Source organism: Pseudomonas sp. ENNP23 (assembly GCF_001728945.1).
In the GTDB taxonomy this organism is placed as follows: domain Bacteria; phylum Pseudomonadota; class Gammaproteobacteria; order Pseudomonadales; family Pseudomonadaceae; genus Metapseudomonas; species Metapseudomonas otitidis.
In genome coordinates, this window is sequence record NZ_LYSP01000046.1 from 1 (window position 1) to 44,998 (window position 44,998).

A 44,998-nucleotide genomic window follows, 5' to 3' on the forward strand; every position below is an offset into this window, starting at 1 on the left:
GCGCCTGGCAACAGGCCCTGCGGGAAGCCGACCGCCTCATGGGGCGGGGTCTGCCGGGCGACGGCGAACTCAGGCCCATCGCCTGGCGGACCGGCCAACCCAGACATGAACGGGGTATGGTGCCCAGCGAGCGCTGGATGGTCGCCGTGGCCATGGATCGCAAGGTCTACGGTGACCTGTCCAAGGTGGCCCTGCAGGCCATGCATGAGGCGGCCGTGAAGTTCGAAGTACCGCTGAAAGCGTTACCCGCCGAAGCAGCATTCCAACTGCCCGATGACCTCGCCCCCATCGCTGAAAAGCTGCTCGCCTATGCGCGGGGTATCAGCAATCGCCTGACCCACGAGGAAGAGCGTTACCTGCTGGGGCGCTACATCCATACCTCCGCCCACTGGGTGCCAACCGCCGGCCTGCTGCTCAACAAGCCGGCCAACCAACGGCTGGCCTATAACCAACGACCTCAAGAGGGTTACCCGGAATGAAGCTTCGCTTATTGATCACCCTCCTGTTGCTTCCACTGAGCGGCTGTGCCGGAAACGCCCCACGCCTGCCCTATCCCACCTGGTACATCGGCGCAGGCGCGCCACGGCATATGGAGGTCTGGGTAGAAAGCATTGATGTCGTCGATCGCCGCAACCTGGCATTCGAGTGGGTATACGGCGGGATTGTTGGCTATGCAGCGAAGACAGAAGGCTGGTGGGGGGGGGGCGGGGCCATGAAGCCGGTCAACAACGTCGACCTGCCCAATATCATCTTCGTGCGCTGGCAATCCCTGGTGGAGCCCCAGGTCTACAAGGTGCGCATCACCATTCCGCAGTGGGTACGGGACGAGATGGTCAAGCCCCAGCGCACGGTTTGCGTCCATTCCACCGAGGAGGAAATCCAATACCGCAAAGCCATCTCCATTGGTCTGGCGCCTGGGGGCATCACCAAGGTTTGGCTTCGGGGCCCCTGCCTCAAAGCCAAAGAAGTCGGCCGTTTCGTCGGAGTGGTCGAACCCAGGGGGCCGAGCCGGGGACAGACAGGCGGGAAATACGCCTGGCCCGAACTGGAGCCTGCGAGCAAGGCCTACATCGAGCAGCACGGCATTCCCTATGACTCCTGGTGAGCCGCTCTGCCGCTAACGCCCAACGCACCTGGCCAGACCTCAGCCGAGTCCGTCCAGGTAGGTGTTCCTACGGTGATGACACGGGTGTCGAGCTCTCTACGGCGCATGGAACGGTGACAGCCTCCCTCGCCGCCCCTATCCTTGCCCTCCACCTGCCTGTAGGCACCGTTCCCGCTTTACCAAGGATTCCGCCATGCCCCATGAAGGCAGCTCGTTGCAGGTCGCCGTCATCTTCCTGCTCGCCGCCGTCCTCGCCGTTCCGCTTGCCCGTCGCCTGCAACTGGGCGCGGTGCTCGGTTATCTGTTTGCCGGTCTGTTCATCGGCCCGTCCGTGCTCGGGCTGGTGAATGACCCGCAGAGCGTCGCCACACTGTCCGAACTGGGGGTGGTGCTGTTGCTGTTCATCATCGGCCTGGAGCTGTCGCCCAAGCGCTTGTGGGTGATGCGGCGCTCGGTGTTCGGCGTCGGCCTGGCCCAGGTGCTGCTGACCGGCGCACTGATCGGCAGTGTGGCCGCGTTCGGTTTCGCCCAGAGCTGGCAGGCCTCGATGGTGCTCGGCCTGGGCCTGGCGCTGTCGTCCACGGCGTTCGGCCTGCAGATCCTCGCCGAGCGCAAGGAGCTGACCAGCCCCCATGGACGCCTGGCATTCGCCATCCTGCTGTTCCAGGACATCGCCGCGATCCCGCTGATCGCCCTGGTGCCGCTGCTCAGCGGCTCGGCCACGCCGGAGCAGGACGGCGGCGGTCTGCTCCACCTCGCCGAGGTGGTGGGCAGCATCGGTCTGGTGATCATCGGCGGCCGCTACCTGCTGCGCCCGGTGTTCCGCGTGGTGGCCCGCACCGGCCTGCAGGAGGTGTCCACCGCTACCGCCCTGCTGGTGGTGATCGGCACGGCCTGGCTGATGGAGAAAACCGGCGTGTCCATGGCCCTGGGCGCCTTCCTCGCCGGCCTGCTGCTGGCCGATTCGGAGTACCGCCACGAGTTGGAAGCGCAGATCGAACCCTTCAAGGGTCTGCTGCTCGGCCTGTTCTTCATCAGCGTGGGCATGAGCACCGACCTCGGCCTGCTGCTACGCCAGCCGCTGCTGGTGGTGGCCCTCACCCTGCTGCTGCTGGCCTGCAAGTTCCCGGTGCTGTACCTGTTGGCACGCATGGCGGGCCAACTGGTGCGGCAGAGCGCACTGCGTCTGGCGGTGGTGCTGGCAGCCGGCGGTGAGTTCGCCTTCGTGGTGTTCAAGATCGCCCGCGAGCACGCCCTGGTGGATGCCGACCTGCATGGCTACCTGGTGCTGGCCATCACCCTGTCCATGGCCATGACACCGCTGCTGATCCTGCTGGTGAGCCGTTTCTCCCAGGCCGCCCCGGCGCCGGTGGAAGTGCCCGAGGAATACCAGCGCATCGAGAGCGATGCTCCCCGCGTGGTGATTGCCGGCACCGGGCGCATGGGCCAGATCATCGCCCGTGTGCTGCACGCCCAGCGCGTGCCCTTCCTGGCGCTGGACACCTCGGTGGAAACCATCGAGCTGTCCCGCAGCCTGGGCCGCATCCCGATCTTCTACGGCGACCCGCTGCGCCCCGAGATCCTCCGTGCGGCCAAGGTGGACAAGGCCGAGTTCTTCGTCATCGCCACCGATGATCCGGCGACGACCCTGCGCACCACCGAGCTGGTGCACCGGCTCTACCCGCATCTGAAAATCATCTCCCGCGCCCGGGACCGCCAGCACGTGCACCAGTTGCTCGACCTGGGCGCCATGCCGGTGCGCGAGACTTTCTATTCCAGCCTGGAGATGGCCCGGCAGATCCTCCTCGGCATGGGCCTGCCGCCGGAGCAGGCCGAGGCGCGCATCTGCCGTTTCCGGCGCCATGACGAGGAGGTCCTGGCTGCCCAGTACAAGGTCCACGGTGACGCGGCCGCCATGCTGCAGACCGCCCGCGAGGCCCGGGCCGAGCTGGAAACCCTGTTCGACGCCGACCGTATCGAGGACCAGGCGATCAAATAGCCCCTGCGTCCCGCTCTCTGCGCGCCGCCGCGCCACTGGCGGCGCTGCCTTCCCTCCCCCATACCCGCAATCCTGAGCGGCCGAGCGGCTTTCGGACTCGTCCCATGGGAGCAGCCCGACCGCGGCGCCATTCTGACCCCAGTCCCGAGATGCAGGGGCAGGAGAAGACCCCATCGACCCCACGCCTGCATCGAGGGCTCCTTTAAGACCTATCCATAAGGACCTTCAACGCATGCGCAAGCAGAGCCTTCGCAAACTCCCCCTGGCCCTGGCCATCGGCCTCGCCACCCTGGCCTCCCAGCAGGCCATCGCCCACGGCTACATCGAAAGCCCGCAATCCCGCTCCTTCATGTGCGCCTCCAATGGCGGCAGCCTGAACGCCAAATGCGGTGGTGTCCAGTACGAACCCCAGAGCGTTGAGTACACCCCTGCAGTCAACCATCACCTGAACGGCAAGTGGTGCGGCGGCACCTTCCAGGAGTGTGGCCCGGCAGAAGGCACCATCGCAGCAGGCGGCCTCCAGCGCTTCAGCGAGCTGAACGAGCAGACCGCCACCCGCTGGCACAAGACCACCATCAAGCCCGGCATGCAGGACTTCACCTGGTTCTACACCCAGGGTCACGCGACTGCCTACTGGCAGTTCTACATCACCAAGAAGGATTGGAACCCCAACCAGCCGCTGACCCGCGATTCCTTCGAAGCCACGCCGATCGCTCACGAGCAGTTCACACCTGGCGTCCACGAGACTCCGCAGCGCAATGGCCGATCCGTTCACCGGGTGAATGTGCCGGCTGACCGCAGCGGCTACCACGTGATTCTCGCCACCTGGCGCGTAGGCGACACCGACGCCACCTTCTACCAGGCCATCGACGTGAACATCGACAACGACCAGGCCGGTGGTGGCGAAACCCCGCCGCCCGCCCCGGAGTGGAACCTGATCGGTGCCGTTCAGCCGGAGCAACTGAACATCGGTGACACCGTCACCCTGCGCGCCTTCGACAAGAGCAGCCAGCTGAGCACCGTCGAGCTGAAGATCGCCAACGCCGAACAGGCCCAGGCCAACACCTGGCCCTTCCTGCTGGCCAAGAAGGTCAACGCCGGCGACTACGGCTACAAGCTCGGCGAGCTGAACACCGCCGGCGAGATCGTCCCGAACTACGGCCGTAACGGCATCCATGTGAAGGCCGACAGCAAGGTCACCCGCGTCGAAATCCAGAAGGATCAGCCCACCATTCCGGGTTCCCTGAGCCTGACCGGTCTGTCCTCCAGCTACCAGATCAAGGACGGCAAGACCGACCTGCACTTCAACGCCATCGCACAGGGCGGCGAGTACCAGATCAAGGCCACCGTGCTGAACACCAAGGGCGAGACCGTCGCTCACAAGGAAGCTGCTCCGGGCAACACCCCGCACTTCCACATGGCTCTGAACAATGTGGAAGCCGGCGCACATGACCTGGTGGTCGTGGCCACCCCGAAGAAGGGCGAGTTGCTGCAGCAGACTCACCGCTTCACCCTGATTGCCGAGCCGGGTAACGGCGGCGGCGAGAACCCGGGCGAAGGCGGTGGCGAAAACCCCGGCAACGGTGATTACGACTTCGTCTTCCCGGATGGCGTGCAGAGCTACAAGGCCGGCACCACCGTACTGGCGAAGGATGGCAACACCTACGAGTGCCTGCCGTTCCCGGCCAGCGGCTACTGCAAGCAGTGGACCAGCGGTTCCACCCAGTTCGAGCCCGGCAAGGGCACCCACTGGGACATGGCCTGGAAGCGCAAGTAACCCAAGCCTGCAATAAAGGGAGTGTGGCGCCTGGCGCCACGCTCTTTTTTCATTTCCCTGCGAACACTGCGCATGGCCACAGCGCGTGACTCGCGCCCCACGGCCCTGCTGCGCCAACGTCTCGCTCGCCGCGCTGCCGATTCCGCTCTTCGTGCTGCGCATCGGCCACACCCAGGCCCATCCCGATCTTCTGGCGGCCCACCGCGCCCCGAAACCCTCCTGGCGCAACGCGCCCACCATGCTGCGGAGCGCCCGCAAGGCCCGCGCCGAGCTGGAAACCCTGTTCGACGCTGACCTCATCAAGGGCCAGGCGGTCAAGTCGCTGCCCCGTGTCCCGTACTTCACGCACCGTCCGACGACACCGCTTCCCTCCTCGCCGCCCGCAGTCCTGAGCGCCCGAACGGCTTTCGGACTCGTCCAATGTGAGCGGTCCGAGCCCGACGGCATTCTGATCCCAGTCCCGAGATGCAGGGATTGGAGAAGACCCCATCGACCCCACGCCTGCATCGAGGGCTCCTTTGCAACCTACTCATAAGGACCTTCGAAGAATGCGCAAGCAGAGCCTTCGCAAACTCCCCCTGGCCCTGGCTATCGGCCTCGCCACCCTGGCCTCCCAGCAAGCTATCGCCCACGGCTACATCGACAGCCCGAAATCGCGCTCGCTGATGTGCCACCGAGACGGCGGCAACCTCAACTCCGGTTGCGGCCCCATCCAGTACGAACCGCAAAGCGTGGAATACCGCCCGGATGCCCAGAACCACTTCGGTGGTGCGTACTGCGGCGGCACCTTCCTGGAGTGCGGCCCGGCTGACGGCACCATCGCCGCCGGCGGCCACAACAGCTACAGCCAACTGAACGAGCAGAGCGCCACCCGCTGGCACAAGACCACCATCAAGCCGGGCATGCAGGACTTCCGCTGGCACTACACTGCCGGTCACGCCACCGCCTACTGGCAGTTCTACATCACCAAGAAGGACTGGAACCCCAACCAGCCGCTGACCCGCGACAGCTTCGAAGCCACCCCGCTGAAGCACGAGCAGTACGTTGAAGGCGTAAGCGTGCGTCCCCAGTCCGGCGGCAAGTCCACCCACCGTCTGGACATCCCGGCTGACCGCAGCGGCTACCACGTCGTGCTCGCTACCTGGCGTGTCGGTGACACCGCCGCCACCTTCTACCAGGTGGTCGATGTCAACATCGAAAACGACCAGGCCGGTGGCGGCGAAACTCCGCCTCCTGCACCGGAGTGGAACCTGATCGGTGCCGTTCAGCCGGAAGCCCTGAACATCGGTGACACCGTGACCCTGCGTGCCTTCAGCAAGACCGGCCCGCTGAACACCGTCGACCTGAAGATCGCCACTGCCGAACAGGCCCAGGCCAACACCTGGCCCTTCCTGCTGGCCCAGAAGGTCAATGCCGGTAACTTCGGCTACAAGCTCGGCGAGCTGAACGCTGATGGCGACGTAGTCCCGAACTACGGCCGCAACGGCATCCACGTCAAGGCCGACAGCGAAGTCGTTCGTGTCGAAGTCAAGAAGGACCAGCCCACCGTTCCGGGTTCCCTGAACCTGACCGGCCTGTCCTCCAGCTACCAGATCAAGGATGGCAAGGCTGACCTGCACTTCAACGCCATCGCCCAGGGTGGCGAGTACCAGGTCAAGGCCACCGTGCTGAACGCCAAGGGCGAAACCGTCGCTCACAAGGAAGCTGCTCCGGGCAACACCCCGCACTTCCACATGACCCTGACCAACGCGGAAGCCGGTGCACACGACCTGGTCGTGGTGGCCACGCCGAAGAAAGGCGAACTGCTGCAGCAGACCCACAGCTTCACCCTGATCGCCGAGCCGGGTAACGGTGGCGGTGAGAACCCGGGCGAAGGTGGTGGCGAGAACCCCGGTGAAGGCGGCGGCGAGAACCCCGGCAACGGTGACTACGACTTCGTCTTCCCGGATGGCCTGAGCAGCTACAAGGCCGGTACCACCGTACTGGGCAAGGACGGCAACACCTACGAGTGCCTGCCCTTCCCGGCCGAAGGCTACTGCAAGCAGTGGAACGCCGGTTCCAACCAGTTCGAACCCGGCACGGGCTCCCACTGGAACATGGCCTGGAAGCGCAAGTAACCCAAGCCTGCAACAAACGGAGCGTGGCGCCTGGCGCCACGCTCCTCCTCGTTCCACAGGGAAGACTCCACATGTCCACTGCTCGTTACTCGCGCCCTCGCGCCCTCCTGCACTGGGGTTCCGCGCTGGTCATCCTCTGGGCCACCGTCACCGGCTTCGCCAATGCCCTGCTGGATGTGCCGGCGGCCCTGTCCGAGACCATCGGTTTCATCAACGTCTCGCTCACCGCCCTGCTCATCCCGTTCTTCGTGCTGCGCATCGGCTACGCCCTTGCCCAGCCTGGGCCCGACGACATCGCCCACGGCAACGGCCTCGGACAGTTTCTCGCCAAGGCGGGCCACCTGGCCCTGTACATCGCCACCGCCCTGGTGCTCGTCACCGGCGTGCTGATGATGGACCGCCCCATCGACCTGTTCGGCATGGCCACCCTGCCGCAGCCCTTTGCCGAGCCGGTGCTGATCGAATTCTTCAACAGCAGCCACCGCCTGTTCTGCGTGGTGCTTGCCCTACTGGTAGCGGGCCACATCGGCGCCGTGGTGTTCCACCAACTGCGCGGCCATGCCGTGCTTGACCGGATGAAGCCCTGAGCCATGCTGCCGTCGCTGCGTCCCGACCTCCGCCTGCCGTTGCGCCGGGCCCTGCTGGCCCTGGCCGTGCTCGCCCTCGCTGGCTGGCTGGCCTGGCTCGCCCAGGGTGCCTGGCACGCCCGCCAGGCCCTGGCCGCCACGCTGGCCCAGCCGGTCCCCAGTGCTGCCGCCCCGGTGGCCACCGAGGCCGCGCCGCTGGACAGCACCCTGGTGGCCCTGCTGTTCGGCGTGTTGCCTGCCAGCGGTAGCCCCGAGGAGGCCGCCGAAGACGCCAGCACCAGCCTCTCGCTGGTGCTGATGGCGAGCCTGGCCGAACGCGGAGAGACCGACTCCCGCGCACTGATCGCCGGCCCCTCGGGCAGCGCGTTCTACCGCATCGGCGACCGCCTGCCAGGCGGTGCCGTGCTGCGCGCCGTCGCCCCCGACCACGTCCTGCTGAACCACGGCGGCCGCGACTATCGCCTGGGTTTCCCGCGCCCTGAAACCCGCCTCTTCGTACCCCGTCCGCCTGCGGCCGAAACCGCACACGGGGCCCCCATCCACACGCCGGAGACCCGACCATGAAACTGCCCCGCGTGACCGGCGCGCTGCTGGTGCTTGGCACCCTGCTCGCCCCCCTTCCCGCGTTCGCCGAACGCAACGAACCCCGCCAATGGACGCTGAACATGAAGGACGCCGAACTGCGCGACCTGGTCAGCGAAGTCGGCGAAATCACCGGCAAGACCATGGTCCTCGACCCGCGCATGAGCGGTAAGGTCACCGTGCAGTCCAGCAGTGCGCTGGACCAGGCCGGCATCTACTCGCTGTTCCTCACCGTGCTGCGCAGTCAGGGCTACGCCGCCCTCGACCAGGGCGACCGGGTGCTGATCGTCCCCGTGGCCGACGCCAAGACCAAGGCCAGCGGCAGCGAACAGGCGGCCGACGACGAGTTCGTCACCGAAGTCATCCCGCTGCGCAACGCCACCTCCGCCGAAGTGGCCGCCGTGCTGCGCCCGCTGGTGGCGATGGACGCCTACGTCGCCCCGTCCAGCAGCTCCAACGCCCTGGTGGTGACCGACAGCGCCAGCAACGTCGGCCGCATCCGCTCCCTGGTGCGTGAGCTGGACAGCGCCGGCGAGCGCGCCTTCTCCACCCTCGGCCTCAAGCACGCCTGGGCCACCGACCTGGCTGCCACTCTCACCGAGAGCGTCAACCAGGGCAGCGGCGCCCCGGCCGGCGCCCGCGCCATTGCCGACGCCCGCAGCAACCGGCTGATCCTGGTCGGCCCAAGCCAGGCCCGCGAGCAGATGGCCACCCTCGCCCGCCAGTTGGACGTGCCCGGCAACGCCAACGACGGCACCCGCGTGGTGCGCCTGCACCACACCGACGCCAAGCAGTTGGCCGACCTGCTCTCCGGCATCGGCAAGCGCATGGAAGTGGGCAACGGCGGCAAGGACGGCCGAGCCGGCTCCATCCTCATCAGCGCCGACGAAAGCCAGAACGCCCTCGTGCTGATGGCCGAGCCGGCCCAGTTGGCCACCCTCGATGCGGTGATCGAGCAGCTCGACCGCCCCCGCGCCCAGGTGCTGGTGGAAGCGGCCATCGTCGAAGTCAGCGGTGATATCAACGACGCCCTCGGCGTGCAGTGGGCCGGCCGTGGCAGCGACGCCGGCGGCGCCATCCAGTTCGGCAGCACCGGCCTGACCATCGGCTCGCTGCTGGGCACCCTGCAGGACGGCAAGCGCCCCACGCTCCCTGACGGTGGCGTGATCGGCGTCGGCAGCGGCCACTTCGCCGCCCTGGTCACCGCCCTGTCCAGCGACTCCAACAACAACCTGCTCTCCACCCCCAGCCTGCTGACCCTGGACAACGAGCCGGCGGAAATCCTGGTGGGCCAGAACGTGCCCTTCCAGACCGGCTCCTACACCACCGACGCGGCCGGGGCCAACAACCCCTTCACCACCGTCGAGCGCCGCGACATCGGCGTGACCCTCAAGGTCACCCCGCACATCAACGAGGGCAACAGCCTGCGCCTGAAGGTCGAGCAGGAGAGCTCCGAGCTGGCCGCCGCACCGCCGGGCATCAACACCAGCGACGCCATCACCAACAAGCGTGCAATCAAGAGCACCATCCTCGCCGACGACGGACAGATCATCGTCATCGGCGGCCTGATCAAGGACAACGTCAAGACCCAGGTCAGCAAGGTCCCGCTGCTGGGCGACATCCCCCTGATCGGCGGGCTGTTCCGCTCCACCAAGGAGATCACCGAAAAGACCAACCTCATGGTTTTCCTGCGCCCGACCCTGCTGCGCACCAGCGAGGAAAGCGGCGAGCTGGGCCAGCGCAAGTACAACGACCTGCGCAACCTGCACAGCAACGACCGCGGCCCCAACGGGATGCTGCTGCCCAGCGACCCGCGGCGCCTGTTCGACAACGACGGCAGCCCGGTGCTGGACGTGCGCGGAGCCACCGGGCGATGAGCAGCGCGCGCCTGCCCTTCAGCTACGCCCGGCGCCATGGTGTGCTGCTGCACGGCGGCGAGCTGCTGTGCCGGGTCGGTACCGACATGGCCATCCTCGCCGAGGTGCGGCGTCAGCACGGCAGCGCCCTGCGCCCCCGGGTGCTGGACGCCGAGGCCTTCGCCGATGTCCTGGCCAGCCACTATCAGGACGGCCAGAACGACGCCCGCGAAGTGGCCGACGGCCTGGGCGACGCCATGGCCGGGCAGGACGACCTGGCCAGCCTCGCCGAACAGTTGCCGCAGACCACCGACCTGATGGAGCAGGAGGACGACGCGCCGATCATCCGCCTGATCAACGCCATCCTCGCCGAGGCGGTGAAGGCCAAGGCCTCGGACATCCACCTGGAGACCTTCGAGCGCCACCTCTCCGTGCGCCTGCGGGTGGACGGCCTGCTGCGCGAAATCCTCCAGCCCCGCCGCGAGCTGGCCGGGCTGCTGGTGTCGCGGATCAAGGTCATGGCGCGGCTGGACATTGCCGAAAAGCGCATCCCCCAGGACGGCCGCATCGCCCTGCGCATTGCCGGCCACGAAGTGGACGTGCGCGTCTCCACCCTGCCCTCCACCCACGGCGAGCGCGTGGTGATGCGCCTGCTGGACAAGCAGGCCGGTCGCCTCGACCTCAGCCGCCTGGGCATGGACCCGGCCACCCGCAGCCGCCTGGAAGGCGCCCTGGCGCGCCCCCACGGCATCCTGCTGGTCACCGGCCCCACCGGCTCGGGCAAGACCACCACCCTCTACGCCGGCCTGGCCAGCCTCAACAGCCAGACCCGCAACATCCTCACCATCGAGGACCCGGTGGAGTACCACCTGCCCGGCATCGGCCAGACCCAGGTCAACACCAAGGTGGACATGACCTTCGCACGGGGCCTGCGGGCCATCCTCCGCCAAGACCCGGACGTGGTCATGGTCGGCGAGATCCGCGACCACGAGACCGCCGAGATCGCCGTGCAGGCCTCGCTCACCGGCCACCTGGTGCTCTCCACCCTGCACACCAACAGCGCCGTGGGCGCCGTCACCCGCCTGGTGGACATGGGTGTCGAGCCCTTCCTGCTGTGCAGCTCCCTGGTGGGCGTGCTGGCCCAGCGCCTGGTGCGGGTGCTCTGCCCCCACTGCAAGCAGCCCGGGCCTGCCGACGACGCCGCCTGCGAGCACCTCGGCCTCGACCTGCAGGCGCGCCCCACGCTCTGGCACCCGGTGGGCTGCGACGCCTGCCAGCACAGCGGCTACCGCGGCCGCCAGGGCCTCTACGAACTGGTGGTGCTGGACGAAGCCCTGCGCCAACTGATCCACCAGGGCGCCGGCGAGGCCGAACTGACCCGCCACGCCCGCCGTCATGGCCCCAGCCTGTTCATGGACGGCCGCGACAAGGTGCTGGCCGGCGTGACCAGCCTCGAAGAACTGCTGCGCGTCACCCGGGAGGACTGAGATGGCCGCCTACGAATACCTCGCCATGGACCCCGGCGGCCGCAAGCTGCGCGGCGTGCAGGAAGCCGACAGCGAGCGCCAGGCGCGCCAGTTGCTGCGCGAGCGCAACCTGGTGCCGCTCAAGCTCAAGAGCCACCGGGGCAGTACCCCGCGCGAAGGCACGCCGGGGCGCAACCGCCAGGGGCTCTCCACCGCCGACCTGGCCCTGCTGACCCGCCAGTTGGCCACCCTGGTGCAGGCTGCCCTGCCCCTGGAAGAGGTGCTCGCGGCGGTCGCCGCCCAGTGCGAGAAGCGCGCCCACCAAGCCATGGTCCTGGCCATTCGCGCGCGGGTGCTGGAAGGCCACGGCCTGGCCCGCGCCATGGCCGAGTTCCCCCGCGCCTTCCCGGCGCTGTACCGCGCCACCGTGGCCGCCGGCGAACGCGCCGGCCACCTGGCCCAGGTGCTGATGCAACTGGCCGACTACACCGAAGCCCGCCAGGCAGCGCGCCAGCAACTGCAGTTGGCCATGCTCTACCCCAGCATCCTGCTGGTGGCGGCCTTCGGCATCGTCGGCTTCCTGCTCGGCTTCGTGGTGCCGGACGTGGTCAAGGTGTTCATCGACAGCGGCCAGGAGCTGCCCGCCCTGACCCGTGGTCTGATCGCCGCCAGTGCCGGCCTGCAGGCCCACGGCCTGCTCATGCTGCTGTTCGTCGCCGCCGCAGCGGTGGGCGTGCACCTGGCCTTGCGCCGCCCCGCCACGCGCCTGGCCTGGCACGGCCTGCAACTGCGCCTGCCGGTGGTGGGCAAGGTGCTGCGGGCGAGCAACTGCACCCGTTTCACCAGCACCCTGGCCATCCTCGGGCGCAGCGGTGTACCGCTGGTGGACGCCCTGGAAATCGCCGCCGAAGTGGTGGCCAACCAACGGATTCGGACGAGTCTCAAAGACGTGGCGCGCTCGGTGCGAGAAGGTGGCGGCCTGACCCGGGCACTGGAGCGCAGCGGCCACTTCCCGCCGATGATGCTCTACCTGATCGCCAGCGGTGAGCGCTCCGGCGAGCTGGACGCCATGCTCGACCGCGCCGCCACCCAGCAGGAAACCCAGTTGGCCAACCGCATCGCCATGCTCGTCGGACTGTTCGAGCCGGCGATGCTGGTGTTCATGGGCGCCAGCGTGCTGCTCATCGTCCTGGCGATCCTGATGCCCATCCTCAGCCTCAACCAACTCATCACCTGAAGGCAGGCACACCCATGCACACCCGCAACCGGCAACGGGGTTTCACCCTGATCGAAATCATGGTCGTCGTGGTCATCCTCGGCGTCCTCGCCGCACTCGTGGTCCCGCAGATCATGAACCGCCCGGACCAGGCCAAGGTCACCGCTGCCCGCAGCGACATCAAGGCCATCGCCATGGCGCTGGACATCTACAAGCTCGACAACCACGGCTACCCCAGCACCCAGCAGGGCCTCGAAGCCCTGGTCAGCAAGCCCAGCGGCACCCCGGCCGCGCGCAACTGGAACCCCGACGGCTACCTCAAGCGCCTGCCCGTGGACCCCTGGGGCAACCCCTACCAGTACGTGGTGCCCGGCAGCCGCGGCACCGCCTATGACCTGTTCTCCTTCGGGGCCGACGGCCGTGCCGGCGGCGAAGGCCTGAATGCCGAGATCGGCAACTGGGACCTCTGATGCTCCGTACGTCCCACCTCATCCCATCGGCTCGCCGGGCGCGAGGCTTCACCCTGCTGGAAGTGCTGGTGGTGATCCTCATGGTCGGCCTGTTGGCCAGCACCCTGACCCTCGCCCAGAGCGACCACGGCCCGCAGCACGCCAAGCGCGAAGCCGAGCGCCTGCGCAGCCTGCTCGGCCTGTTGCGCGAGGACGCCATGCTGGAGCGCCAGGAGCTGGGCGTGCGCATCGAACCCGACGGCTACACCGTGCATCGCCTGGACGCCGACGGCCGCTGGCTACCGGCCAGCGACTACCGCCCGCAACAGTTGCCCGACAGCCTGCGCCTGCACCTGGAACTGGGCGAGCAGGCTCCCGGCCTGGGCGCCCCCGTGCCTGGCCCCGGCCCGCAACTGCTGGTGCTCTCCAGCGACGAACTGACGCCCTTCAGCCTGCAGATCGAGGTGCGCGGCCGGCCGGTGCTGGAGCTGTCCAGCGACGGCCTGGAGGAGGTGCGTGTTGAACCGCTCTGAGGGTTTCACCCTGCTGGAAGTCATGGTTGCCCTGGCGATCTTCGCCACCCTCTCCGTGGCCCTCTACAGCGCCGCCACCCACGTCGCCCGCAACAGCGCCGGGCTGGTGGAGCGCAGCCTCGCCAACTGGCTGGCGGACAACCGCCTCAACGAGCTGCGCATCGGCCTGCTGGCACCCCAGATGGGCCACAGGGAAGAGCGCATCGCCTTCGCCGGCCGCGAATGGCTGCTGGCCGTGGAAGTGGGCAACGCCCCCGACCCGCGCCTGCTGGAGGTGGACGTGGCCGTCGCCGTGCCCGGCCGGCCGCCGGTGACCCGTGCACGCCTGAACGGCTTCATCGAGGCCCGCCCATGACCCAGCGCGGCTTCACCCTGCTGGAAGTGCTGATCGCCATCGCCCTGTTCAGCCTGCTCGGCCTGGCCAGCTACCAACTGCTGCAGCGGGTGCTGCACAGCGAGCAGCGCATCGAATTGCACGAACAGCAACTGCGCAGCCTGCAGCGAGCCCTGGACATCCTCCAGCGCGACCTCTGGCAGGCCGTGCCCCGCTCCCTGCCCGACGACCCCAGCCGGCGCCAGGCGCTGATCGGTCGTGACGACCGCTTCCGCCTGCTGCGCGGTGGCGCGGCCAACCCCCTCGGCCAGCCGCGCAGCGACCTGCTGCTGGTGAGCCACCAATGGGAGGACGGCGAATGGTGGCGCGAGTTCCGCAACCCCGACGACGGCGCCACGCGCCGCCAGCGCCTGCTGCAGGGGATCACCCTGCTGCGCCTGGGCTACATCGACGCCCAGGGCGTGCGCCACGACAGTTGGCCCGCCGGCGGTGGCGCCCTGGTCTTGCCGGCTGCCGTGGACCTGGTGATCGATGCGCCGGGCTACCCCGAGCTGCGCCGAGTGATCCTGCTGCCGGGTGGCGAGGGCCAGCGTGATGAATGAACACCGCCAACGCGGCGTCGCCCTGCTCAGCGTGCTGCTGGTCACCGCCCTGGTGACCCTGGTGGTGGCCGACATGCTCGCCCGCCAACGTCTGAGTCTGGCCGCCACCGCCCGCCAACTGGACCAGCAGCACCTCTGGCAGATGGCCCTGAGCGGCGAGACCTGGGCCCGCCAGCAACTGCGGGACGACCTGGCCAACCGCGAAGACCCACCCCAGGTCCACCTGGGCCAGGGCTGGGCGCGCACGCCCCAGCGCTGGCCCCTGGGCAGCGGCCAGGTGCAGGTGCGCATCGAGGACCTGGCCGGCCGCTTCGACCTCGACCACCTGCGGGTCGGCCGCAGCGACCTGCAGCGCGCACGCTACCAGCGCCTGCTGGCCCAGCTCGACGTGCCCGCCCACGACCCCGCGCGCCTGCCGACCCGGCCCGGCCCCGGCGGCAAGGCCCAGGGCCTGCTGGACACCAGCGAGCTGATGCGCCTGGGTGATCTGGCACCCAGCGACTTCGCCCGCCTGGCGCCCCACGTGGCCACCCTCGGCGGCGCATCCCTCAACCTCAACACCGCCTCGGCGGTGCAACTGGCGAGCCTGGAAGGCCTCGACCCGTCCCTCGCCCGCACCCTGGTGCAGGCGCGCCCCGCCGGTGGCTGGGCCACGGTGCAGGACTTCCTCGAATTGCCCCTGCTGCAAGGCCGCGAAGTGCGCGCCCCGGGCCTGGCCGTGGACAGCCGCTTCTTCCGCGTCCACCTGCTGGCCGAGCTGGGCGAACGCCGTCTGCACCTGGCCAGCGACCTGCGCCTGGAACAGGACGGGCACCTGCGGGTGCTGCGTCGCCAGGTGCTCCCATCCCCTTCAACAACGGAGTGACCCCCGTGCACGCCTGGCTCCACCTGTCCACACCCGCCGCCGACAGCCCCGCCACCTGGTGGACGACCACCGGTGCCCCCGCCCAGGGCAGCCTGGAGCAGGCCGCCGAGGCACTGGCCGGCCGCGCCCTGACCCTGCTGCTGCCCGCCGAGGCCGCCAGCCAGCACCGCGTCGAGGTCCCGGCGCGCAGCGGCCGCTGGTTGCGCCAAGCGGTGCGCTCCGCCCTGGAAGAACGCCTGCTGGACGACCTCGACCAGTTGCACCTGGCCCAGGGGCCGCTGCAACAGGGCCGTCAGTGCCGAGTGATCGCCCTCGACCGCACCTGGCTCAGCGCCTGCCTGGAGCGCCTGTCCGCTCTGGGGCTGACGCCTCGGCGCATCCACCTCGACGCCGACTGCCTGCCCCCCGGCCAACCCCTGGCCCTGCGTTGCGCCGGGCGCTGGCTGGTGGGCGGCGCCCCCGGCCTGTGCGATGCCCTGGATGACGAGTCCCTGGCCGCCTCTGCCGCGCTGCTGCCCAGCGACCTGCAACAGCGGGAAGAGGAGCCCTGGGCGCTGTTGGCCGAAGGCAGTCGCCAAGCCATCGACCTGCGCCAGGGCGAGTTCGCCGGTGGCGACCGCCGCGCCATGCCCTGGGGCACCCTGGCCCTGCTGGTGGTGCTGGCCGGAGCCGGACAGTGGCTGCACGACCGCGTGCAACGCCAGGCCTTGGAACAGGCCACCGCCGCCCTGGAAGCCGAGAACCTCGCCCAGTGGCAGGCCCGTGTGCCCGACGAACCCCGCGTGGTGGACCTGGAGCGCCAGGTACGCGCCCGCCTGGCCAAGGCCGATCAACCCGACGCCGATCTGGCCCGCAACCTGGAACGCCTGGCACGCACCTGGAGCGCCGGCGGCGGCGCCCTCGCCCGGGTTCAGCGGCTCGACTACCAGGCCGGCGAAGGCTGGACCCTGCGGGTCGGCAGCGCGTCCTTCGCCGACCTCGAACGCCTGCGCGAAGGGCTCACCAGCCAGGGCCTGGCCGTGCAGTCCGATGCCGGCGCCCGCGACGCCCAGGGCGTCAGCGCGCGCCTGCAGATCGCCACCCCCTGACCCGAGGAGCCCCCATGTCGCCCGCCCCCCTCATCGCCCCCCTGCGCCAGCGCTGGGACCAGCTACCCGCCCGAGAGCGCCGCGCCCTGCTGCTGCTCGTGCTGTTCCTCACCCCCATACTGGCCTGGAGCCTGCTGCTGCAACCAGAGCGCGCCGCCCTGCAGCACGCCGAGCAGCAGTACCAGCGCGCGCAGATGCTGCGCTTCGACCTCGCCCGCCTGCCCGCCAGCGCGCCACGCGCCAGCCTCGCCGCCAAAGCCCTGCCCGGCCTGCTGGCCCGCTCCAGCGCCGAGGCGCAACTGACCATCGAACGCATGGACAACGAATCCGGCGGCGCCATCCAACTCACCCTGGAAGGCAGCCTGGACGCCCTGCTGGGCTGGCTGCAGACGGTGGAGCGCGCCGGCGCCCGGGTCACCCGCCTGGGCCTGGAAGTGAACCCCGACGCCCTCGCCCGCGCCCGCCTGCTGGTGGAACCGGGGCACTGATGCCAGAGCCTCCGGCACAACCCGGAGGCCATGCCAGAACCATTCATCACTGAGAGTGATAGTCACCTTCGCAGCGTTCGATTCGTTCCACCCTGCCCCGCCACGCAGACTCCGCCCACTCACACGTCCAACTGGCGGAGCTACACATGGAACAGACCCCCCGAAAACCCTGGCGCACCGGCCTTACCCTCGCCGCAATGCTGGTGCTCGCGGCCTGCAGCAAGACGCCCGAGGCACCGATGAACCAGGCCGCCGCCAAGGTCAGCGTTGCCGAAGTGCTGCAGCAGCCGATCAACGAATGGGATGAATTCACCGGGCGCCTGGAAGCTCCCGAATCCGTCGAGATCCGCCCGCGCGTCTCCGGCTACATCGACAAGGTGGCCTTCCACGAAGGCGGCCTGGTGAAGAAGGGCGACCTGCTCTTCCAGATCGACCCGCGCCCCTTCCAGGCCGAAGTGAAACGCCTGGAAGCCCAGTTGCAACAGGCCCGCGCCGGCCTCAACCGCGCCCAGAACGAAGCCCGCCGCGGTGACCGCCTGCGCCAGAGCAATGCCATCTCCGCCGAGCTGGCCGACGCCCGTACCAGCGCCGCCGCCGAGGCCCAGGCCAATGTCGCGGCGATCCAGGCACAACTGGACAACGCCCGCCTCAACCTTGGCTTCACCCGCGTCACCGCGCCCATCGACGGCCGCGTCAGCCGTGCCGAGATCACCGAAGGCAACCTGGTCAACGCCGGCGAATCGCTGCTGACCTCGGTGGTCTCCACCGACAAGGTCTACGCCTACTTCGACGCCGACGAGCGCGTGTTCCTCAAGTACGTGGAACTGGCGCGCAAGGCCGGCGCCGACGCCCGTGGCGCCAGCCCGGTGTACCTGGGCCTGTCCAGCGAGAGCGGCAACCCGCACCAGGGCCAACTGGACTTCCTCGACAACCAGGTCAACCCGCGCACCGGCACCATCCGTGGCCGTGCCGTGTTCGACAACGCCGACGGCCAGTTCACCCCCGGCCTCTACGCCCGGGTCAAGCTGGTGGGTAGCGACACCTACCCCGCCGCCCTGGTGAAGGACGAAGCCATCGGCACCGACCTCGGCAAGAAGTACGTGCTGGTGCTGGGCGACAACAACACCGTGAGCTACCGCCCGGTGGAGCTGGGCCCGAAGGTGGAAGGCCTGCGCATCATCCGCACTGGCCTGGCCAAGGGCGAGAAGATCGTCGTCAACGGCCTGCAGCGCGCCATGCCTGGCGCCACCGTGGACCCGCAAGCGGTGCCCATGGCCGACGACAAGACCCTTGCCCGCCTGGACGACCTGCGCCGCTCGGTGGAAGGCCGCGATGCCCCGCGCGTGGCTGAACAGAACGCAAAACCCTCCGTCAGCCCGCGCGGCTGAGGTAGTACGCCATGAATTTTTCCCAGTTCTTCATCAAGCGGCCGATCTTCGCCGCCGTGCTGTCGCTGCTGATCCTGATCGGCGGCGCCATCTCGCTGTTCCAGTTGCCCATCAGCGAATACCCCGAAGTGGTGCCGCCCACGGTGGTGGTGCGCGCCAACTTCCCCGGCGCCAACCCCAAGGTGATCGGTGAAACCGTGGCCTCGCCGCTGGAGCAGGCCATCGTCGGCGTGGAAGGCATGCTCTACATGTCCTCCCAGTCCACCAACGACGGCAAGCTCACCCTCACCGTGACCTTCGCCCTCGGCACCGACCTGGACAACGCCCAGGTGCAGGTGCAGAACCGCGTCACCCGCACCATGCCCACCCTGCCCACCGAAGTGCAGCGGCTCGGCGTGACCGTGGACAAGGCCTCCCCGGACCTGACCATGGTGGTGCACCTGACCTCGCCGGATCAGCGCTACGACATGCTCTACCTGTCCAACTACGCCGCGCTCAACGTCAAGGACGAGCTGGCGCGGCTGGACGGCGTGGGCGACGTGCAGTTGTTCGGCATGGGCAACTACTCCCTGCGCGTGTGGCTGGACCCGAACAAGGTGGCCTCGCGCAACCTCACCGCCACCGACGTGGTCAACGCCATCCGCGAACAGAACCGCCAGGTCGCCGCCGGTGCCCTCGGCGCGCCGCCGTCGGATGCCGGCAACAGCTTCCAGCTCTCCATCAACACCCAGGGCCGCCTGGTCACCGAGGAAGAGTTCGAGAACATCATCATCCGCGCCGGCGACGACGGCGAAATCACCCGCCTGCGGGACATCGCCCGGGTCGAACTGGGTTCCAACCAGTACGCCCTGCGCTCGCTGCTGAACAACCAGCCGGCGGTGGCCATCCCGGTGTTCCAGCGCCCCGGCTCCAACGCCATCGCCATCTCCGACGCGGTGCGGGCGCGCATGGCCGAGCTGAAGCAGGGTTTCCCCCAGGGCATGGACTACGAAATCGTCTATGACCCGACCATCTTCGTGCGTGGCTCCATCGAGGCGGTGGTGCACACCCTGCTCGAAGCCATCGTGCTGGTGGTGCTGGTGGTGATCCTGTTCCTGCAGACCTGGCGCGCCTCGATCATCCCGCTGGCTGCCGTGCCGGTGTCGCTGATCGGCACCTTCGCGGTGATGCACCTGTTCGGCTTCTCCCTCAACGCCCTGTCGCTGTTCGGCCTGGTGCTGGCCATCGGCATCGTGGTGGACGACGCCATCGTCGTGGTGGAGAACGTCGAGCGGAACATCGGCCTCGGCAAGTCGCCGGTGGAGGCCACCCGTCAGGCCATGAAGGAAGTGACCGGCCCCATCGTCGCCACCGCCCTGGTGCTGTGCGCCGTGTTCGTGCCCACCGCCTTCATCTCCGGCCTCACCGGGCAGTTCTACCAGCAGTTCGCGCTGACCATCGCCATCTCCACGGTGATCTCGGCGTTCAACTCCCTGACCCTGTCGCCGGCGCTGGCCGCCGTGCTGCTGAAGGACCATCACGCGCCCAAGGACCGTTTCTCGCGCCTGCTGGACCGGCTCTTCGGAGGCTGGCTGTTCGGCCCCTTCAACCGCTTCTTCGACCGCGCCGGCAAGGGCTACGTCGGCACCGTGCGCCGTGTGCTGCGCGGCAGCAGCATCGCCATGCTGGTCTACGGCGGCCTGCTGCTGGGCGGCTACCTGGGCTTCGCCAGCACCCCCACCGGCTTCGTGCCGCAGCAGGACAAGCAGTACCTGGTCGCCTTCGCCCAACTGCCCGACGCCGCCACCCTCGACCGCACCGAGGCAGTGATCAAGCGCATGTCCGAGATCGCCGCCAAGCACCCGGGCGTGGAGAACACCGTGGCCTTCCCGGGCCTCTCCATCAACGGCTTCACCAACAGCCCCAACAGCGGCATCGTGTTCACCCCGCTCAAGCCCTTCGATGAGCGCAAGGACCCGTCCCTGTCCGCCGGGGCCATCGCCGCCGCCCTGAACCAGGAGTTCGCCGGCATCCAGGACGCCTACATCGCCATCTTCCCGCCGCCGCCCGTGCAGGGCCTCGGCACCATCGGCGGCTTCCGCCTGCAGGTGGAGGACCGTGGCGGGCTGGGCTACGAGGAGCTGTACAAACAGACCCAGAACATCATCGCCAAGGCGCGCCAACTGCCGGAGCTGAACCCCATGTCGGTGTTCACCAGCTACCAGGTCAACGTGCCCCAGGTGGATGCCGCCATCGACCGCGAGAAGGCCAAGACCCACGGCGTGGCCATCAGCGACATCTTCGACACCATGCAGATCTACCTGGGGTCGCTGTACGCCAACGATTTCAACCGCTTCGGCCGCACCTACCAGGTCAACGTCCAGGCCGACCAGCCATTCCGCCTGGAGCCCGAGCAGATCGGCCAACTGAAGGTGCGCAACAACCGGGGCGAGATGATCCCGCTGTCCACCTTCGTCAAGGTGGACAACAGCTCCGGCCCGGATCGCGTCATGCACTACAACGGCTTCATCACCGCCGAGATCAACGGCGCCGCCGCCCCGGGCTACAGCTCCGGCCAGGCCGAGGACGCCATCGCCAAGCTGCTCAAGGAAGAGCTGCCCAACGGCATGACCTACGAGTGGACGGACCTGACCTACCAGCAGATCCTCGCCGGCAACACCGCGGTCTTCATCTTCCCGCTTTGCGTGCTGCTGGCCTTCCTGGTGCTGGCCGCCCAGTACGAAAGCTGGAGCCTGCCGCTGGCGGTGATCCTCATCGTGCCGACCGTGCTGTTCTCCGCCATCGTCGGGGTGATCCTCGCCGGCAGCGACAACAACATCTTCACCCAGATCGGCCTGATCGTACTGGTGGGCCTGGCGTGCAAGAACGCCATCCTCATCGTCGAGTTCGCCAAGGAGAAACAGGAAGAAGGCCTCGACCGGCTCGCCGCCGTGCTGGAAGCCTGTCGCCTGCGTCTGCGCCCGATCCTGATGACCTCCATCGCCTTCATCATGGGCGTGGTGCCCCTGGTGCTGTCCTCCGGCGCCGGCGCGGAGATGCGCCACGCCATGGGTGTTGCGGTGTTCAGCGGGATGATCGGCGTGACCTTCTTCGGCCTGCTGCTGACCCCGGTGTTCTATGTGCTGATCCGCGGCTTCGTCGAGAAAGGCGAAGCGCGCAAGGCGGCCAAGGCCCAGCAACTCAAGGAACTGCACGCATGATCAACAAGGCATTCGCCCCTGCCCTGCTGGCCCTCGCCTTGAGCGCCTGCGCCGTGGGCCCGGACTACAAGGCCCCCGAGAGCGAGCCCGCGCGGCTCGCCTCGGCCGAGGCCACCCCGGTCGACCGATCGCACTTCGAGAGCCTCTGGTGGCAGCAGTTCGACGACCCGACCCTGAACCAACTGGTGCAGCAGTCCCTCGAACAGAACCGCGAGCTGCGCGTGGCCTTCGCCCGCCTGCGCGCTGCCCGTGCCATCCGTGACGACGTCGGCAACGACCAGTTGCCGGTGATCACCAGCCGCGCCGCCGCCCAGGGCGGCAAGGCCCAGCAGCCCGGCCAGACCGAGGACCGGGTGACCACCGAGCGCTACGACCTGGGACTGGACATGGCCTGGGAACTGGACCTGTTCGGCCGCATCCAGCGCCAGATCGAAGCCAGCGACGCCGAAGCCGGCGCCGCCCAGGCCGACCTGCAGCAGTTGCAGGTCAGCCTCATCGCCGAACTGGTGGACGCCTACGGCACCCTGCGCGGCGCCCAACTGCGCGAGGGTATCGCCCGCGAGAACCTGACGAACCAGCAGGAATCCCGTGGCCTCACCGAGCAACTGCGCGACGCCGGCGTCGGCAGCGAGCTGGACGTGCTGCGCGCCGACGGCCGCCTGGCCGCCACCGAAGCCACCCTGCCGCAACTGCAGGCCATCGCCAGCCGCGCGCGCAACCGCATCGCCACCCTCCTCGGCCAGCGCCCGGACCCGCTCAGCGTGGACCTGTCGCCCAAACCGCTGCCGGTGATCGCCAAGGAGCTGCCCATCGGCGACCCCGCCGAACTGCTGCGCCGCCGCCCGGATGTCGCCGCCGCAGAGCGGCGCCTGGCAGCCGCCACCGCCAACGTCGGCGTGGCCACGGCGGACCTGTTCCCCCGGGTCAGCCTCTCCGGCTTCCTCGGCTTCACCGCCGGGCGTGGCTCGCAGATCGGCTCCTCCGCCGCTCGCGCCTGGGGCGTGGCGCCCACCATCAGTTGGGCCGCCTTCGACCTCGGCAGCGTGCGGGCCCGCCTGCGCGGCGCCGAAGCCGAGGCCGACGGCGCCCTGGCCAGCTATGAACAGCAGGTGCTGATGGCCCTGGAAGAGTCCGAAAACGCCTTCAGCGACTACGCCAAGCGCCAGCAACGCCTGGTCGCCCTGGTGCGCCAGTCGGAAGCCACCCGCGCCGCCGCCGAACAAGCCGCCGTGCGCTACCGCGAAGGCACCGTGGACTTCCTCGTGCTGCTGGACGCCGAACGCGAACGCCTGGCCGCCGAAGACGCCCAGGCCCAGGCCGAAGTGGAGCTCTACAGCGGCATCGTCGCCATCTACAAGGCCCTCGGCGGCGGCTGGCAGCCCCAGGCCTGAGTGTTGCCCTTGCCCGACCGCCCCCCGGTCGGCATTTCATCCCGCCCCGAGCCCCTCGGGTGCGGGATTTTTTTACTGAATCGACAACCCGGTCAGGGCGCCGCCTGCGCCGGTAACCGCTCGGCAAGGTCCTGCCCGTGGCGGACGAAGCGCCGGCTCCAGGCCCAGACCGCGGCCATGCAGAGGATCAGCCCCGCCAGCATGCCCAGGTAGCCCAAACGGTCGAGCAGGATGCCGGCGAGCATCGGCACCAGGGTGCGGGTCAGTACGAACAGGCTCGATTGCAGGCCATAGTCGACAGCGGTCAGGCCGGCGCGGGTGTGGTTCATCATCATCCCGAACAGCAGGCCGGCCGAGGCGCCCATCACCAGTGCCAGCAGCAGGGTGCAGGCCACCAGCCAGGGCACGCCGGCACCGCTGGCCACCGTGCCGGCCAGGGCACCAAGGGCCACCACACCGGCCAGCGCGCAGGTCGGCAGGGCCCGCTGCAATCCACTGCGCCGGGCCAGGTGGCCGCCGAGTGCACTGCCCACGGCCCCCACCACACCGCCGAGTACGCCGGCCACCAGCGCCACCTGCTCGGGCGGCAGGCCCTGGTCCAGCAGCAAGGGCTTGAGGTAGACCCAGGCGGCGCCGATGAAGGGGAAGTAGAGCATCAGCATCACCACCCAGCGGCGCCGTTCGGCACTGCTGAAATAGGCCAGCCATTGGCCGACGCCCACCTGCCGGGCCTGCACGCCATCCGCCTGCGCCAGGGTGGCACGCGGCATCAGCCACAGGCCCAGGGCAGCCAGCAGCAGGCCGCCGCTCAGCGCCCAGAACGGCCAGGCCCAGCCGGCACGCGCCTGCAGCATCAGCATCACCCCGCCTCCCACCACCGCACCCAAGGAGCTGGCGGCGGAGCGGATGATACCGGCGCGCTGGCGCTCCTCTGCCGGCAAACAGCGGATCGCCAGGGCGTTGACCGGCGCATCGGCCCAGGTGCCGAGCAGGCTGGCCAGCATGGCCAGGGCGAACAGCGGCACGAAGCCGGCCTGCTCGATGCCCAGGCAGGCCAGGCCGACGAGGCTGGCGGCATAGCCGGCCATCAGCACCAGGCTCCAGCGGCGGTAGCCGGGCGCGCCCCGGGCCCAGCGGTCCACCGGAGCGCCAAGCACGAACTTGAGCACCGCCGGCAGCCCGGCCAACTGGAACAGGCCGATCTCGGTGCCGCTCCAGCCGTGCTGGCGCATCACCAGCGGCAAGCCGAGGTAGAGGTAGATCAGGGGCGCGGTCATGGCGAAGTTGACCCAGCCCAGCAGCAATTGCAGGGGCCAGTGGGAAGGGTTCGGACGGTCCATGTCAGAGCTTCCAGGTCACGCGCACGCCGAGTTCGCGGGGCGGGCTGTAGACGGTGATGAAACCGTTCTGGTAACCCACCGCGTCGTACTCGCGGTCAGCCAGGTTGTTCACGTAGCCGCTCAGCTCCCACTGCTCGTAACGCACGCCGGCGCTGAGGTTGACCAGGGCGTAGCCGTTGCGGGTGTACTGGTTGGCCGCGTCCAGGTAGACCTTGTCGCTGCCCACCAGGTTGCCCTGCACGTACCAGCCTTCCGGGTCGTCGTAGCGCAGGCCCAGGTAGCCGCTGAGGTCGGGGGCGAAGGGGTTGTGGTGCCCGTCGTAGCGGGCGCTGCCGTCCTGGAAGCTGTCGAAGCGCGTGCGGTTCCAGGCCAGCCCGGTCTGCACGCTCCAGCGGGCGCTGAGCAGGTATTCGGCATCCAGGTCCAGCCCCTTGGACGTGGCGCTGGCAGCGCTGGTGATGTACTGCACGCCCGGGCTGGGCATCTGCATCACCTGCATGTCGGTGACGTCCATGTAATACGCCGCCAGCGAGTAGCGTAGGCGCTCCTCCAGAGTCCGGCCCTTGATGCCGAGCTCGTAGGACCAGACCTTCTCCGGCTCGAACGCGGCGTAGTGGGTGGCGGCCGAGAGCACGTTGAAACCGCCGTTGCGCACGCCCTTGCTGGCACTGAGGTAGACCTGGTTCTGCTCGGCGAAGGCGTACTGCAGCGCCACCTTCGGCGAGAACGACGACCAGCTCCGGGACTGGCTGGCATCGCCACGGGGGTCGATGCTCGCCCGGTAGCGCTCCACCCGCCCGCCGAGGGAGAGGGTCCAGTCCGGAGTCAGGTGCAGGTTCCAGTGGCTGAAGGCGGCCAGCGTGCGGCTGCTCTGGTCCAGGCGCAGCTCCTGAACGAAGGGGCCGCGCTGGCTGACGTTGCGCAGGTCGTTCTCGCTGCTGTCGGCGTAGACCCCGGCCAGCCAGTCGGCAAGGCCCCACTGCCCTTCCAGGCGCAGCTCCTGGGACAGGGTGCGCAGGCGCAGGTCACGGGCAATCATCGAGAAGTTGGCCGGCAGGAAGTCGGTGTCCTGCTGGATACGGTCGTGGAAGTCGTTGTAGGCGGTGATCGAGCGCAGGTTCAGGTCATCCCCCAGGCTGTGGCCGATGTTCAGCGACAGGGTCTGGCCCCAGGAGCGGTTCCAACTGTCGGTGCCCGAGGCCACGTGATTGCGCCGCGCCGTGGGCGCGCCCCACAGCGAGGCGTCGTCGTCATAGGCCTGGCGCGCATAGCGCAGCACCATGTCGGTGCCCTCCTGGGGCACCAGGCGCAGGCCGGCGTTGAGGTTGTAGCGCTCGCGGTCGTCGGCCTGCTTGCCGAGGGCGTCGTTGCGGATGAAACCGTCCTGACGTTGCCATTCGCCCGAGACGCTGCCGAACAACCGCTCGTCCACCAGCGGGCTGCTCAGGGCGAAGCGCGTGGCGCGCTTGTCGCGGCTGCCCGCTTCGGCGGACACGCTGGCCCGCGCCAGCTCGTCCATCGGCTTGCTGTACACCGCGATCACCCCGGCCTCGGCATTGCGCCCGTAAAGGGTCGACTGCGGCCCGCGCAGCACCTCGATGCGGTCGATGTCGATGAAGCGGTTCTCGAAGCCCTGGGCGGTGAGGGTCGGCACGTCGTCCACCAGCATCAGCGTCGAAGTGGACAGCGCGTTGAAGTTGGCAGTGAGGCCCCGCATCACCGGGGAGTTGATGCCCGACTGGCCGAAGGGCTGGAACGACAGCCCCGGCACCCGCCCTTCCAGTTGCTCGAAGCCGGTGATGTGCTCGTCTTCCAGGGTCTGCCCATCGATCACCTTGACGCTGGCCGGCACCGCGTCGAGGCTGCGCGGAACCTTTTCCGCATTGACGCTGACCTCGGGCAGGCTCAATGCCTCTGCGGCCTGGAGGGCCGGGCAGGACAACGCCAGCGCGGTGCTGACCCAGACGTGGGTGCGGGTACGACGACTTCTGACCATCGCGAATCTTCCTTGTCGGCGCCTGGCGCCGTTACTGAGTGGGTTGGGCCAGCAGCTGCGCGTAGGCGTCGCAGCGGGCCAGCAGGGTCGAATGGGTGCCCTGGTCGCGCACCTGCCCGTCTTCGAGCAGCACCACCCGGTCGGCCTGGGCGATGGTGCTGGGGCGGTGGGCGATGAGCAGCAGCGTGCGCTGCCCGCGCAGGCCCAGCAGGGCCTGCTGCAGGGCGTGCTCGCTGTGGGCGTCGAGGCTGGAGGAGGCTTCGTCCATCACCAGCACCGGCGCCTGCGACAGCAGCGCACGGGCGATGGCGACGCGCTGGCGCTGGCCGCCGGACAGGCGCGCGCCGCCCTCGCCGCAGCGGGTCTGGTAGCCCTCCGGCAAGGCTTGGATGAAGTCGTGCGCCTGGGCCTGGCGGGCGGCGGCCTCGATCTCCTCGGCAGTGGCATCAGGGCGGGCCAGGCGCAGGTTGCCCTCGATGCTGTCATCGAACAGGTAGGCGTCCTGGCCGACCCAGGCGATGCCCTGGCGCAGCCCGGCCAGGGGGATCTCACGCACATCCACGCCGCCGACGCGGATGGCCCCGCCTTCGACGTCGTAGAAACGCATCAGCAGGTTGGCGCAGGTGGTCTTGCCGGCTCCAGAGGCCCCCACCAGCGCCACCATTTCGCCAGGACGGACCTGGAAGTCGACGCCTTGCAGGACCGGGCGACCGCCATGGCTGAAGCGCACCTGGTCGAACTCCAGGCGCGCGCCCTGGGGCTGCTGGCGGCCTTGGTCACGCACCCGTGGCGGCTGGCGCAACAGCCCCAGTACCCGGCCGGCGCTGGCGCGCACGGCGCCGAGCTGGCCGGCCTCGCGGGCCACGTCGGCCATGGGCAGCAGGGCCGCACCGACCAGCATCACCGCCAGGGGCAGTTGCGCCAGGTCCAGCAGGCCGATCTGCAGCAGCCAGGCGCCGCAGGCCAGCGCACTCACCAGGGCCAGGGCCTGGATCAGCTCGATCACCCCCTGCTCGGCGCCGCTGCGCAGGGCATAGCGGCGCTGCTCCAGCCGCAACCGGGCCAGCAGACGACCCAGGCGCGCGTGCCAGGCCGCCTCCTGGTTGAACAGGAGGATCTCCCGGCGCGCCTCGATGCCTTCCAGCACTTCGGCGTTGAGCCCGGCCAGCGCCTCGTTCATCGCCCGCCCCTGGCGCAGGGCGCGCCCGCCGAGCCAGAACGGCACGCTGGCCAGGGCCGCCAGGAACGGCAGCAGCGCCAGGGTCAGCCAGGGCTGGATGGCGGCCAGGGCCAGCAGCGCCACCAGCGGCACCAACACGGCGCCGATGGCATCGGTGAGGGTGTGGGCGAAGAAGTGCTCCAGGGCCTGGGCGTCATTGAGCGCCACGTTGGCCTGCTCCCCTCGCCGCACCCCGGCCTGCACGTCCGGGGCGGCCCGCTCCAACCCCTCGTAGCTGCCGACCTGCAGGGTCTCGATCAGGTGGAAGGCGAACACATGGGAGACATGGGCCTGCCACCAGCGCCCACCGGCACCGGCCAGGGCACAGGCGAGCATTGCCGCCGCCACCGGCTGCCACAGGCTGGCCGGGGCATCGGTCAGCACCAGGCCGATCAACCAGCCGCCGAGGGCCAGGCTGCCCACCATGCCGGCCTGGGCCACCAGGGTGGCGACCAGGGTTTGCGCCAACAGCGCCGGCTGCCCGGCCGACAGCCGCAGCAGGTCACTCCAGCGGCTGCCTTCGCCGGCGCGGATCGCATGGGGATTGCCTTTCATGCCAGGGCTCCTTCGCTCAGAGGTTGGGTTTCGTGGGCGTGCTGCAGGGCCCAGAGGCGCGCATACAGGCCCTGGTGGGCCAGCAGGCTGCGGTGGTCGCCGCTCTCCACCAGGCGCCCCTTGTCCAGCACCAGGATGCGGTCGGCATGGCGCACGGTGGCCAGGCGGTGGGCGATCACCAGCATCGAGCGCTGCCCGCGCAGGCGCTCGATGGCCGCACCGATATGCGCCTCGCTGGCCACGTCAACGTTGGCAGTGGCCTCGTCGAGCAGCAGGATCGGCGCGCCCTTGAGCCAGGCGCGGGCAATGGCCACACGCTGGCGCTGGCCGCCGGAGAGCCGGTTGCCGCCCTCGCCCACCGGCGTCGTCAGGCCCTGCGGGAGGCTGGCGACCCAGGGCTCCAGCGAGGCCAGCCGGCAGGCTTCGGCCAGGGCCTCGGGGCTGGCGTCCGCCGCCCCCATGCGCAGGTTGTCTTCCAGGCTGCCGTGCAGCAGCACGCTCTGCTGGAACACCCCGCTGACGCGCTGGTAGAGGTCGGCGGAGCGCAACTGGCGGACATCCACGCCACCGAGGGTGACGCGCCCTTCCTGGGGGGCGATGAAGCGCATCAGCAGCGCCGCCAGGGTGGACTTGCCCGCCCCGGAGGGCCCCACCACTGCCACGCACTGGCCGGGTTCCAGGGTGAAGCTGAGGTTCTGCAAGGCCGGGGCCTCACTGCCGGGCCAGCGGAAGGTGACGCCCTCGAAGGCCACCTCGTGGCCGGCCGGCAACGGCTCGGGCCGGGCCGGTTCGGGCACCGGCGGCTGCGCTGCCAGCAGCTCGGCCACCGGGGCGGCGGCGCCGTTGCCCGACCAGGCGACGTGGAAGGTCTTGTCCAGCTTCTCCAGGGTGCGGAACGCCTCGCGGGCCAGCAGCACGGCAGCGAACAGGGCGAAGGCCGACAACTCGCCGGCACCGGCACGCTGGACGCTGAGCAGCGTGACCAGCGCCAGGCCGCCGAGGCTGAGCAACCCGGTGACGCCATTGCGCATCAGGATGCCGTGCAGCACCTCCATCGCCTGCCGGCGCAGGTCGCGAGCCTGGTCGCGCAGGGCATCGCGGCGCCGGTCCTGGGCGTTGAAGGCCTTGAGCGTGGTGACCCCGCGCAGGCTGTCCAGCAGGTGCGCCGAGAAGCGCCCGATGCTGGCGAACAGCCCGCCGGCCGAGGGGCGCCGCCAGCGCAGCCATAGGCGATCGACGAAGGGCAGCGACAAGGCGCCCACGGCGGCCACCAGGGCCGAGCGCGGGTCGAACAGCGCCATCAGCACAAGCAGCCCGCTGCCCCCCAGGGCCGCGCCGATCACCGCCGGGATGTAGCGGCTGTAGTAGGCCTGCAGGGCCTCGACGTTGTGGATCAGGGTGGTGCTCAGCCCGGCGCTGTCATGCTCGCCGGGCGCCTGCCCGGCCACCCGCAGCACCTGGGGCAACAGGCGCTGGCGCAGGTGCTGCCGGGTCAGCCCGGCGACGCGCATGGCCAGCACCTCGGCCCCGCCGTTGAGGGCGATGCGCAGCAGTGTCAGGCCGAGGAAGGCCCCCAGGGGCGTCCACAACGCCGCAAGCGGCTGGCCCTCGAACAGGCCGGCCAGTGCCCAGGCCAGGCACAGGGCCAGGCCGGCGTTGCAGGCGCTGACCGCGAGCTGGCCGCAAGCGGCCAGGGCGATGGCCGGGCGCAACGGCCGCGAGAGGTTCCACAACACACGGCTCATGCGACCTCCCCGGCATCGCCGCGCACCGCCCAGATGCGCTGGATGGGCAGGCCGCGCAGCGGCGCGGACTCGATCTGCTGCCAGCCCTGCTCCTCCAGCAGGCGCTGCACCGTACCCAGGGCATGGCAGTCGCCGGCCTCGGTCAGGCTGAGCATCTGCGCGGCGAACAGGCGCGGGATGGGCTCCTGCTCCGCCGGCGCGTCCGAGCGCATGAAACCGGCGATGAGCAGCCGCCCACCCGGTTTCAGCCAGGCCTGCAGGCGGCCCAGCAGGCGCCGGCATTCGGCCTCGTCGAAGTGGTGCAGGACCTGGCTGAGGATGATCAGGTCCACCGGTTCACCCGGCTCCACGGTGAAGATATCGGCACCGATGAAGCGTGTGCGCTCGCGCACCCCGAAGGTCTCGGCGGTGCTCCAGAACAGCTCGGCACTGGCTGGCCAGTCCACCCCGCAGAGGCTCACCGCCGGGCACTCGGCCGCCAGGGTGAAGCCGTAGGTGCCGTTGCCGCAGGCCAGGTCCAGCACGCTCGGCTGCTGCCGCTGGGCCAGCCACGGCAGCACCTGCTGCGCCAGGCGCTGGGCGGTCACCCGCGCGGTGTTGGCGATGCCCCGGGAGAATTCGCCCCAGTACGGATGGTTGGCGGCCTCCAGGCCCTGGGGCAGGACGCTGCCACCAGCCACCACGGCGTCCTTGAAATGGCGAAAGGCGTCCCACATCAGGTCGGCGGTGTAGACCTGCGCCAGCCCGCCCACGTAGTGCGGCGAACTGCGCTGCAGAAAACGCTCGGCCAGCTCACCCAGGCGGTAGTAGGCCTGCCCCGGCTCCTGGTGGAGCAGGCCCAGGCCGGCCAGGGCGTCCAGCAGGATGCGGGTGCCGCGCTCGCTGGCCCCGGTGCGCTCGGCCACGGTGCGGGCGCTGGCGCCCTCGCCCAGGTGGTCGAACACCTGCAGTTCGATGGCGGCCCGCAGCACGCCGGCCCGTTCGACGCCCATCAGCAGGTCGATCACCGGTTGCGCGGAGACGGCCGGGCGTGGCGTCTGCAGGCTCTGCAGCAGGGCCGCCTGGTCGACCTTGCCGGACGGCGCCAGGGGCAGCTCCGGCACGCAGGCCAGGGCGTCGGGCACCTGGCTGGGCTGGGCGCCCACTTCGTCATTGAGGAAGCCGCGCACCTGGGCGAGGGTCAGCGGCGGCTGCCCCGCCTTCATCACCACGAAGGCGTGCATGCGCGTGGCGCCGTCCTCCAGCGGGGCATTGAGGACCACGCACTGGGCGATGGCCGGGTGCTCGCGCAGCAGGTGCGCCACCTCCACCAGGTTCACCTTGTGCCCGCCGCGCATCACGGTGTCGGCGCGGCGCCCGACGATGCGCAGCCGGCCATCGGCGTCCAGTTGGCCACGGTCGCCCAGGCGCACCCAGCCGTCCGGGTGGCGGTACTGGCGGTCCAGCTCGGGGGCGCGGTAGTAGCACAGCGGCGTCATCGGCCCCCGTGCCCAGATCTCCCCCACCTCGCCTGGCGCGCACTCGCGCCCCTGCTCGTCGCGGATGCTCAGGCTGACCACTGCCGGGTCGGGCCGGCCGACGGTCTGCACGGTCACCTCGGGGGCGTCGTCCAGGGCGGTGTGGCAGGCCACGCCGTCCGCCGAGCCGTAGGACTGCACCAGGGCACAGCCGAAGTGCCGACGCACGCCGGCCAGGGTCTGCGCGCTGAGGGCCGAGCCGCCGCTGACGATGGCCTCAAGGGCGCTGAAATCCAGCGCCTGCCCTTGCGCCGATTGCAGCAGAGGGCTGGCCAGCAGCATGTCCACCATGTTGGGCCCGGCGAACAGGTGGGTGACGCGCTGCTGGGCGACCAGCCGCAGCACCGCGTCGGCCTCGAAGCGGTCCAGGCAGATCAGCGCGCCACCCAGGGAGGCCAGGGTGCAAGGCGTGCCCAGGGAGCCGAAGGGTGACGCCAGGGGTACGGCGAACAGCGCCCGCATGGCCTCGGGCTGGCGCGCCAGGCCGTTGAGGTAGGCACTCTGCCCACCGACCAGGGCGTTGTGGGAATACAGCACCAGCTTGGGCTCGGACTCGGAGCCCGAGGAGGCGATCAGCCGGGCGCCGGCATCCGGGTCCACCCGCTGGCCTTCGGTGCTCCAGGCCGGCCCCTCCCAGCACTGGTCCAGATCCGGCCAGTCCTGGTAGCACTCGCCGTGTACCAGCACATGGGCCAGCGCCGGCAACGCGGGGCGCAGGCCGTCCACCAGCGCGGCGTAGTCGGCCTCGCCCACCTGGCGCTTGCAGATCAGCACCCGCGCGGCGGACTTGCCGAGCATGGCGAGGGTGTCGCGCTTGCGCCGCCCCAGGGGGTACGGCAGCACGATGCCGCCCAGGGCCGCCACGGCCAGGTCCACAGCGCAGGCGCGCCAGCCATTGGGCAGGTTCACCGCCACCACCACGCCAGGCCCGACGCCAAGCTGGTGCAGCACCTGGGCCAGGCTGAGGCTGCGCGCTCGCAACTGGGCGAAGCTCAGGCTCGCAGCCCCTTCGGTGACGGCGACCGCCAGGGGCCGTGAGCGGGCAATGTCGAGGAAGGACTCGAACAGGCTCTTGTGGGGATAGATGCCCTCGGCCCGCCAGTGTGCGCGAAGGTGCGCGGGGACGCAGTCCGGGGCTGTGTAGCGGCCACCGGAAACAGGGGGCTGCACGGCGGACAGGTGTTCGTTAGCCATGGGGTATCGACCTCAAGCGTTGATGATCCAGGGGCTGGCGGTACGCAGGCCGTATTCGTCACGGCCCAGGGCACAGCCCAACCAGGGGTGGGCGCCGACATCGGCGGCGCAGCGGGAGATGCGGCTGGCGGGAATGCCCCGCGCAGCCAGGTGGGCCAGGGCTTCGCCACTGGCCAGGTGTCCAAGGCTCGCCACCTCGGAGGGGGCGGCACCGTCGAGCATCAGGTGGCCGTCGGCACAGGCCAGTACCTGCCCCGCGTCGGCAATGGCGGCCTCCAGCAGCAGGCCGGCGGCGCCGCTCATGCTGGAATCGAGGCCGCCGGCCAAGCCGTGGACGTGGCGCTGGTAGAGCGCGGCAACCAGACCCTCGGCCAGGGCAGCGCCGCCCAGCACGTCCACCAGGGTGAGCAGCGCCCCGGCCGGCCGGTCGTGCTGCTGGATGCAGGCGGCCAGGCCGCTGTGGGCCTGGATCATGAAGTCGGTGCCCAGAGGGTCGTCCGGCCCAGGGTGGCGCCCGCAGCCGGAGGCCGAGCCGTACACCAGTCCCGGGGCATGGCGGCGCAGCGCCTCGGCGGTCAGCCCCAGGCGCTCGGCGCGTCCGGGCGCCCAGTTGTGCAGGAAGGCATCGCAGCCCTCCAGCAACTGCCCCAGGCGGGCCTGCCCGGCTTCGCTGCGCACGTCCAGCTCGACCCAGGGCTTGCCCCGGTTGATGGCCTGGAAGTGCACGGACAGGCCGCCCACCAGCGGCGCCATGCCGCGCATCGGATCACCGCCCGGTGGCTCGATGCGCGTGACCTGCATGCCCAGCTCCCGCAGCAGGTGCCCCGCCAGCGGCCCCTGGATCAGCCGGCAGGCCTCCAGCCCCGCCAGGCCGGCCAGGGGCTGGGCCGCACTGGAGGGCGCGCGCGCCAGGGCAGCGGCCGATACGGGCGGGTCAAAGGCCCAGGGGCCTTGGGCGCACGCGGCCTGGGGCGTGAGGCGCAGGGCGCAGAGGTTGACCCCGGCATCCCGGGCCAGGCAGTTCAGGTCGGCCAGGCGGTGGCGCGCACAGGCGCGGAACAGCGAGGGCGGCAACCACGCCGTGGCGGTGGTGTAGCGCTGCATGAACGGCGGCCAGCCGGCGGCGATGTCCGCCAGGGACACCCCCAGGCCTTCCCAGAAGCGGCGCCAGGCCTCCGGGTCGAGGGCTTCCAGCTCGAAGCGCAGGCCCTCGCCACTGGTGAAGGGCGGGTGCTGCCAATCGGCGCCACCCGGCACCGGCAGCACCTGTCCGGCATCGTCCATTGCCAGGTACTGGGCCATCGCCAGCAGGCCGGCGCCGCCCAGGCTGAGGTGCACCTCATGGCTGCTGCTGCCCCGGCGCTGCCCGAGCAGGGCGGCCACGGCTGCGGTGGACGCCAGGGAGGCCGTCAGCACCCCGAGGTAGTCCACCCCCAGGGTGAACAGCCCACCGGCGCTGCGCCCATGCCAGCCCACCAACCCGCAGGCCGCCTGGGCCAGCGCCTCGCTCACCGGCTGCACCCCACAGGGCCAGCCACGCACATATAAGGTGACCCGCGCGCCGGCGGCATCCTCCAGCCAGGCCGTCAGTTGACCTTCCAGGCCTTGCACACCCGCTGCCGCGCACACCCGCGCGCCCAGCAAGCCCATGCGCAGGGCCAGCGCCTCGCGGGTGGCCTGCAGCCCGGTCGGAGCTTCGGCCAGCCGCAGGGTCACGCCTTCCAGGGGCCGTATCGACATGAACAACTCCTTCGTTCCTGTTCGCGCTTCCTGCACCCGGAGCGCCGAACCCCTCTATCTCCAGGGCCTGCGGCAATCCGTTGCAGGTCGATGGGAGGATCATACTTCCTTGATTAATGCTAATCATTCGCATTACATATGCACTCCGGCGATTTTCATATGCAGTTCCGGCGAGGCAGTTTTTTGCGCACTTCGCCTGTGCTCTGATGCGTCGGCGAACCCAGTCAAGGACGGTGATCACTGCGCCCGGATGGAGCCCCGCACAGGCACACAGGGCGAGTGATGAGGAGTGATTTGCTATGAACGGTTTGGCACAACCCAAGCTGGCCAGCGCCCAGCAACTCAAGGAATGGACGCGCCACCAGACGGCATCGGCCCAGGGCCAGGCGCTGATCGAGCGGCTGGACTGCGAGGCCGGGTTCTCCCTGGTGCGCTCGCGGGTCTCCTCGGGGCGCATCCTGCGGGAGGTCTGCGAGCACGATGGCAACGACCGCACCCTGGTCATCACCTTCGGGCTTTCCGGCCAGTCCGAGTTTCTCGACCGGGTCGGCAATGCCCTGCCCTTCGCGGCGAACCACACCACGGTCTCGGTGTTCCAGGCCGGCACCGGCGAGCGGCGCTACGCCGCCAACGAGCCCATCCAGCAACTGCGCCTGGTGGTGTCGGAGTCGACCCTGACCCGCTACATCGGCCCCGAGCGCTGCGGCCGCCTGCTGGGCAAGGCCCTGCGCCACAACGAGAGCTTCCGGCAGATCGCCTACAACGGCAGTTGCAGCAGCGAACACCTGCGCTTCTTCAAGAACCCCCGGGTCGGCGAGCACGACGGCCTGCGCCAGCGCATCCATGCCCTGAGCCTGCTGGCCGAACAGCTCAACCTGCTGGCCCCCGCCACGCCCCAGGCCGAGCGCATCAGCGGCCGTGACCTGGATGTGATGGAGCGGATCGAGGCCTACATGCGCGCCAACCTCGGCCAGCCGCTGAACAACGCCTGCCTCTGCGCCGCGCTGGGCATCAGCGAATACAAGCTCAAGGAATGCTTCCGCCACGCCTACGGCACCAGCCCCGCCCACCACCTGCTTGAGATGCGCATGCAGCGCGCGCAGGAGCTGCTCGCCGCCGGCTACCGGGTCTCGGAGACGGCCTACCAGGTGGGCTACCAGCACCCGAACAACTTCAGCGCCGCCTTCCTCAAGTTCTTCGGCTACACCCCGAAGTCGGTACGCAGCGGCCGCTAGCCACCCACGAACGCCCAACCCGGGAACCTGACATGAACCACCTATCCAGCGCCCGCCACGCGGCGGGCGAAGGGGACGCTTGCGCCTTGCAAACGCCCCTCTGCCTCAACCTCAACGAGTCCCCCTACGGCGTACCGCCGGCTGCCCGGCAGGCGGCCAGCGAGGCCATCGGCCTGTCCTCGCGCTACCAGTTCGAGCGGGTGGAGGCGCTGCGCCAGGCCCTTGCCCAGCGCCATGGCGTGCCGCTGGAGTGGGTCTCGCTGTACCCCGGCTCCAACCGTGCCCTGCACTACGCCACCCTGGCCTTCACCCGGGCCGATGCGCCGCTGGTGGTGGCCGCGCCGGGCTACCCGGTGCCCGAGCAGGCCGCACGCCTGCATGGCCGGGCGGCGTGCCGGGTGCCCCTGCTGGCGGACGGCGGGCACGACGTGCAGGCCATGCTCGCCGCCAGCGAGGGCGGGCTGATCTACATCGCCAACCCCAACAACCCCACCGGCACCGTCACCCACCACGCAGCGCTGCAGGCTCTGGTGGAACAGGCCGGCGCCCTGCCCCGCCCGCCCGTGGTGCTGATCGACGAGGCCTACCTGGAGTTCAGCGACGAGCCTTCGATGATCCCGGCGGTCAGCGCCCACCCCGGCCTGGTGGTCACCCGCACCTTCTCCAAGATCCACGGCCTCGCCGGGCTGCGCCTGGGCTATGCCATCGCCCAGCCTGCCGTGCTGGACCGCATGCACACCCAGCCGGCCCACGACGTGCCAGTGCCGGCCGTTGCCGCCGCGCTGGCCTGTCTGCACGACGAGGCCGAATGCGCCCGGCGCAAGGCCGCCAACACGGCCCAGCGCGAGGCCTTCTGCGCCTGGCTGGACCGCCAGGGCCTGCGCTACAGCCCGTCCCGGAGCAACTGCGTGCTGATCGACTGCCAGCGCCCGGCCGCAGAGGTGATCGCCACCCTGGCCGCAGGCGGCATCCGCGTCGGCCGCCCCTGGCCCGGCCTGGAACAGCGACTGCGCGTGACCCTCGGCACCCCCGATGAAATGACCCGGCTCCGGCACGCCCTGAGCCAGGCCCTCGACCTGCCCCGGAGCTGAACATGACTGCCTTTACCCCGACTCCCCTGCCCCGCACCCTCGGCCCCCTGGTCAGCGACCAGGCCACTCTCAGCGCCGAGGAGCGCGCCCGCTACAGCCGCCACATCCTGCTGCCGGAGTTCGGCCTGGCCGGCCAGCAGCGCCTGAAGAACGCCCGCGTGCTGGTGATCGGTGCCGGCGGCCTGGGCTCGCCGACCCTGCTGTACCTGGCAGCGGCCGGTGTCGGCACCCTGGGCATCGTCGACTTCGACCGGGTGGATGCCTCCAACCTGCAGCGCCAGGTGATCCACCGCATGGACACCCTCGGCGAGCTGAAGACCGAGAGCGCCAAGCGCACCATCGCCGCGCTCAACCCGCACGTGCAGGTGAACCTGCACGACCTGCGCCTGGACAACGACAACGCCGTGGCGCTGTTCCAGGGCTACGACCTGATCATCGACGGCGCCGACAACTTCGCCACCCGCTACCTGGTCAACGACGCCTGCGTCCTGGCCGGCAAGCCCTACGTCTGGGGCTCCATCTACCGCTTCGAAGGCCAGGCCAGCGTGTTCTGGGAAAACGCCCCCGGTGGCGGCCTGAACTACCGCGACCTCTACCCCGAGCCGCCCCCGCCGGAGCTGGCGCCGTCCTGCTCGGAGGGCGGCGTGCTCGGCGTGCTCTGCGCCGCCGTGGCCTCGATGATGGGCACCGAGGCGATCAAGCTGCTGACCGGGATCGGCGAATCCCTGCTGGGCACGCTGATGGTCTACGACGCCCTGCGCATGCGTTACCGCTACCTGCCCCTGCAGCGCGACCCGCAGCGCCAGCCCATCACCGCGCTGCAGGACTACCCGCAACTGTGCGGCCTGGGCCAACCCACGGCACCGGCCGCCCCGGTGCCGGTGATCACCCCACAGGAGCTGCAGGCCCTGCTCGGCAGCGGGCAGCCGCCCCGGCTGATCGACGTGCGTGAGCCCAACGAGTGGGACATCGTCCGTATCGAAGGCGCCGAACTGTTGCCCAAGGCCCGCGCCCTGGCCAGCCTCGGCCAGGGGCCGCTGGCCGACCGCGAGCAGCCCTACGTGATCTGCTGCAAGGGCGGCAGCCGTTCCCGCGAGGTGGTCGAGGCCATGCTCGCCGCCGGCTACCGCAACGTGCGCAACCTTCAGGGCGGCGTGCTCGCCTGGGTGCGCGACGTGGCCCCCGACCAGCCCCGCTACTGAGGACGGCCCCGATGCTCACCCTGCCCGCCGCCCTGCGCGATGCCATCGCCCACCAGGCCCGCGCCGAGCACCCGCTGGAATGCTGCGGGCTGATCGCCGCTGTGCCCGGCGAGCCCGGCAGCCTGCGCCTGGTGCCGATGCACAACGCTGCCCAGGCCGAGGACTTCTTCAGCTTCGAACCCCTGCAGCAACTGCGCGTGTGGCGCGAGATGAACGGCCGGGGCGAAGTGCCCCTGGTGCTCTACCACTCCCACACCGCATCCCGGCCCTACCCCAGCGACACCGACGTGGAGTACGCCGCCGCCTTTCCCGAGGTGTTCCACCTCATCGTCAGCACCGATCCCCGCTTCGACCTGTCGATGCGCTGCTTCCGCATCGAGGACGGCCGAATCCTGGAGCAGCCGCTGGCCTTCGACTGAACCCCATGCCCCCGACCACGAGGAACCGCCATGTCCATCACCATCCACATCCCCACCACCCTGCGCGACCTGACGGCCGGCGCAGCCCAGGTCAGCGCCCAGGGCGACAGCCTGGGTGAAGTCATCGACGACCTGGAGCGCCGCTGGCCGGGCCTGGAGCAGCGCCTGCTGAAGGGCGGCACCCTGGTGCGCTTCATGAACCTGTACGTCAACGACCAGGACGTGCGCTTCCACGGCGGCCTGGAGGCCCGTGTCGCCCCCGGCGACGAGATCACCATCCTGCCCGCCGTCGCCGGTGGCCAGGCCAGCCGGAACCCGGCATAGGAGCGGCGACCATGGGATGCCCCTTTTCCGGCGCCAGGAACGCCCTGGCGCCCCGTACCGGCGACGGCCGCTACGGCGACTACCTGAGCCTGCAGCACATCCTGCACAGCCAGGTGCCACGCTCGGAGGTGCCGGACGAACTGCTGTTCATCATCCAGCACCAGACCGCCGAACTGTGGATGAAGCTGATGCTCCACGAGCTGACCCTCGCCACCCACCACGTCGGCCGCCAGGACCTGCCCCGCACCGTCAAGGCGCTGACCCGCGTGCAGCGGATCATGGAGCACCTGATCCACGCCTGGAGCGTGCTCGCCACCCTCACCCCCAATGACTTCCTGGCCATGCGCCCGGCCCTGGGCAGCGCCTCCGGCCACCAGTCGGTGCAGTTCCGCGAGATCGAATTCCTCCTCGGCAACAAGTGCGCCCGCCACCTGGAAGACCACGCCGAGGACCCGGCAGCACTGCGCGCCCTGCAGGCCCGGTTGCTGGCGCCCTCCCTCTACGACGAGGTGGTGCGCCTGCTGGCCGCGCGCGGCCTGCCCATCGATCCCGCGCGCCTGCACGCCGCCGTCGACGAGCCCACCGGTTACGACGCCTCGGTGGAGGCCGCCTGGCTCACCGTCTACCGCGCCCCCGACGCCCACCGCGACCTCTACGAGCTGGCCGAGCAACTGGTGGCGCTGGAGGACAACGTCAGGCACTGGCGCTTCCGCCACATCGGCATGGTCGAACGGGTCATCGGCCGTCGCCAGGGCACCGGCGGCAGCAGCGGCGCCGACTACCTGCGCAAGACCCTCGACACGCTGCTGTTCCCGGAACTGTGGAACCTGCGCACCGTCCTCTGAACCCAGGAGATTTCCCGATGGCAGAACATCGCACCGCCCTGATCGTCGGCGGCGGGCTCACCGGCCCGCTGCTGGCGTGCCTGCTGCAGCGCCAGGGCTGGCAGGTCACCGTGCTCGAACAACGCCCCGACCCGCGCCTGCACACCGCCCAGGCCGGCAAGTCGATCAACCTCGCCCTGGCCGAGCGCGGCCTGCAGGCCCTACGCCTGGCCGGCCTGGACGCTGCCGTGCTGGCCGGCGCCGTGGCCATGCACGGCCGGCGGGTCCATGTGCCGGGCGTACCGGAGCAATTCCACGCCTACAGCAGCCGATCCGGGGACGCCATCTGGTCGATCCAGCGCGGCCGCTTCAACCGGCTACTGCTGGACGCGGCACAGGCAGCCGGCGCCCAACTGCACTTCGACACCCCGCTGGCGGGTATCGACTGGGCGCGCCGCGAGGTCATCGCCGGCGACCAGCGCTGGCCCTTCGACCTGCTGGTGGGCGCCGACGGCGCCGACTCCGGCGTGCGCCGGGCCATGGCCGAAGGCGGCCCCCTGGGCGAGCGCCGCGAGCGCCAGCCCCACGGCTACAAGGAGCTGAACATCCCCGCCTCCGGGCGCCTGCTGGCCGATGCCCTGCACATCTGGCCCCGAGGCGGGCACATGAGCATCGCCCTGCCGAACATCGACGGCAGCTTCACCACCACGCTGTTCCTGCCCCACGACGACGGCAGCGCCGACTGCTTCGCCCAACTGTCGGACGGCCCCACCGCGCGACGCTGGTTCGACACCCACTACAGCGACCTCTCCGCCGAACTGCCGGACCTGGAGGCGGACTTCGAGCACAACCCCATCGGCCAGCTCGGCACCCTCTGGCTGGAGCGCTGGCATGCCCAGGGCTGCGCGGTGCTGGTGGGCGATGCGGCTCACCCGATGGTGCCGTTCCACGGCCAGGGCATGAACTGCGGGCTGGAGGACGTGCTGGCCCTGGCCCGCCACCTGGCCCGGCCGCAGCCCCTGGACGCCGGCCTGCAGGCCTACGCCGAAGAGCGCCGGCCCAATGCCGACGCAATCCAGGCCATGGCCCTGGAGAACTACGTGGAAATGCGCGAACGGGTGCGCGCAGCGGACTACCAGTTGGAGCGCCAACTGGCCGCGTGGCTGGAGGCCCGCCACCCGGAGCGCTTCGTGCCGCGCTACAGCATGGTCACCTTCAGTTGCCTGCCCTACGCCACGGCCTTTGCCCGGGGCGAAGTGCAGGCCCGCCTGCTGCGGGAGGCCGTGCAGGGTTGCGAGTGCTTCGAGCAGATCGACCTGGCCAAGGCGGAGCGCCAGTTGCTCGACCGTCTCGACCCGCTGCACCCCCTGGAGGGCGCGGCATGACGGCCCTGCACGACGACCCCTTCGGCCTGCACCTGCCCCTTGAGCAGCGCGAGCGGGCCTACTCGCCGAGCAGCCTGGCGCCCGGCTTCGCCGAGACGCTGCAGCGCTACCACCGTGACAGCCGGGCCGCCGAGGCCCTCTGCGGCCCGGCCGAGGTGCTGCCCTACGGCCCCTCGCCCCGGGAGAAGGTCCTGCTGCTGCCCGCGTCCCAACCGGCCAGAGCCACCCTGGTGTACGTGCACGGCGGCTACTGGCAGGAGCTGAGCGCCGAGGACTCGCTGTTCCCCGCGCCCGGGCTGCACGCCCAGGGCTACGACCTGGCGGCGGTCGGCTACCGTCTGGCCCCCGAGGCGCGCCTGGAACAGATCGTCGAGCAGGTCGCCAGCGCCCTGCTCCAACTGCGGGCGGCCCTGCTGGCACGGGGGCGCGTACCGCATCTGGTCCTCGCTGGCAGTTCCGCCGGGGCGCACCTGGTGGCGATGATGCTCAGCCACTCCTGGGAGGGGCCGCCGCCGTTCCAGGCGGCCCTGCTGGTCAGCGGCATCTATGAACTGGCGCCGCTGATCGGCACCTACATCGACCAGCCGCTGCAGCTCACGGCGGCGCGTGCCGCCGCCCTCAGCCCCCTGCGCCGGGTACCCAATTGCAAAGTCCCGGTAGCCCTGGCCTGGGGCGAGCGGGAAACCGACGCCTTCCAGCAGCAGAGCCGCGCCATGGCCCGCCACCTGGCCCGCTACCTGCCGGTCACCGCGGTGCAGCCCTGCGCGGGGCGCGACCACTTCGACATCCTCTTCGACCTCAGCGAGCCGGCCAGCCCCCTCGGCCGCTGCCTCGCCAGCCTCACCCCGGAGCCCATGCGATGAACCAACGCCCCTGCCTCAGCGACCCCGACGTCCAGGCCATGGCCCAGGCCGCCCGCACCTTCGCTCGCCAGCAGCAGTGGGCGGTGACCGTGGCCATCGTCGACGACGGCGGCCACCTGCTGCACCTGCAACGCCTGGAGGACGCCAGCCCCATGAGCGTGGAGATGGCCACTGCCAAGGCCCGCACCGCCGCGCTGACCCGGCGGCCGACGCAGTTCTACGAGGAACTGATCCTCGGTCAGGGCCGGCTGTCCTTCCTCGCCACTCCGATGACCGGCCTGCTGGAAGGCGGCCTGCCGATCCGCGTCGGCAACACCGTGGTCGGCGCCATCGCCGTCTCGGGCGTCACCTCCGCCCAGGACACCCAGGTGGCCCAGGCCGGGATCGACGCCCTGGCGCAGGGCTGAACATCGGCAGCTAGGCGCCTCTCTTCTACTGCATAGAAGGCGTCATTCTCTGATCTGAACGCTATGCCCTGGGGTACCCGGTTCATTCGCATAAAGCGTCCGTAGTACGGACCAGAACCTCGGGCTGATCACATGACGCGAGTCACCAAAGCCCAGGTAGTGTTCTCCCATTCCGAGCGCATGGCCAAACTCGTGAATGACCACTTCCAGGCTGGCCTTGCTGACGGGGCCATCGATGTTCACATAGAGACGGCTGTCCAGAAGCCCTCGGGCGATAGTGGGCGGCAAGCTCCAGGCCCCGGAGTTTGGCTGGCTAGAAACATTGCCCTTGGCATCCGCGGCCCTCATATCCGGCGCAACGAATGCAGTGCCAACACTGACGATGATGCCACGCTTGATCTGATCGTCAGGCAAAGCCTCGATGCTAGTTCTGTCGAACACCTCGAATCCCATTTGCCGTTCGATCTCATCCATCGCCTGGATCGCACGCGCATCACCATTGGCCTTGACAGGCACAGGGAGACTCCAGCGTTTGAGAACGCCTATGGCTCTTCCCACCCATGGGTAACCTTCGCTGGAAAGATTGGTTTTCTCTACTGCGTTCCTCACATCAGCACTCACGGCATCCCTCCCCCAACTGAGCCCACAACCGCTCAGCGTCATACTGAACGTCACCACGCCAAGCAACCCTAGGAATTTCAAGTACCTGCCTCCCGGCCTGCTCAATGAAAGCGCGGAGGCTACACCTGTGCCTCGCCTGACGCCAACGGCTGCCGCTACAATGCGCGCCTTGCCCGTGTCGCCTGATAAAGAAAAAACACCATGTCCTTGCCCAAGCACCACCTCGAACTGCTCAGCCCCGCCCGTGACGTGCACATCGCCCGCGAGGCCATCCTGCATGGCGCCGACGCCGTCTACATCGGCGGGCCGAGCTTCGGCGCGCGGCACAACGCCTGCAACGAGGTGGCCGATATCGCCCAGTTGGTGGAGTTCGCCCGCCGCTTCCACGCCCGCGTGTTCGTCACCCTCAACACCATCCTCCACGACGACGAGCTGGAGCCGGCGCGCGCGCTGATCCACCAGCTGTACGACGCCGGCGTCGACGCGCTGATCGTTCAGGACATGGGCGTGATGGACCTGGACATCCCGCCGATCGAGCTGCACGCCAGCACCCAGACCGACATCCGCACCCTGGAGCGGGCCAAGTTCCTCGACCAGGCCGGTTTCTCCCAACTGGTGCTGGCCCGCGAGCTGAACCTGCAGCAGATCCGCGCCATCGCCGACGAGACCGACGCCGCCATCGAGTTCTTCATCCACGGTGCGCTGTGCGTGGCCTTCTCCGGCCAGTGCAACATCTCCCACGCCCAGACCGGCCGCAGCGCCAACCGGGGCGACTGCTCCCAGGCCTGCCGCCTGCCCTACACCCTGAAGGACGACCAGGGCCGCGTGGTGGCCTTCGAGAAGCACCTGCTGTCCATGAAGGACAACAACCAGAGCGCCAACCTCAGCGCCCTGGTGGATGCCGGCGTGCGCTCCTTCAAGATCGAAGGGCGCTACAAGGACATGGGCTACGTGAAGAACATCACCGCCTACTACCGCCAGCGTCTGGACGGCATCCTGGAAAACCGCCCGGACCTGGCCCGCGCCTCCAGCGGCCGCACCGACCACTTCTTCGTGCCCGACCCGGACAAGACCTTCCACCGTGGCAGCACCGACTACTTCGTCACCGACCGCAAGATCGACATCGGCGCCTTCGACTCCCCCACCTTCACCGGCCTGCTGGTGGGCCATGTGGAGAAGGTCAACAAGCGCGACCTGCTGGTGGTGACCCAGGAGCCGCTGTCCAACGGCGACGGCCTCAACGTGCTGGTCAAGCGCGAGGTGGTGGGCTTCCGCGCCAACATCGCCGAGCCCAAGGGCGAGTTCGAGGAAGACGGCGAGAAGCGCTACCGCTACCACGTCGAGCCCAACGAGATGCCCGAGGGCCCGTTCCGCCTGCGCCCCAACCACCCGCTCTCGCGCAACCTCGACCACAACTGGCAACAGGCCCTGCAGAAGACCTCCTCCGAGCGCCGCGTCGGCCTCTCCTGGGTCGCCAAGCTGCGTGAAGAACGCCTGGAACTGACCGCCACCAGCGAGGAAGGCGTCAGCGCCAGCGTCGCCCTGGACGGCCCCTTCGGCGCTGCCAACAAGCCCGAGCAGGCGCTGGAGCAACTGCACGACCTGCTCGGCCAACTGGGCACCACGATGTACCACGCCGACGCCGTGGAGCTGGACGCGCCCCAGGCCTTCTTCATCCCCAACTCCCAGCTCAAGGCCCTGCGCCGCGAAGCCATCGAAAAGCTCACCGAAGCCCGCGTCGCCGCCCACCCCCGTGGCGGCCGCAAGGCCGAAACCAACCCGCCGCCGGTGTACCCCGAGGCGCACCTGTCGTTCCTCTACAACGTCTACAACCAGAAAGCGCGGGACTTCTACCACCGCCACGGCGTGCAACTGATCGACGCCGCCTACGAAGCCCACGAGGAAGCGGGCGAAGTACCGGTGATGATCACCAAGCACTGCCTGCGCTTCTCCTTCAACCTCTGCCCCAAGCAGGCCAAGGGCGTCACCGGCGTGCGCACCAAGGTCGCGCCGATGCAACTGGTGCACGGCGATGAAGTGCTGACCCTGAAGTTCGACTGCAAACCCTGCGAAATGCACGTCATCGGCAAGATGAAGGGCCACATCCTCGACCTGCCCCAACCCGGCAGCGCCGCGTCCCAGGTGGTCGGCCAGATCAGCCCCGACGACCTGCTCAAGACCATCCGCCGCGCCCCGCACTGACCGCCCCCCACAACGCCCAGGCCCCCGTAGCCTGGGCTTCAGCCCAGGAAAACCCACTCCCGGACTGAAGTCCGAG

General features: G+C 69.6%; 36 protein-coding genes and 1 pseudogene. 30 read left to right on the top strand and 7 right to left on the bottom strand.

Going from position 1 to position 44,998, the window contains the following annotated elements:
- The 20 genes and pseudogenes from A9G05_RS27735 to A9G05_RS22060 all read left to right on the top strand — a co-directional run.
- Positions 1–479: pseudogene (locus A9G05_RS27735) on the top strand (DUF2235 domain-containing protein); the annotation flags it as partial.
- Complete coding sequence (locus A9G05_RS21970; RefSeq protein ID WP_069562967.1) at positions 476–1,105, top strand: DUF2931 family protein; 630 nt, start codon at positions 476–478, stop codon at positions 1,103–1,105. The pseudogene A9G05_RS27735 and the gene A9G05_RS21970, both read left to right, overlap by 4 nt.
- Positions 1,106–1,298: 193 nt before the next feature.
- Positions 1,299–3,104: a monovalent cation:proton antiporter-2 (CPA2) family protein gene (locus A9G05_RS21975; protein WP_069562968.1), complete on the top strand. Its 1,806-nt coding sequence runs from the start codon at positions 1,299–1,301 to the stop codon at positions 3,102–3,104.
- Positions 3,105–3,336: 232 nt separating this feature from the next.
- Positions 3,337–4,881 (top strand): N-acetylglucosamine-binding protein GbpA, encoded by a 1,545-nt coding sequence (gene gbpA / locus A9G05_RS21980; protein ID WP_069562969.1) that lies wholly within the window; start codon positions 3,337–3,339, stop codon positions 4,879–4,881.
- A gap of 548 nt (positions 4,882–5,429) precedes the next feature.
- A complete protein-coding gene (locus tag A9G05_RS21985; protein ID WP_069562970.1) occupies positions 5,430–6,998 on the top strand; it encodes a lytic polysaccharide monooxygenase in 1,569 nt (522 codons plus the stop codon).
- A 71-nt stretch (positions 6,999–7,069) separates the two neighbouring features.
- On the top strand, positions 7,070–7,585 hold the full coding sequence (locus A9G05_RS21990; RefSeq protein WP_069562971.1) for a cytochrome b: 516 nt from the start codon (positions 7,070–7,072) through the stop codon (positions 7,583–7,585).
- A 3-nt stretch (positions 7,586–7,588) separates the two neighbouring features.
- Positions 7,589–8,149 (top strand): type II secretion system protein N, encoded by a 561-nt coding sequence (locus A9G05_RS21995; protein WP_069562972.1) that lies wholly within the window; start codon positions 7,589–7,591, stop codon positions 8,147–8,149.
- On the top strand, positions 8,146–10,044 hold the full coding sequence (gspD, locus tag A9G05_RS22000) for a type II secretion system secretin GspD (protein WP_069562973.1): 1,899 nt from the start codon (positions 8,146–8,148) through the stop codon (positions 10,042–10,044). The genes A9G05_RS21995 and gspD overlap by 4 nt, the downstream gene beginning before the upstream one ends.
- Entirely contained in the window at positions 10,041–11,510 is a 1,470-nt protein-coding gene (gspE, locus tag A9G05_RS22005) for a type II secretion system ATPase GspE (RefSeq protein ID WP_069562974.1), read from the top strand. Before gspD ends, gspE begins: the two co-directional genes overlap by 4 nt.
- Position 11,511: 1 nt before the next feature.
- On the top strand, positions 11,512–12,726 hold the full coding sequence (gspF, locus tag A9G05_RS22010; protein ID WP_069562975.1) for a type II secretion system inner membrane protein GspF: 1,215 nt from the start codon (positions 11,512–11,514) through the stop codon (positions 12,724–12,726).
- A 14-nt stretch (positions 12,727–12,740) separates the two neighbouring features.
- Positions 12,741–13,175 carry a type II secretion system major pseudopilin GspG gene (gspG, locus tag A9G05_RS22015; protein ID WP_044411837.1) on the top strand — a complete coding sequence of 145 codons (435 nt, stop codon included), beginning with the start codon at positions 12,741–12,743 and terminating at the stop codon, positions 13,173–13,175.
- Positions 13,175–13,687: a type II secretion system minor pseudopilin GspH gene (gene gspH / locus A9G05_RS22020; protein ID WP_069562976.1), complete on the top strand. Its 513-nt coding sequence runs from the start codon at positions 13,175–13,177 to the stop codon at positions 13,685–13,687. The genes gspG and gspH overlap by 1 nt, the downstream gene beginning before the upstream one ends.
- Positions 13,671–14,042 (top strand): type II secretion system minor pseudopilin GspI, encoded by a 372-nt coding sequence (gspI, locus tag A9G05_RS22025; RefSeq protein ID WP_256548477.1) that lies wholly within the window; start codon positions 13,671–13,673, stop codon positions 14,040–14,042. Before gspH ends, gspI begins: the two co-directional genes overlap by 17 nt.
- Positions 14,039–14,623, top strand: coding sequence for a type II secretion system minor pseudopilin GspJ (gene gspJ, locus A9G05_RS22030; protein WP_069562977.1), 585 nt, complete (start codon positions 14,039–14,041; stop codon positions 14,621–14,623). The genes gspI and gspJ overlap by 4 nt, the downstream gene beginning before the upstream one ends.
- Entirely contained in the window at positions 14,616–15,488 is an 873-nt protein-coding gene (gspK, locus tag A9G05_RS22035; protein WP_069562978.1) for a type II secretion system minor pseudopilin GspK, read from the top strand. The genes gspJ and gspK overlap by 8 nt, the downstream gene beginning before the upstream one ends.
- Positions 15,489–15,493: 5 nt before the next feature.
- Positions 15,494–16,576: a type II secretion system protein GspL gene (gene gspL / locus A9G05_RS22040; RefSeq protein ID WP_069562979.1), complete on the top strand. Its 1,083-nt coding sequence runs from the start codon at positions 15,494–15,496 to the stop codon at positions 16,574–16,576.
- A gap of 14 nt (positions 16,577–16,590) precedes the next feature.
- Positions 16,591–17,064, top strand: coding sequence for a type II secretion system protein GspM (gene gspM, locus A9G05_RS22045; protein ID WP_069562980.1), 474 nt, complete (start codon positions 16,591–16,593; stop codon positions 17,062–17,064).
- A 146-nt stretch (positions 17,065–17,210) separates the two neighbouring features.
- On the top strand, positions 17,211–18,452 hold the full coding sequence (mexE, locus tag A9G05_RS22050; RefSeq protein ID WP_069562981.1) for a multidrug efflux RND transporter periplasmic adaptor subunit MexE: 1,242 nt from the start codon (positions 17,211–17,213) through the stop codon (positions 18,450–18,452).
- An 11-nt stretch (positions 18,453–18,463) separates the two neighbouring features.
- Positions 18,464–21,652, top strand: a complete 3,189-nt coding sequence (locus tag A9G05_RS22055) for an efflux RND transporter permease subunit (protein ID WP_069562982.1) — start codon at positions 18,464–18,466, stop codon at positions 21,650–21,652.
- Positions 21,649–23,043 (top strand): efflux transporter outer membrane subunit, encoded by a 1,395-nt coding sequence (locus tag A9G05_RS22060; protein ID WP_069562983.1) that lies wholly within the window; start codon positions 21,649–21,651, stop codon positions 23,041–23,043. The genes A9G05_RS22055 and A9G05_RS22060 overlap by 4 nt, the downstream gene beginning before the upstream one ends.
- 92 nt (positions 23,044–23,135) lie before the next feature.
- Here the strand turns inward: A9G05_RS22060 and A9G05_RS22065 are convergent, their stop codons facing one another.
- The 6 genes from A9G05_RS22065 to A9G05_RS22090 are packed head-to-tail and all read right to left on the bottom strand — an operon-like array spanning position 23,136 to position 34,349.
- On the bottom strand, positions 23,136–24,383 hold the full coding sequence (locus A9G05_RS22065; RefSeq protein ID WP_069562984.1) for an MFS transporter: 1,248 nt from the start codon (positions 24,381–24,383) through the stop codon (positions 23,136–23,138).
- 1 nt (position 24,384) lies between these two features.
- On the bottom strand, positions 24,385–26,379 hold the full coding sequence (locus A9G05_RS22070; protein WP_069562985.1) for a TonB-dependent receptor: 1,995 nt from the start codon (positions 26,377–26,379) through the stop codon (positions 24,385–24,387).
- 31 nt (positions 26,380–26,410) lie between these two features.
- A complete protein-coding gene (locus A9G05_RS22075; protein WP_069562986.1) occupies positions 26,411–28,153 on the bottom strand; it encodes an ABC transporter ATP-binding protein in 1,743 nt (580 codons plus the stop codon).
- Positions 28,150–29,898, bottom strand: a complete 1,749-nt coding sequence (locus A9G05_RS22080; protein ID WP_069562987.1) for an ABC transporter ATP-binding protein — start codon at positions 29,896–29,898, stop codon at positions 28,150–28,152. The genes A9G05_RS22075 and A9G05_RS22080 overlap by 4 nt, the downstream gene beginning before the upstream one ends.
- Complete coding sequence (locus A9G05_RS22085) at positions 29,895–32,609, bottom strand: AMP-binding protein (RefSeq protein WP_069562988.1); 2,715 nt, start codon at positions 32,607–32,609, stop codon at positions 29,895–29,897. The genes A9G05_RS22080 and A9G05_RS22085 overlap by 4 nt, the downstream gene beginning before the upstream one ends.
- Positions 32,610–32,621: 12 nt before the next feature.
- Positions 32,622–34,349: a CoA transferase gene (locus tag A9G05_RS22090; protein WP_069562989.1), complete on the bottom strand. Its 1,728-nt coding sequence runs from the start codon at positions 34,347–34,349 to the stop codon at positions 32,622–32,624.
- A 299-nt stretch (positions 34,350–34,648) separates the two neighbouring features.
- Here A9G05_RS22090 and A9G05_RS22095 point away from each other — a divergent pair, with 299 nt between their 5' ends.
- From A9G05_RS22095 to A9G05_RS22135, 9 genes are read left to right on the top strand one after another with little or no spacing between them, the layout of a single operon-like run.
- Positions 34,649–35,584, top strand: a complete 936-nt coding sequence (locus A9G05_RS22095; protein ID WP_044407622.1) for an AraC family transcriptional regulator — start codon at positions 34,649–34,651, stop codon at positions 35,582–35,584.
- A gap of 32 nt (positions 35,585–35,616) precedes the next feature.
- The gene (locus A9G05_RS22100; RefSeq protein ID WP_069562990.1) at positions 35,617–36,675 is read left to right on the top strand and encodes an aminotransferase class I/II-fold pyridoxal phosphate-dependent enzyme; all 1,059 of its coding nucleotides are present in this window, start codon (positions 35,617–35,619) and stop codon (positions 36,673–36,675) included.
- 2 nt (positions 36,676–36,677) lie between these two features.
- A complete protein-coding gene (moeB, locus tag A9G05_RS22105) occupies positions 36,678–37,877 on the top strand; it encodes a molybdopterin-synthase adenylyltransferase MoeB (protein ID WP_069562991.1) in 1,200 nt (399 codons plus the stop codon).
- 11 nt (positions 37,878–37,888) lie between these two features.
- Positions 37,889–38,296, top strand: a complete 408-nt coding sequence (locus tag A9G05_RS22110; RefSeq protein WP_069562992.1) for a Mov34/MPN/PAD-1 family protein — start codon at positions 37,889–37,891, stop codon at positions 38,294–38,296.
- A 30-nt stretch (positions 38,297–38,326) separates the two neighbouring features.
- Positions 38,327–38,620 carry a MoaD/ThiS family protein gene (locus A9G05_RS22115; protein ID WP_069562993.1) on the top strand — a complete coding sequence of 98 codons (294 nt, stop codon included), beginning with the start codon at positions 38,327–38,329 and terminating at the stop codon, positions 38,618–38,620.
- Between the two features lie 11 nt (positions 38,621–38,631).
- Complete coding sequence (locus tag A9G05_RS22120) at positions 38,632–39,465, top strand: tryptophan 2,3-dioxygenase (protein WP_069562994.1); 834 nt, start codon at positions 38,632–38,634, stop codon at positions 39,463–39,465.
- 17 nt (positions 39,466–39,482) lie between these two features.
- Positions 39,483–40,829, top strand: a complete 1,347-nt coding sequence (locus tag A9G05_RS22125; RefSeq protein WP_069562995.1) for an NAD(P)/FAD-dependent oxidoreductase — start codon at positions 39,483–39,485, stop codon at positions 40,827–40,829.
- Entirely contained in the window at positions 40,826–41,692 is an 867-nt protein-coding gene (locus tag A9G05_RS22130) for an alpha/beta hydrolase (protein ID WP_069562996.1), read from the top strand. The genes A9G05_RS22125 and A9G05_RS22130 overlap by 4 nt, the downstream gene beginning before the upstream one ends.
- On the top strand, positions 41,689–42,099 hold the full coding sequence (locus tag A9G05_RS22135) for a heme-binding protein (RefSeq protein ID WP_069562997.1): 411 nt from the start codon (positions 41,689–41,691) through the stop codon (positions 42,097–42,099). Before A9G05_RS22130 ends, A9G05_RS22135 begins: the two co-directional genes overlap by 4 nt.
- A gap of 42 nt (positions 42,100–42,141) precedes the next feature.
- On the opposite strand, the gene A9G05_RS22140 is transcribed toward A9G05_RS22135, so the two are convergent.
- Entirely contained in the window at positions 42,142–42,720 is a 579-nt protein-coding gene (locus A9G05_RS22140; RefSeq protein ID WP_139131221.1) for a hypothetical protein, read from the bottom strand.
- Between the two features lie 201 nt (positions 42,721–42,921).
- Between A9G05_RS22140 and A9G05_RS22145 the strand changes: the two genes are divergently transcribed.
- Positions 42,922–44,922: a U32 family peptidase gene (locus A9G05_RS22145; RefSeq protein WP_069562999.1), complete on the top strand. Its 2,001-nt coding sequence runs from the start codon at positions 42,922–42,924 to the stop codon at positions 44,920–44,922.
- Positions 44,923–44,998: the final 76 nt, after the last annotated feature.

What these genes read in the sequence shown, in the direction of transcription:
- A9G05_RS21970 (WP_069562967.1), top strand. Translation starts at nt 476, where the DNA reads ATGAAGCTTCGCTTATTGATCACCCTCCTGTTGCTTCCACTGAGCGGC.
- A9G05_RS21975 (WP_069562968.1), top strand. Translation starts at nt 1,299, where the DNA reads ATGCCCCATGAAGGCAGCTCGTTGCAGGTCGCCGTCATCTTCCTGCTC.
- gbpA (WP_069562969.1), top strand. Translation starts at nt 3,337, where the DNA reads ATGCGCAAGCAGAGCCTTCGCAAACTCCCCCTGGCCCTGGCCATCGGC.
- A9G05_RS21985 (WP_069562970.1), top strand. Translation starts at nt 5,430, where the DNA reads ATGCGCAAGCAGAGCCTTCGCAAACTCCCCCTGGCCCTGGCTATCGGC.
- A9G05_RS21990 (WP_069562971.1), top strand. Translation starts at nt 7,070, where the DNA reads ATGTCCACTGCTCGTTACTCGCGCCCTCGCGCCCTCCTGCACTGGGGT.
- A9G05_RS21995 (WP_069562972.1), top strand. Translation starts at nt 7,589, where the DNA reads ATGCTGCCGTCGCTGCGTCCCGACCTCCGCCTGCCGTTGCGCCGGGCC.
- gspD (WP_069562973.1), top strand. Translation starts at nt 8,146, where the DNA reads ATGAAACTGCCCCGCGTGACCGGCGCGCTGCTGGTGCTTGGCACCCTG.
- gspE (WP_069562974.1), top strand. Translation starts at nt 10,041, where the DNA reads ATGAGCAGCGCGCGCCTGCCCTTCAGCTACGCCCGGCGCCATGGTGTG.
- gspF (WP_069562975.1), top strand. Translation starts at nt 11,512, where the DNA reads ATGGCCGCCTACGAATACCTCGCCATGGACCCCGGCGGCCGCAAGCTG.
- gspG (WP_044411837.1), top strand. Translation starts at nt 12,741, where the DNA reads ATGCACACCCGCAACCGGCAACGGGGTTTCACCCTGATCGAAATCATG.
- gspH (WP_069562976.1), top strand. Translation starts at nt 13,175, where the DNA reads ATGCTCCGTACGTCCCACCTCATCCCATCGGCTCGCCGGGCGCGAGGC.
- gspJ (WP_069562977.1), top strand. Translation starts at nt 14,039, where the DNA reads ATGACCCAGCGCGGCTTCACCCTGCTGGAAGTGCTGATCGCCATCGCC.
- gspK (WP_069562978.1), top strand. Translation starts at nt 14,616, where the DNA reads ATGAATGAACACCGCCAACGCGGCGTCGCCCTGCTCAGCGTGCTGCTG.
- gspM (WP_069562980.1), top strand. Translation starts at nt 16,591, where the DNA reads ATGTCGCCCGCCCCCCTCATCGCCCCCCTGCGCCAGCGCTGGGACCAG.
- mexE (WP_069562981.1), top strand. Translation starts at nt 17,211, where the DNA reads ATGGAACAGACCCCCCGAAAACCCTGGCGCACCGGCCTTACCCTCGCC.
- A9G05_RS22055 (WP_069562982.1), top strand. Translation starts at nt 18,464, where the DNA reads ATGAATTTTTCCCAGTTCTTCATCAAGCGGCCGATCTTCGCCGCCGTG.
- A9G05_RS22060 (WP_069562983.1), top strand. Translation starts at nt 21,649, where the DNA reads ATGATCAACAAGGCATTCGCCCCTGCCCTGCTGGCCCTCGCCTTGAGC.
- A9G05_RS22065 (WP_069562984.1), bottom strand. Translation starts at nt 24,383, where the DNA reads ATGGACCGTCCGAACCCTTCCCACTGGCCCCTGCAATTGCTGCTGGGC.
- A9G05_RS22070 (WP_069562985.1), bottom strand. Translation starts at nt 26,379, where the DNA reads ATGGTCAGAAGTCGTCGTACCCGCACCCACGTCTGGGTCAGCACCGCG.
- A9G05_RS22075 (WP_069562986.1), bottom strand. Translation starts at nt 28,153, where the DNA reads ATGAAAGGCAATCCCCATGCGATCCGCGCCGGCGAAGGCAGCCGCTGG.
- A9G05_RS22080 (WP_069562987.1), bottom strand. Translation starts at nt 29,898, where the DNA reads ATGAGCCGTGTGTTGTGGAACCTCTCGCGGCCGTTGCGCCCGGCCATC.
- A9G05_RS22085 (WP_069562988.1), bottom strand. Translation starts at nt 32,609, where the DNA reads ATGGCTAACGAACACCTGTCCGCCGTGCAGCCCCCTGTTTCCGGTGGC.
- A9G05_RS22090 (WP_069562989.1), bottom strand. Translation starts at nt 34,349, where the DNA reads ATGTCGATACGGCCCCTGGAAGGCGTGACCCTGCGGCTGGCCGAAGCT.
- A9G05_RS22095 (WP_044407622.1), top strand. Translation starts at nt 34,649, where the DNA reads ATGAACGGTTTGGCACAACCCAAGCTGGCCAGCGCCCAGCAACTCAAG.
- A9G05_RS22100 (WP_069562990.1), top strand. Translation starts at nt 35,617, where the DNA reads ATGAACCACCTATCCAGCGCCCGCCACGCGGCGGGCGAAGGGGACGCT.
- moeB (WP_069562991.1), top strand. Translation starts at nt 36,678, where the DNA reads ATGACTGCCTTTACCCCGACTCCCCTGCCCCGCACCCTCGGCCCCCTG.
- A9G05_RS22110 (WP_069562992.1), top strand. Translation starts at nt 37,889, where the DNA reads ATGCTCACCCTGCCCGCCGCCCTGCGCGATGCCATCGCCCACCAGGCC.
- A9G05_RS22115 (WP_069562993.1), top strand. Translation starts at nt 38,327, where the DNA reads ATGTCCATCACCATCCACATCCCCACCACCCTGCGCGACCTGACGGCC.
- A9G05_RS22120 (WP_069562994.1), top strand. Translation starts at nt 38,632, where the DNA reads ATGGGATGCCCCTTTTCCGGCGCCAGGAACGCCCTGGCGCCCCGTACC.
- A9G05_RS22125 (WP_069562995.1), top strand. Translation starts at nt 39,483, where the DNA reads ATGGCAGAACATCGCACCGCCCTGATCGTCGGCGGCGGGCTCACCGGC.
- A9G05_RS22130 (WP_069562996.1), top strand. Translation starts at nt 40,826, where the DNA reads ATGACGGCCCTGCACGACGACCCCTTCGGCCTGCACCTGCCCCTTGAG.
- A9G05_RS22135 (WP_069562997.1), top strand. Translation starts at nt 41,689, where the DNA reads ATGAACCAACGCCCCTGCCTCAGCGACCCCGACGTCCAGGCCATGGCC.
- A9G05_RS22145 (WP_069562999.1), top strand. Translation starts at nt 42,922, where the DNA reads ATGTCCTTGCCCAAGCACCACCTCGAACTGCTCAGCCCCGCCCGTGAC.